Genomic DNA, 57549 nt, shown 5'->3' with positions numbered 1-57549 from the left:
GGGCTACAGATATGGTTCTGATGGCTGATATAGATTTTTGATTGATATTTTCAGTCATTATTAACCTCTCTTTACAAATGCGTCCCAATCTTTTTTGAAACTTACTATACCAGCGTCTGTTAGTGGGTGGCTCCATAGTTTAGGGAAGATTGAGCCTGGGATTGTTGCTATGTGGGCTCCTGCTATGGCTGATCCTTCTAGGTGTTTGTTGGTTCTGATTGATGCTGCTATTATTTCGCTTTCTAGTCCGTAGATGTCTAGGACTTCTCTTAGGTCACTTATTAATCTTATTCCATCTTCGCCCATGTCGTCAATTCTTCCTACAAATGGTGAGATGTAGGTGGCTCCGGCTTTGGCTGCCATTAATCCTTGGCTTACTGAGAAGATTAGGGTGCAGTTGGTTTTGATGCCTTCTTTTGATAGGGTGTTAATCGCTTTTAGACCGTCTTCTGTCATAGGTATTTTTACTACTATGTTTTTTGCCCAAGTTGCGATGTCTCTTGCTTCTTTTACCATGTTTTCATAGTCGTAGCTTGTTACTTCTGCTGAGATTGGACCTTTTACGAAGGAGGCTATTTCTGTTACTACTTCTTTGAAGTCCCTGCCTTCTTTGTTGATTAGGGATGGGTTTGTTGTTACTCCGTCACAAAGTCCTAGGTCGTTTATTCTTTTTATTTCATCTACGTTTGCTGTGTCTAAGAAAAATTTCATTTATAACTCCTTATTCTCTTCCTTTTTGTTTTTTAAAAAACAGTGAATTTTAACCAGCAAATTATTCTTTGCTTTAAAAACTCACTGTTAAAAATTAAAATATCTCGTTTATTTTTTCTTTAAAATCAATAGCTGCTTGTTTTGGGTTTTCTGCCTTAGCTATTCCCCTGCCTGCTATGAAGGCATAGACATTTATTCCCTTGAATAGTTCTAGGGTATTTACGTCAAGTCCACCTGTAGCATATACTTTAAAGCCCATATCTATTAATTTTTGGATTTTCTTTAAATCTTTTTCTCCCCATGTTTCACCACTTAAGAGGGCATCTCTTGATTGGTGGTAGACTACTTCATCTATTCCTATATCCATCCATTGTTGAGCTTGGTCAAATGTCCAGTCTCCATATAGTTCTACTTGGAGTTTGTCTATTTCTTTTTTTGCGGATTGCATGGTTGGGATTGTCGCACAGCATATTACTGTCATTATGTTTGCACCTGCATTTTTGCAATTTTTTGCTACTGTTCCACCTGCATCTGCACATTTTGTATCTGCTAGGATGTCTTTTTCAGGATATAGGGCTCTGATTGCTCTTACTGGTTCCATTCCGTCTTGGAGGCATAGAACTGTTCCTACTTCGAGTATATCTACTACATCCCCTACTTCCCTAACTGTTTCTAAGGCTTCTGCTAGGTTTTGGCTATCTAAAGCTATTTGTAATTTTGGTTTTGTCATTATTCTCTCCATTTATTTTAGTTTTCCGGTCAAAAATTCATAGGCATCGGTAATTATTTCTTTATAATTTTCCTCACCGTGGTTCCAGAATTCACCTGTATATATGTTCACGCCTTGGTCTTTAAGTTCAGCTATACATCTTTCATATTCTGTATGGCCACCAGATCCAAATGTCATATCCCTATAGATTCCTGGATTGGTTTCTTTAAGGTGGGCTGCAAATATATGGCCCTTACCAAGTTTCAAATCTTCGACTACATCTGTTCCGTATTTAACAGCAGCATTTTTCAAGTTTCCTATATCTGGATAAATGCCTAGGTATGGGCTATCAATTAGGTTTACATATTTCATTGCCTTTTCAACTGTATCCATAAATTCAGTTTCCATAGTTTCAAAGGCTAGGATTACCCCATACTTGCTAGCCATCTCTACAGCCTTACCTAGATTTTCAACAAAATATTTTTCAGTTTCTGCTGTTGATTTTTCGTAATAAACGTCATAGCCTGCCAGCTGAATAATTTTTATTCCATTAATGTCTGCAAATTCGATTGCCTTTTCCATTATAGCTAGACTTTTATTTCTTTTGAAAGTATCTAGTGACCCAAAAGGATATTTTCTATGGCCTGATAGGCACATAGTTCTCACCCTTAGGCCCTCATCTCTTTGGGCCTTGGCTAGGTTATAGGCAAAGCCTGAAAAAATCCTATTTAGCTTTGCATCACTTTCATCAATACTTATCTCAACTTGATCAAAGCCAACTTCCTTGGCTAGTTGCAATTTTTGATGGATATTCAGTTTATCTGGCATGGCCTTTTCGTAAATGCCTAAACTAGTTTTGTCCATAATAAGAATTTGCTCCGTGTTTTCTTAAGTAGTGCTTGTCAAGAAGTTCTTGGCTCATTGCGTCGTGTTTGCCTAGGGCTTCTAAATGCCAATCCATAAAGGCTACTTCTTCTAATACTACTGAGTGGAATACTGAATCCCCAGCGTCCTTGCCAAAGGTAAATGGTCCATGGTTGGCTACTAGAACTGCAGGTACTTCATCAGCTTTTAGATTTCTTTCTTTGAATGTTTCTATGATTACAAGACCTGTATTCTTTTCGTATTCGCCTTGTATTTCTTCCTTGGTCATATCCCTTGTTACTGGAATTGGTCCATAAAAGTAATCAGCATGGGTTGTACCTGTTGCTTTTACATCCAATTTTGCCTGAGCCATTATTGTTGCCCATCTTGAGTGGGTGTGGGTGATTCCAGATATTTCTGGGAAAGACTTGTAGAGCTCAATATGGGTTGGAGTGTCGCTAGATGGCTTTAAATGACCATCTACGACGTTTCCATCCATATCTACGACAACCATATCTGAAGGCTTCATTGTTTCATAATCAACACCTGATGGCTTGATTACAATATATTTCCTATCTTCACTTATTTCTGATACGTTTCCCCAGGTGAATTTTACCAAACCATATTTTGGTAAAAGTAAATTTGCCTGGCAGACTTTTTCTTTTAATTCTTCTAACATAATCCCTACTTACTTTTCTTTTCTATTTAAAATTTCTACTTTTCTAAAAGTTTATGTTCTAAGATTCTCTCTTTAGCTTCATCCTTAGAAAGGATATTCTTCATGCCTATAATTTCAACGCCTTTAGCCTTAAGTTGGTCAAAGTCTTTCATAAAATTGACAGCGCAGAATATAACATCTGCAGTCCTACCTGTTGACTTACCTTCAGATAGGGAGCAGTGAGAAATATCTAATTTTCCTTGATAATCAAGCTCATTGAAAGCTTGTTTAATCTTGTTCATCATCATTAAAGATGTTCCAGCTCCGTTTGCACATGCAACAATAATTTTCATCTTATCCTCCTAATCATTTATTACTAGTTTCTTTGTATGCTTCGTAATCTTCTGTAATTAAGAAATAACCTTCCTTGTTTTTTCTGTATTGGATTTGTAGAATAGCTATAAATACTATCGCAACTATAGCAACACCTATATAACCAATATTGTTCATTAATACTGTAGCTAATGGCCATACTGTAGCCCAGTCTACCATTCCTAGGTAACCACCATATTGGGCAAGTCCTGTGTATGATGCTATGAAAGCTGATCCAAATACTTGAACTAGACCTGATATAAATGGAATTAGGAATGCTGCCTTATAACCTCCTCTATTATTAGAGTACACTCCTAGGACAGCGTTATCAAAGAATAATGGAACGAATCCTGCAATTATAAGTGTAGGTGATTTCATTAAGAATAAGATAGCTATAGCTAAAAATTGGCCAATGGCACCAAACATGAATCCTATGGTAACTGCATTTGCTGATCCGAAACCAAAGATTGCTGCACAATCGATTCCTGGAAGAGCACCTGGTAATAATTTATTTTGGATACCATCAAATGATGCTGTTAATTCACCAACGAATGTTCTTACACCTAGTTGAAGGATAGCAAGGTTTACTGCGAAAGAGAATGAAGATTCTAGGATATAGAAGAAGAAGTTATCATCCACCTTCAAAGCTTCTTGAGCGATTAGGTATTCCTTGCCAAGGATTAATTGGATTACACCAAAGAAAGCTGTCATCAATATAGCAGTTGCTACCATGTTTTCATTAAAGATTGATAAAAATCCTGGTAATTCAATATCGTCTAAGTTTTTGCTGTTTTCTTTGTGGTTTTTAAATAATTTATCTGATAACCAACAAGCAAATCTGATACCAAACATTTGTTGGTGGGCTATACAGAATCCTGCTCCATCGGTAAGTTTTTGTGTATCTTCAACTGTTAAGTTTGAACCTACTGCCCAATAAAGTCCTAGTAAAACTGCCATTATAATTAGGATTGGGGTTTGACCTAGAGTAGGGAAACAAAATACAATTAGCCAGAAGGCTGTGGCAGCTTGTTGCATCTGAACGTGGCCTGTTGTAAATACCGCCCTCATTTTTGTAATGTTTTTAAGTCTTACAAGAACAATATTTACTATGAAAGCTATAAGAAGTAAAAGCATAACTTGAGAGAAAGACCTACCCAAATGCTCCATTCCTTCTGTAACAGCATTTTGTCCAAAATATGGATCTATAACTGTAGCTGATATTTCAAACCTGTCTTTAAGACCTGTTAAGATTGGTCTAAATGTCTTTACAAGCCCACCAGAACCAACACTTAAAATCATATATCCAACTGTAGCTTTGATAAAGCCTGCCAAAGCTTCGTACCATTTTCTACCATCTAGTAGATAACCTATAAGTACTAAAAAACCTATAAAAAATGCTGGTTTTGTCAGTATGTTTTTTACAAAACCGTTAAGTATTGCGTATAAAAAGTCCATAACTACTCCTAAATATTATATTTTTCTTTTACCTTAATAAGGTCATCGAGGTTACCAACCTTATTTAAATCTTCTATAACCTCTTCATTGCAAAGGATTTCAGATAGTTCGCAAATATTTTCCATATGTTTTTCTGGATTGGTACTTGCTACAGTAAAAAATAATCTCGCATCCTTTTCTCTATCATCTTCGTCAAATACTACCGGCTTATTAACCTTCATAAAAGATATAGCGGTATCTTTTACACCTTGGGCACACTCCTGACAATGCGGCATAGCTACACCAGGAACAAGCACTATGTATGGGCCATATTTATTAACAGTCTCTATAATTTGTTTTGGATAATTCTCATCCACTATGTCTTTTTCAATCAATTTTTCGCATGATTTTTCTATAGCTTCCTGCCAACTACCAACTTCCTCACAAAAGTCATATAAACCTTTTTCAATTATTTCATTAATCATTTTCTCTCCATATATTTTTTGTGGCAAAGGATAATCCCTTTGCCACATGGGTTAAACCCTATTATAAGATTGATTTGAATGGTACGTTTCTTGGATTTTCAAAAGCGTCTTCAAAACCAGGCCTGTACCTATACTCTAGCTCGTCTTTCATTGTTGGCCATACATATTTACCTCCAACTTCCCAAATATATGGTTTAAAAGTATATTTTGACCTATCTTTTCTGTAGTTCCATAGATATTTAATCTCTTTTGGATCTGCTTTGAAGTTTGTCCAAACATCGTGATGGATTGGAATTACTACCTTACATCCAACAGATTCTGCCATTCTTAGGATGTCTATAGAAGTCATCTTATCTTGGTTTCCAACTGGGTTATCACCATAAGAACCAAAGGCTATATCTATGTCGTATTTCTTACCAACTTCAGCATAACCTATTGAGAAGTGAGAATCTCCTGTGTGGTAAACTGTACCAGCTGGCATTTGGATTAGGTAGTTTACTGCCTTTTCATCCATATTTGTTGGGCAAACACCTTCTATATCCTCGCCAACTTCTGTTGTTACAAGACATGTTCTATCGAAAGAATCAAGAGCTATGATTGTTGTATCCTTAATCTTGATTTCATCTCCTGGTTTTACAACTATGCACCTATCTTCAGGAACACCATAAGAAAGCCATTTTTTAACTGATTCTTTTGGTCCTATGAAAGGAACATCATCTGCACAATTTCTAAGAACTGCTGCTGCAAAGAATGGGTCGATATGATCGTTGTGATAATGTGTAGATAAAACTGCGTCTACTTTAGTAACTGCAAATGGATCATAAACGATTGGGTTAGCTCTTAAGTTTGGTTGTAGAGCTTTACCACCAGTCATGTTTCTCATTTGATGGTAAGGAGCCATTTCCTTAACTTTCTTTGTTCTCTTACCATTTCCAAACCAGAGGTCTATAGCGATGTTAGTATTGTTTTCAGTTTTAAACCAAATACCTGTACATCCTATCCACCACATTGCAAATGTGCCTTTTTCTACAACTTCTTCATCGATTTCTTCGTTTAACCAGGTTCCCCACTCAGGGAAGGCGCCTAGTATCCATTTTTCTCTTGTAATTTCATCTATTTGACTCATCGTATCCCTCCATAAAATTACTGTAATATCTTCTATCTGTTAATATGATATAATGTTTTTTTTGATTGGTCAAGCAAAAAACTTCATTATCGACCTATATTTTACGATTTATTTGATTGTTTTATATTTATTATTGAAAATACCTAGGACAAACCAAATATTTATAAAAATAATTAATCAAACAATCTGTTATTTTTTGATTATTTGATTGTTTTGAAAAGTAATATCATTTTCATTTAAGTTTTATATGATTTTTTTGATTTTTTTACCAAATAGTATTATCATATATATGAGAGTATATATACGAGGTAAGTATGAAAATAAAAAAATCAATCGTTGATAACAGAAGAGAGAGTATTCTCAAATATATAGACGACAAAGAAGAAACCAGCACCCAGGAACTTGTCGATACTTTCAAGGTTTCAGAAATTACAATAAGACGTGACCTAAGTTTCCTTGAGTCCATAGGCAAAATAGTTAGGTTTTATGGTGGCGCTAAAATCAACAAGAATAATGACACTAAAAATTTTGTTTTAGAAAACAAGAAGGATAGGATTGCCCAAAAGTGTGCAGAATTTATCAATGAATACGATGATATCTTTATAAATTCATCATCTACAGCCCTCCTAGTCCTAAAATATTTAAAAAACAAGAGGATTAATGTAATTACAAATAATGCTAGGGCCCTATTTTTGGATATAGATCCTCATGTGAATGTCACTCTTACAGGCGGTAAAATTTCCTATCCAAAAAACGCCCTTACAGGTATTTTTGCCATAAACAACCTAAAAATCCTAGCTTCTGATATCACAATCATTGGTATTTCAGGCATTAGTAAGGAAGGAGAGTTGACAACCTCCCTAATGGATGAAGTTGAGATTAACCAGTATATGATCAATGAATCAACAAGCAAAAATATCCTAGTCTGCGATTCGTCCAAATTTTCTAAAACAGCAAATTTTAGAACAGGCACCCTCAGCAGCATCGACATAGTAATAACCGACGATGACCTAGATAGGGAAAGCATCGAGATGCTCGAGAAAAATAAGGTCCAATTAATTTTGGTTTAATGAAATATCCTAAGAAAAAAACCTAAACACCAGTAAATACTGGCAGTTTAGGTTTTTTATCGTTTCAAATTCATATACCAAAGCAAAATCCACCTCAAGGGATTTTTTATTTAGGCTTGGGTTTCTGGTTTCTTTTTGATTATTCCTAGGATTAATCCTCCAATTATTGCTCCTATTAGTACTGCTACTACAAATAGAAGGGCTTGGTTTAAGCTTACCATGGCTGGAAGGATGAAGATTCCGCCGTGTGGAGCTGGAGCGCTTACTCCAAAGTAGCCGACGATAGCGCCTGCTAAACTAGAGCCTATTACACATGATGGGAGAACTGTTTGTGGCTCTGCTGCCGCAAATGGGATGGCTCCCTCTGTGATGAAAGATGCACCTAGGATATAGTTGGTGATGGTAGTTTTCTTTTGTTCTTCATTGAATTTGCTCTTGAAGAAGGTTGTTGCAATAGCAATTGCAATTGGTGGCACCATACCGCCTACCATAACAGCTGCCATGAAAGTTCCAATGCCTGTATCAGTGAAAGCACCAATTGCAAAGGCATAAGCAGCCTTGTTGATTGGGCCACCCATGTCGATTGCCATCATTCCTGCAAGAAGGGCTCCAAGAAGAACCATATTTGTGCCAGAAAGACTCATTAGCCAATTGTTGATAAAGTTATTAACACCTGTAAATACTGGATCAACTGCAAAGAACATGATTGCTCCTACAATTAAAAGTCCAAGTACAGGGTAAATTAACATTGGTTTTAAGCCTTCAACTGATTTTGGAAGATTTCTTGTAGCTTTTTTAAGTAAGTTTACAACGAAACCCGCTATAAAACCACCAATCAAACCACCGATAAATCCTGCACCACGACTTGCCATTAAACCTGCAACCATACCTGGCATGAGGCCTGGCCTATCAGCTATTGAGTAGGAAATATAACCTGCAAGGATTGGTATCAAGAAGGAAAAGGCATCCCCTCCAAGACCATTGAGGAAGGTGAATACTGTTGATTCATCGCCAGCAAATCTCTCAAATAGGAAGGAAATAGCAAGTAGGATACCACCGCCAATTACAAATGGCAACATGTGGCTAATACCATTCATCAAATCGCCGTAAATTTTTTGGCCGATTGATTGTTTTTCTTCGCTATAAGACTCTTTTGAGCCGCCCTCTTCGCGGTAGATATTGGCTTCACCTTTTATAGCCATATCCACAAGTTCATCAGCCTTTCTGATTCCATCAGAAACTGGTCTTTGGATTACTTTTTTGCCGTTAAATCTAGCAGTTTCAACTTTTTTATCAGCTGCAATTATGATTGCGTCTGCTTTTTCAATTTCAGATGCTGTTAGTCTATTTTTGATTCCGTCAGAACCATTAGTTTCAACCTTAATATTAACTCCCCTGGCCTTTGCTGCCTTTTCTAGGGCTTCTTGAGCCATGTAGGTGTGGGCAATGCCATTTGGACAAGCAGTTACAGCTAATAGGTTGATTTCTAATTTTACTTCTTGATTTTCAGCTTCTTCTTGGACTGGTTTTTCTTTTTCAGTATATTTTTCAATTACTGCGTAAACTTGGTCTTCATTTTCTACTTTTTTAAGGTCGTCTATAAAGCCGTCTTTCATAATCATCTTTGAAAGCTCTGCAAGGGTTGCAACATGGAGGTTATTTTCCCCATCAGGAGCTCCTATGGCAAAGAAAATCTCTGTTGGCTCTCCATCTAGGGCATCGTAGTCGAGTCCTCCGATTTTTCTTGCAAATAGGACTGCAGGTTCAATTACAGTTTTATTTTTGCTGTGAGGGATAGCTACTGATTCGCCGAGTGCTGTTGATCCTTGGGCTTCTCTTTCCCTTAGGCCCTCTGCAAATTCTTCTGCACTTTTTACATAGCCTTTTTCAAAAAATTTGTCAGCAATTTCTTTGATAGCTATTTCTTTAGTCTCTGCCTTAAGGTCTAGGACCATCAGGTCTTTTTTTAATAAATCTCTAATTTCCAATTTCTTCTACCTCTACTTTGCTTAATATTTGGTTAATCATATCCCTATCTGCTATATCTGGGCTAAAGGCTGTCGCTGTTCCACAAGCAACTGCCAATTTGTAGGCATCAATTTTTTCAAGTTTATTAACCATTCCATAAACAAAACCGCCCACCATAGAGTCACCTGCACCTACTGAATTTACTAGCTTGCCTTCAATTGGCTTTGCCCTGTAAGCGTGATTTTCATCCACAAAAATCGAACCCTTTGCTCCAAGAGAAACAATTACATTTTTAGCTCCGAGTTCATTTAACTTCCTAGCATATTCGACTAGGTTTTCATCATTTATTTCAGTTTGGAAAATTTTTCCCAATTCCTCTTCGTTTGGCTTAACCAAAAGTGGTTTAAAGGCCAAATAATCCAAAAGTTTTTTATCAGCAATATCAATAGTGAAGTCTGCCTCGGTTTTTTCTATGACTTTCTTATAAAAATCAGAATCCAGCGAATATGGCAAAGACCCTGAAATAACAATGACATCTCCCTTTTCGATTTCTTTTAGGCTGTCAAAAAACTTCTCGACTTCTTCCTTTGAAATCTTTGGCCCCTTGGCATTAATTTCTGTTTCCTTGTCGTATTTTAGTTTGACGTTTATTCTTGAATTTTCCTTAATTCTTACGAATTTTTCATCAAGACCCAAGTCCCTTATGGAATTTGCTATATATTCTCCAATAAATCCTCCGACAAAGCCCAAATTTACTGGCTTTTCTCCGAGGTTGTGGAGGATTTTGCTAGCCATAATCCCCTTACCACCTGGGTATTTTTCGTCTTCACTCGCCCTGATTGTCGCCCCATCTTCGAATTTATCAAACCTTAAGATGTAGTCAATGGCAGGGTTGGTTGTAATTGTATAAATCATTCTTCCTCCGTAATTAACTTGATTTCATCCCTTGTCGCTATTGTCGCAAAATACCTGATATTCTCCTTTGATCTATCAGCTAAAACGTAGGCCCTAGTTGAATTTTCAATAGCCTTTGCCTTAACCATGGCTTCGTTGATGTCGGCTGTGTAAAAGCCCTTGTCATCAAAACCATTGGCCCCTATAAAGGCTAGGTCAAAATTGTACTTTCCTATTGATGCAAGAGTCTTTGGGCCAGTTGTAACTTTGGTTTCTGATTTTATCTGACCTTCTAAAAGTATGGTTGAGATATTTTTGCCGATTAATTTCTCAACATGCATAAGACCATTTGTCACAATTGTTATATCCTGGCCATTTTCAAGATAATCAATAACTTCATTGCAGGTTGATCCAGCGTCTAGGTAGATATACTTAGCATCTCCAATTAGGCTTTTAGCCTTCCTGCCGATTTTGGATTTTTCACTTAGCCTAATTTTTTGATTGTCAGTGAAATTTATCTCTCTTGGGACGATAGAATTTAAAACCGCACCTCCATGGACCCTTGTAATCTTGCCCATATCTTGCAAATAAGACAAGTCTCGCCTCAAAGTAGATTCACTAACACCTAGCTTTTCTGTTAGGATTTTATTCGAAACCGCCTCTTCTTTTTTGAGGATGTCTAGAATAATATCCAATCTTTTTTCTAATATCATATTAATATTATAGCACCGTTTCATTCAAAGTCAATCAAAAACAATCATATTCTTTCATAAGATGAAAAAATTGACTATTTTGAATGGAAAGATTATAATTATCTAAAGTACATAGGAAGATTTTAGAATATTTATAAGGAGATATGATGAAAGAACTAGAAGAAAGAATTCTTAAAGATGGGATTGTTATTGGGCCTGATATATTAAAGGTTGACTCTTTCTTAAACCAGCAAATCGACTCTAAATTAATCCATAAGATGGGCATTGAATTTGCAAACTACTTTAGAGACAAAAAAATCGATAAGGTCCTAACTGTAGAATCATCTGGTATAGCACCAGCTCTTGCTACAGCCCTTGAGCTTGAAGTTAACTGCGTTTTTGCCAGAAAAAAACAATCACTTACTACAGGTGATAACTTCTATCATTCAAGCGTATATTCATTTACCAAGCAAGTTACAAACGAGCTTATTGTATCAAAAGACTTCATAAAAGAAGGCGAAAATGTCCTAATGATCGATGACTTTTTGGCAAACGGTCAAGCAGCTAAAGGCATGATTGCAATAGTTAGACAAGCAGGAGCAAATCCAGCAGGTCTTGGAATCGTAATAGAAAAATCCTTCAGCGAAGGAAGAGAACTCATAGAAGATATGGACATAGACATCTATTCCCTAGCAAGGATTGCCAAACTAGAAGACGGAAAGATTACATTTGTAGAAGAATAAAAAATAACTGTCAGGAAAAAATCCTGGCAGTTTTTGATTGGAAATTTTTATAAATTTTTTTAATCCCTACTAGACTGATTTATATGATATAATATTAGTGCCTAACGCTTATTTTATTAGGTGGAGGGAGGTGAGAACGTTTTGTCTCGAATCATATGGGAAAATTTCTATTTCCCCTTGTTTGTAGGGTTGATTTTGCTTTTTGTAAAAAAGTATCTAGACCTTTACGACAAGTAAATAATAAAAAGACGCCAGTTGCCGCTGGCGTCTTTTTGGTGAGTTCATTTTGTCTCAAATACTCAGCTTTGTAAGAGGTGGCTTCTCTTGCTATTATTATATGAGTTTTCCTATATTTTTCAATATCAATCTTTTATCTGATTTTCTCTATTATTCTTGACCTTGTTTCAATATCATCAGTTGAGCCTGATATTGAATTATTTTTCTTGGCAAGATTTGACATTTGATCTAGAATTTCTCCTATTTCTTTGATATCTCCAGTTTTGCCAGATAATTTATCAATGCCTTCTACCTTGTACCTTCTAAGTCCCGAGTCAAATTCTTCATATTTTTCATTATAAGTATCTGACCCTTCTTTTAGCTTAAGTGCACCTGCCCTTAGGTCAAGAATTCCCTTATTTAAGTCAGAAAGACCCTTGGCCATTGGGTTTAAGGCTTTATCATTAATTGATCCAAGCTCACTTAGGGCCTTAGACCTTTCCTTAAATTCGCTAAGGCCGCCGGATAATTTTTCTGAACCTTCCCTTAAGTCGGCTGATTTTGAATCTAATAAATTTAGGCCATTAGCGAGTTTTTCGACGCCTTCTTTATTGGCTTCTGTACCCAAAAGAAGTTTATCAGAACCTTCTTTAACTTTAGCTAAGCCCTCATCAAGTTGCTTTAGGGCTTCCCCTAATTTCATCAAGTCGGAATCAGATAAGCCATTTTCAATTTTTTCTATGCCTGCTCCTAGTTTGTTTGATGCCTTTTCCAGGTCAGATTTGGATTCATTTAGCTTTTTGCTCATCTCTCCAAGACCCATGCTTAATTTGTTAAGACCTGCGGTAAGCTCATTTGATGCTCCGCTTAAGTTTTTTAAACCATCGTAAATTTCTGCATTTACCTTTGCACTGACACCGAGTTTTTGACTTTGACCATAAAGACCATTTTTGATTGCCCTTAAGTTTTCAATCTCACTTGTCAAAGAACCGTCAGTATTTTTGGCTTCTAGACTTGCGATTTGATTTTCAAGATTAGCCGCATTTTGATTAATATTTGAAATTATCTCATCAGTATTTGGCGCATTTTCTCCTGCAGCACTTAGATCAGCTATGGATTTGGATATTTTTTCTGAAGAGCCACTAGCTGATTTTAGGCCTTGGTTTAATTTTTCTACGGATTCAGCCATAGGATTTATATTTTCGCTAAAGTCATCAATACCAGCTTTGAGAGCCTTTAATGAAGTGACAAATTCTGTTAAATCATCTCCCTCAGACCCTTGGGATAATTTTTCGCTTAAGGCCTTACTCCCCTCACTTAAACTTGCAATTCCTGCATTAAGGTCAGTAGCACCTTGATTAAGACGATCTGCACCATCCATCAAATCACCCACTTTTGAATTAATCTCAGAAAGACCACCTGTATATTGGTTAAGGCCAGCATTTAAATTTGCCCCTCCCTCATCAAGGGCAGAGATGGCATTTTCCATTGGTCCTATTTTTTCTGGTAGGCTTGCAAAAGCTCCGCTCATTTGGTCAAAACCTGCAATTAACTTCTCAGATCCTGCGGATAGTTTTTCAGATCCATCAGCCAAGTCAGAAATTCCTTTATTAAGACTTTTACTTCCTTCTTTGAGTTTGCCTGAACCATCAACAAGCTTTCCTGCATTTGCTTCTAATTCATCAAGTCCAGCTTCCAAATCATCAAAAGATCCTAAGGTTTTGCCGTCTTGGAAGATTTCATTTGTGATTACAACATAGGCCTCGCCAGGTTTAAAATTTTCAACATCCATTTCAATTTCAATCTGATCTTTAAATTTATCAAGCTTTTCATCATCCAAAAGACCAGCAAAATTTTCTTTTAGACCTGGGGCAAGGACTCCTCCTACTATTTGGTTTTTGCCATCTTTTATAATTTTTGCGGAGTCAGCCTCGATATTTTTTACTTCATCATCTGCAAAGGTCATCTCGGTCAATACAAGGTAGGGAGCGTAAATTGCTTTACCTGATTTTAGATTTTCCTTAACCTTATTGTGAGCTGTAATTGTGATTTTAAGCTTGCCAGATTTTCCTTCAAGGTCTTTAAAATCTATAGCCTTGCCATCCAGTTCGTATTTTATTTCTACATCCACAGGCAAGTCCTTGTCAGTCTTACCCTGGTAATAAAAGTCTTTATCTTTAGAATTTATATCAATAAAACCGTCCTTGGGCTCAATTTTTTCGTCAGTTTCAAGGTTTTTAATGTCTCTAAGGTCTGACTTGTCCTTAATACCTGCCTTTCCGTCCTTATTTATCCAAACTGAGACAGTCTGATCTGTGACCTTGCCCGCTTCTTTTGTAACATAAACTGTTTCGTTTTTATAGGTTTTAGACTCACTAGCAAAAGCGATATTTCCTCCAAGTATAGAACTTACACTTAAAACCGCGAGTGCTTTTACAAATTTTTTATTCATTTTCTTTTCCTTCCTTAAATCCTTTTGTAGTTTTTTCAATAAATGGGATTGAGACTCCTATTATGGCTGGTAAGAAGATGATAATTACAAGCATTGAAATTATCGCACCCCTAGCCAAGAAAATACAAATAGTAGATACAATTTCCATCTTTGAGTAAATACCTACACCAATAGTTGCTGCGAAAAATGAAAGGGCAGATGTAACTATTGATTTTGATGTTTCTCTAACCGATAGGTCAAGCGCCTTATCAAGGTCTTTGTGCTTTTTATATTCAAAGATAAACCTATCCATCATCAGTATTGAATAATCAATTGTTGAACCTAATTGGACTACACCTATAATTATCGAAGTGATAAAAGGAATTGTGTGTCCAAAATAGAATGGGATTCCCATATTTATGAAAATCGCAAGTTCGATGGCTGCTATTAGAACAATCGGAATTGCAAATGACTTGAAAACTAAAGCGATGATTAAAAATACCACTATAATTGAAGCGATATTTACCATCTTGAAATCCCTGTCAGATAGGATTGTCAAATCTTTTGTCAAAACTGCCTCACCTGTAAGTTTGCCATCAGGATCGTGGGCTTTTACTATCTTATCAATTTCAGAAACTTGCCTGTTAACCTCACTTGAAGCTGTTTGGTATTCTGAATTAACCATAATCATCTGATAGCCATTTTGAACGAAGTTTTGCTTTAATTTTTCAGGTAGAACTTCGCTTGGGATGGTTAAACCTGTCATAGAATTCACACTTAAGACGTTATTTACCCCGTCCACATCTTCAATTTCTTCTATCATTGAATTTACACTTGTCTTTGATAGGTCATCCTTGACTACTATAAAATGGCTTGAAGCCATATTGTAATCTTTTTTCATCTTGTTTAAGGCAACAATTGAGTCTAGATCTTGTGGGAGTGACCTGTCCAAGTTGTAATAAAGATTAGTATTTCTTGCCCCGTAGACGGCTGGTATAAACAAAAGTAAAAATACTATAAAAAGTTTTTTCCTATGTTTGATTGTAAAACTTGCTGTCCTTGAAAAATCTGGGAGTAAAACTTTGTGGTTAAACCTATTTACAAGTTTTTCTGCCAATAAAATCATTGGTGGCAAGACTACAACTGTTGAAATAAGACCTAAAAGCACTCCCTTGCTCATCACAAGCCCTATATCCTTACCTAAACCTAACTGCATCAATAAAAGTACTAAAAATCCTGCGAAAGTTGTAAGAGATGAGGCAAAGATTGATGCTAAAGTCGAATCAATTGCCTTAGCCATGGCCTCATTATTACTTTCATTTTTCTTTTTCTTTTCTACATACCTATGGTAGAGGAAAATCGAATAGTCTGTTGTAACAGCTAACTGCAAAACAGCTGCAATTGCCTTAGTTATATAAGAAATTTCTCCCAAAAATATATTTGTCCCAAAGTTATACAAAATAGCGTAGCCAATATTTAGCATAAAGAGAAATGGGATAATAGTTGATTCATTGGCCAAAGATAGAACTACAAGGGCCAAAGCAACTGCAAGAGCCACATAAATTGGAGTTTCCCTATCGATTAAATCCTTAGTATCCTTAACCAAGGAAGAGATTCCACTTAGGTATTTTTCCTTGGACTCAAGATCTCTTATCTGATCAATTGCCTCCATTGTCCTAAAAGACGAAGATGACTCAGAAAATTTAACCATCAAAAGAGTTGAATCTTCAGCATAAAAAGCATCCCTAATCTCGTCGGGCAAAAATTCACTAGGAACTGTATCGCCTACGATTGAAGACTTTGAAATTACATCTTCAACCCCATCTATTTCTAATATTTCTTTTTTTAACTTGTCTGCATCGTGATCAGTGCCCTTTAAGATAAGCATGCCCGTAGCAGCATTCTTAAAGTCCTTATCAAGGATCTCCTGGCCTTGAGTAGACTCAAGATTTTCTGGCAAATATGATAGGATATCATAGTTTACCCCTGTGGACTTATAGCCAATCCATGATGGTATTAGTAAAATAGTCATCACCAAAAGTACCAACCTAGGATGGTATGAAATAAATTTTGATATTTTTTTCATCACTAACTTCCTTTCTAAATAGGACCAAAAAAGATAAGCTAAGACTAATAATAATTTCAAAAAAATAGGATTTTAATTATGCTAAAATCTTTTTTAACTTAAATTTATAATAATCAATTCGCAAGCAAAACAAAGTATAATTCATATTATATTATTTTTACTTTATTATAAAATTAATAATCTAAATATTTATTTTAACTATTTTTGATTATCCAAGTCTTAACTTTATGATTGTCAATCTTCGTTTTTTTCTGTCCTCAGTTTATAATACACCCTTATAAAAAGAATTCAAATTTAGAAATAATATAATTAATATATATTTTTTTATTAAGGTTTCATATTTTGCCAAAATTTAGTATTCTTATCTTTTCCCCTAGAATTTTTTCTCCTAAAATTTACGTAAATTATAAGATAAATATTGAAATTAAGGCCTTTAATATTTTTTAATAAATTTTCAAAAAAAATGCTTGACAATTATCAAGCAATAGTTTATTATTAGGATAGACGTTGATAAGGATTATCAATCTCATAGAAATTGATAAGGATTATTAATATCATAAATTACGAAATCAAATTAAGGAGATATTATGAAAAAAGTAGCAGTAGTTTATTGGTCAGGAACTGGTAACACCCTAGCTATGGCAAATGAAATAGCAGATGAACTTAAAAATTCTGAATTAGAAGTAAACGTATTAAATTGTTCAGACTTTAGCGAAAGCGATGTAGCAAACTATGACGGTTTTGCTTTTGGTTGCCCAGCTATGGGATCAGAAGAACTAGAAGATAGCGAATTCGAACCTATGTTTGAAAGCGTAGAAAAATCTCTTTCTGATAAGCCAGTTCTTATTTTCGGTTCTTATGAATGGGCTGAAGGCGAATGGATGCAAACTTGGCAAGAAAGATGCGTAGCAGATGGAATTAATCTTGCTTGTGATGGTCTAATTGCCTATGATTACCCAGATGATGCAGCTTTAGAAGAATGCAGAAGAGCAGCAAAGGATTTAGCTAACGCTCTAAAATAAAATGAACGAATTCTTGCTCGTTAATTACGCATCACAAACTTTAGCAAACAGAAAACTCGCAAATCTATTTACCTTTAAAAATACCCAAAATATCGACATTGAAAAAATGGTCGATGAGTGGAATGACGTACTTAACAAGAAAAATATGTATGTAGAAATACTTAGAAATAACGAAACTTCCGCTCAAATTTATGCCTACAGGCCTGATAAATTAACCTATGTGTTAAATCAAACCAAGGTCAAAACCCTCTTAACAGGACTAGGCTACAAAACAAATGACCTTGACCAATGCATCAGGCATTTGAAATATAGGTTCAAAAAAGAATCTTTCCCTCATGAAATCGGAATTTTTCTTGGCTACCCCTATGAGGACGTAGTTGGTTTTATCGAAAACAAAGGGGATAAATTTCTCGCCAATGGCTACTGGAAAGTCTATGCCAAAAAGGAAGAGAAAATCAAATTATTTGAAACCTACAATAAGATTAGAAAATCTTACAAACGTATTTTTAAAAGCCACGGGGACCTATCTAGGCTTTGCCTCGGCTAATTTTAGCCAGAGGTTCTTTATCCCCATTAAGGAAAATGTCTATTCCTTACCTAATATAATTTACTATGCAAAAAAAGACCTAGCCTTGTGTGAATAATTTTTCACCACTTGCTAGGTCTTTTTTTAATTTTTTATTTATCGTATAGGCCAGCTTTTTCCATTACATTTCTAAGGGTGTCAGCTGATTCTTTCATTCTTTCTTTTTCTGTATCTGTAAGTGGCACATCTATAACCCACTTAACTCCGGCCTTGCCAATTACTGATGGAACTCCGATGAAGATGTCTTTTTGTCCATATTCCCCATCAAGGTAGGATGAGGTTGAATATACTGAGTTTTCATCGTTAATTATAGCTTCCACAAGCCTTGCAAGGGCCATACCTATGCCGTAAAAGGTTGCGCCTTTTTTGTTTATAATCTCATAGGCAGCATTTTTTACCTTCTCAAAAGTGTTTAAAAGGGCCATTTCATCCACATCTGAGTGGTTGGCAACCCATTCATAGATTGGAAGGCCACCCACATTTGTGTGTGACCAAACAGGGAATTCTGTATCTCCGTGTTCACCTAGGATATAAGCGTCTACACTCCTTGGGTCAATGCCAATTAGAGAAGCTATTTCTTTTTTAAACCTTGAGGTATCAAGGCTTGTGCCAGATCCAATTACCTTTTCTGCTGGTGCACCTGAATATTTCCATGTAGCGTAAGTTAGAATATCTACTGGGTTTGAAGCGACTACATATATTCCCTCAAAGCCAGAATCCTTGATTTTGCCAATCATATCCTTAAAAATCTTTAGGTTTTTGTCAACCAAATCAAGCCTTGTTTCACCTGGTTTTTGTGGGGCACCTGCTGTAATTACAACAACTTCTGCATCCTTGCAGTCAGAATAATCTGCCTTAAAAATCTCCTTTGGTTTGGTAAAAGAAAGGGCATCTGAGAGGTCCATAGCGTCGCCCTCTGCCTTATCTTCGTTCAAATCTATAATGCCAAGCTGTCTACCAATTCCTAAAATTGTTGAAGCATAGGCAAAAGATGATCCTACTGCCCCATCGCCAACTAAAATAATTTTGCTATCTTTAATCATAATATCTCCTTTTTATTAAAATTCTAAACTATTTTTCTATTCTTATGTCTATTTTAACAAAAATTGGATATATTTCTATGACTCAAATCACACTTTTTTATTTTTTAAATCATCAATTGCATGTCTAGCAGCTTCTACAAGGCCAGAACTAGTCCACCTATAATCATCAAAAGCCTTTCCAAAATTATCGTAGTCGATTTCAGTTTGACCTGTATAGGATGCTGACAAGTGGAAATTTTCTATATGAGTTTTCTCGTAAATCTCTTTTATATTTTCAAAATTTACCCCAGAACCTGCCATGATTTCGATTTTATCCCCGTATTTGGCTTGTAAATCTCTAATCAAATCCAAACCCTCAACAGCTTTTGGTTTTTTGCCAGAAGTAAGAATCCTATCTACTCCCATCTTGATTAGTTCTTCGATTTTTTCTTCACCATCATTAGAATAATCAAAGGCCCTATGAAGGACAACCTTCTTTGGAAAGGCCAGATATACAAGTTCCTTCATAGTTTCTATATCAAGATTTCCATAAGAATCAAGAACTCCAAGAACAAAACCATCAATAGGTTTATCCTTTAAGGCAATTATTGTCGCCTTCATTTGTCCAATTTCAAAATCATCATAGGTAAAATGGCCAGGTCTTGGTCTTACCATGACAAATTTTTCTATATTATCATACTCACAACAAATATCTACAAGTCCAGGATCTGGAGTTAGACCGTCAAGAGTTAAAGCCGAGCAAATTTCAACCCTATCAGCCCCACCAAAATAGGCTCCAATCATTCCGTCAAAAGAATCGATACAAATTTCTAATTTCATAAATCCTCCTTTAGTTTTTCTATCTTAATTATAACAAAATATAATATTTTAGGAAAAAATCCCAAATAAAAAAGCCAGGAGTTACAAACCCATAGCTTTTAAATCTTATTCCTGGTTAAAATCAGCAAATTTTATGATATTTACCTGGCAAGAAGCCATAGCTACTAGGCTTGCTTGGTGGGCTGTCTCACTTGTGGCCCTGCACAAGTCTTCAATTACAGTCACTTCTGTATCAAGTAGGGCGTTTTTGATCATTATGGCATTAGAAAGCACACATATGTCTGTGCAAATTCCTACCATGTAAATATTTTTAATTTTTTCTTTTTTATCTAAGTCTTTAAGGTAATCAACAAGTTCATAAGAGCCGAAAGATGGCTTGTCTATTATCTTTTTGCCCTTAGTATCAATCCTAACTTCCCAACCCTTAGTTCCTTTAACACAATGGGTCACAGGAAGGTGCTTGCCTTCAAGACTTTCCAAATAAGATTCCTCGTGGGTATCCCTAGTAAAAACCACCTCGCCCTTAAAATCTTCAATTAATTTTTCTATAGGCTTTACAATCTTGTCATTACCTTCATTACCGAGAGCACCGTCTACAAAGTCATTTTGCAAGTCAACTACTAATAATACATCCATGATTTATCCTTTCTATCTCTTAACAAATTATATATAATCTTTACTAAGCTTCTAATTCTCGTATTTGCCTATCAACCTTATCCCTAATTTCGACAACAGCATGCCTTAATTCTTTTAGCGCTATGAGGTTTTCTTTTATTTCGCCTTGGACCCTAATATCGGTGAATATATTGTCAAAAACTATGTCGAATAGCTCATCTGAGAGCATATCTGGTATGGCATCTGGCAAACTTATATCAACATCACTGAGTTCTTTATTGAGAGATTTTAAACTTAGTGATAATTCTTCTAGGCTGCGGTTTGCCTCGCCTATCTTATTTCTTTTAACAAGGCTTGGAATTAATCCCCCACCAAAAATATCTAAAATCCCCCAAGATGAGGCAGATTTTAGTTGGTTAAGACCCGCATCAATCCTAATTATAACCTGATCTGCGGCTTCTTTTGCTTCTTTTAATTCCTTTAGTCTATCCATAGAGCCTCCTTTTTTACATTATATTTTATAAAGACTTATTTGCAATAAAGTAATTTATTAAAGTGACTTTGTTAACAAATAATTGTTTATAAATCATTAGCTAGGGTATATTAACTAATGTAGACTATTAATATAAATGGAGGATTAATATGAAATTAACAGAAACAGTTCAAACAGCTGATTGGAAAGCTGAAAAACACGTTCCAGTTATCCACGTTACAAAAGAAGACGGTCTTTTACACATCAAGGCTAATGTTGGTGAAGAAGTAGAACATCCAAATACATTCGAACACCACATCGCATGGATTAAAGTTTTCTTTAAACCAGAAGGAGCAAAATTCCCAATCGAAGTTGGTTCTTATGAATTCAAGGCACACGGCGAAGATGAAATCTTCACACAACCATGTGTAGAAGCTAGAGTTAAAACTGACAAGGGTGGCGAAGTTTACGCACTTGCATACTGCAACATCCACGGTCTTTGGGAAAACTCAGCAGAAATCTAAGACAAATAAAAAAGCAAGGTTTTAGCCTTGCTTTTTTCTTGCCTATTTTTCGGTAAAATCATTATATTTTTAATTTCCAAATTAATTTTATCGAAATTTTCCTCTTCATAATCCAAAATCTAATCGCTTTATAAAAGACTTTCTGGCCTTTACAAAATTATAATTCTTTTATTATATCATCAATTATCCCAACTGCGACTTTGGATGCACGTTCGAAATTTTCGTAAAACTCTGCTCCACCTTCGGTAAGGGCATCCGAAACTGCCTTAATCATTAGAAAATCTGCTCCGTATAAGTGGCAAGAAAGGGCAATTGCAGCTCCTTCCATATCGACAATATCACAATCCCAGTCATTTGCTAGCTTAGTTTTTGCCTCAAGACCTGCTATGAATTTATCACCTGAAGCAAGCCTTACTTTTTCCAAATGTGGATCGATTTTCATTGCCAAATCAACCAAGCTTTCAGTGGTCTTCATGGCCACATCGTCAAAAATCTCGTATTGGCCTTTTGCAACATTATCTACATCAGATGTGTCCCATTCGTAATGGCAGACACTTTCTACAACAGTGAGCTCTTCTACCTTTCGATCATTTAAAGCACCCACAACCCCATAATTTATAATGGTTTCGCATTTATAAAAATCAAGCAGAAGGGTCATGGCAATGGCAGCGCGAATTTGCCCTGCACTTGAAGGGCAAACATAAACATCCTTGCCATGGATATGGTATTTTAAAACTTCAAAACTACCGTGCTTGTATCTTTCTATTGGTTCTTTATAAATATTATAAAAAGCATCAAATTCAACTGCTACTAATATTCCTATATTCATCTTATCACCTCAAAACTATTATATAATTTATTGGCTAAATTTCCATTAGCTTAACTAGGTCCTGTGGGTCCAAAAATAAGCTAGCTATCTCTATTAAATTTATGGCTTTAATTTTAAATCCTTATTTTCAAAGTAGGATTTCTCTCCTATTTGATTCCTAAAAGCCTGTCAACATCTTCCTGATCCACATCTTCAAGACTTTTTGTTGGCCAATTTGGATTTTTGTCCTTGTCTATCAAAACTGACCTAATGCCTTCTTCAAGGGCACCGGTTTTTCGACCGTATTTAATAATATCTAGGTCTAAGTCAATGGTTTCTTGCTTTGTCAGCTTTTTACCTAGGAAATATTTTTTGAATTGGACTTCTAGCATAAAAGGATCCCTATTATTTAATACTCCTAGACTTTCTTTTGCAAAATCAGAATCACTTGCTTCTAGGCTCTTTTTGATCTCTACTACCTCATCTTTTGAGAAATGCTTTTCTATTTCTTCTAAATTTTTGGTATTTTCTGTTTCTTTTGCAAACTGGCTTAAATCTAGGATTTTTTCCTTAAAATCCTCTATCAAATTATCTGAATTTGTATCCATGTTCATAAGCCTTTTAATAAGCTCGTCATAATCTTTTGAATCAATCACCATATGGCAAAATCCATATCTTAGAAGGTCATCAGGATATAGCCTTGCCCCAAGTAAGCCCACATATTGGCCCATAGCTTGTGGTAATTTTGATATGAAATATCCTAGGCCCACGTCTGGCACAAAGCCTAGGCTTGTTTCAGGCATGGCCCAGTTTACAGTTTGGTCTGCTATTATGAGGTCAGAATGGATTGTTAGGCCAATTCCTCCGCCCATGGTTACGCCAAACCAATGGCTTATGATTGGTTTTGGATAGGTCATTAAATATTTATCAAGGGCAAACTCCTCTTTGAAAAATACTTCCTTTTCCTTAGCCTCATCATTTTTAAGATAATCTACATATATTTCCTTAAGGTCGCCCCCTGCACAGAATCCTCGTTCATTTTTTGAGTCAAATAAAACAGCCTTGATTGCCGGGTCCTTTTCCCAAGATTTCAAAGTTTCTTCGATTTTTCCTATCATGTAACGATTTAGGGCGTTTAGGGCCTCTGGTCTATCAAGATATATTATTCCAATTTTATTTTTTATTTCAGTTTTTATCATAAATCCTCCTGGATTTTTTTTATTAAAATCAATCTACCTTATATATACCAATATGGACCTATGGTTAAACAAAAATTGTCAATCTTTGCTGGATTTTCAAAAAATGGTTAAATTTTCGCAAAATAAAATAGCCCACAAGAGCTATTTTATAATTTTATATATTATTTTTTAGCGTTTGCAGCTGCGTTTTCACCAGCGATTCTTCCGAATACTGTGATGTCAGCCATTGCAACTGATCCAAGTCTGTTTGAACCGTGGATACCACCTGTAACTTCGCCTGCTGCATAAAGTCCGTCAATCCATTCGCCGTCTTTGTTTAGAACTTGTGCGTCTGTATTGATTTTTAGACCGCCCATTGTGTGGTGAACAGCTGGTGCTGCCTTCATCATGTAGAATGGTGCGTCTTTTACTTGCCAGCCTAGCATTCTTAGGTTGAATTCTGGGTCTTCTTTCTTTGCAGAGTTTTCATTGAAAGTCTTAACTGTTTCAAGAAGTGCATCCTTGTCGATTCCAAAGTGGTCAGCTAATTCTTCAAGTGTGTCAGCTTTTACCATTAGGCCCCTGTCAAATAGTGATTTTGCTTCTTCTGGGTTTGATTTCATGGTGCCTGTTTTTTCGTTTGATGTTTCATCCCAAAGTACATAGCCAACATAGTCTGTTTGAGCCTTGATTGCCATTGAGATTTCTCTTCTTGTGCCTAGTTCTTCAACAAATCTCTTACCTTCTTTGTTTACAAGTAGGGCACCACCAACAAGTCTGGTGTCTCCACAGTAAAGAAGTTTACCAGTTTCAACGTCACATACTGGGTAAAGTTGGATTTTATCCATGTCAACTGTGTCTGCACCAAGTTTTTCTGCCATTAGGATACCATCACCTGTAGCTCCTGGTGAGTTTGTTGATAGGACGTGTTCGTCAATTTCCTTATCATTTTCATAGCACATATCAGCATTGGCACCAAATCCACCTGATGCAACTACAACTGATTTAGCGTTTACAACTAATTCGCCATCTTTGGTTTCTGCCTTGATTCCACAAACTTTTCCGTCTTTTGATAAGATTTCCTTAACATCTGTTTCTGTTAGGACTTCGATTCCTAATTCTTCAGCCTTCTTTAGGTAGTTTTTGATTAATTCATTACCTGTGTGAGCTGCTGGAATTAGAGATCTTTTTACAGAGTGGCCACCGAAGAACATTAGAGAATCTAACCACTCAACGCCAATGTCATCTCTTAACCAGTAAGCATCTTCTGTAGCCTTGTCTGCTAGAACCTTGATAAGCTCTGGATTTCCGCCTGCTTCTTCAACGTCTTTTGCAAATAATTCTTTAGAATCTTCGATACCTTCTTCTTTTTGGATGTCGTTTGCTGGTGCTGCATATTCTCCACCAGAAATTAGGGTATTACCACCAACTGATGCTAGTTTTTCAACTAGGATTACATTTGCTCCTGCTTCCTTAGCAGAAACTGCAGCAGCAAAACCTGCACCACCACCGCCTATAACAACAACGTCAGTATCTTTTTCAACTGTTTCGCCTTTTTTCTCTTCGCCTTCAGTTTCAAAATTCTTTACATCCCTACCACTTGCTTCGATAGCAGCCTTAACTGCTTCTATTACTGCAGTAGATGTAACTGTAGCACCTGAAACTGTGTCAACATTAATAGAATTGTTTGCAACAATCTCTTCTACAAGCTTATCAGCTGCCTTATCACCAAGACCTTCTGTTTCTTCGTGTTCTAGGTCGATTTTTGTGATCTTATCCCCATCGAAAGTTACTACAGCCTTAAGGTCTCCATTATGACCTGCTGCTGTACCTTCGCCAGTTGGCTCGCCTGTAGCTTCTTCTACCTTTGTTTCCTTAGCGTCCTCTGCCTTATTATCAGTCTTAGCGCCTCCGCAAGCTGAAAAAAGCATAGTCATTGAAAGCAATAATGCTAACGTTTTACTTTTGTTCATATACTCTCCTTTTATGTATTCTGTTCCTACAGTATGATATCAAATATATAAAACCTTTGCAAGCACTTAGGATAGCCAATTAAAGCGATTTTTATAAATTCTTATAGATTTAGGAATTTATGCAAAAATATTAGGCTTTTACCTAAATTTAGCGAATAATTATTATTAAGAATTTTAAATATTTTTTGATAAAAAAGAAACTTCTCTTACGAATATATAGGTGAAGGAGAGAATATGAATGAAAAAAAGATTATAAGAGGGATAAAAAATAGGGATGAAAAGACCTTGAGGGCCTTTATCGACTCCTACGGACCAGCCATGAAGGCATCAATCTACAAGGTCCTTACCTTCAACGAAGAAGTCAGGATGGAGGTCCTAAACGACAGCGTCCTTGCAGTTTGGGACAATATAGACTCCTTTGATCCTGCTAGGTCTTCTTTTAAAAACTGGTGTGCAGGAATCGCTAGATACAAGGCCATAGATGCCCTAAGAAAGGAAATCAGACACAAAAGCGTGGATTTCGATGAAGTTTCACCTTTTCTAGAAAGTGATGAAGAGATTAATATCGACGAATCAGAACAAATCCTCAAGGTCCTAGACGAAAAAGACCGAGAAATTTTTAGGAAATTATTTATAGAAGGCTATTCTTACGATGATTTGGCCAAGGTCTATGACATATCAAAAGCCGGACTTTACAACAGGGTGGCCAGGGGTAAGAAAAAAATCAAGGAGGAAATACAAAATGAAAAATGTTTATGATAAGATAAATGACCTAGACTTTGAAACTGACGAATTTGAATTAAATGATATAGAAAAGGAGAGATTATATATGACAGCAAAAACTTATAAGAAAAAATCAAATAAAAAATATATGGCAGTTGCAGCAGCCCTCTTGCTTGCACTAGGGCTTAACGTCTCACCTGTAAAGGCTGAGGTTTCAAAGGCCTTCACAGATATAAAGGTATCAATGATGGAAACCTTCGGAGCAAGCCCTGAATCATACAAATATGTGACAGAACTTCACAAACCAATACAAATTGGCGATGACTCTTTCATCCTAGAGAATCTCGCCATTGAAGATAATAAAATGTTTTTAAATATAATTAGACAAGCAGAAGCTTTTGAAAATGTTTCGCCAGAATCCATGCCAGACTCATCAATTTATAAGGTTGTGATAAATGGGGAAACTTACAGGGCCCTTGGAGAATCTGGCTCTTCAGGTCTAAATGAAGATAAAAAAACTTTCACCAAATCAACCATGCTAAGCTTTGACAAGGACTTTCCAAGACTGGAAAATGCAGTCGTAGACCTCTACTTCCTAAATGATTCAAAAAGTGATATTGTATCTATCAAGGCTTCTACAAATCTTGTGAATGGAGAAAATAAAGTCTTAGCTCAAAACTACGACCTTGAAAATGGGGCAAACATAAAACTAATGAAAATAAACCCAATCACAATGACAGCTGTAATTGAAGGTCTTGATATAGATTATGACTACCAACTTGAAGGACTTGACAAGGATGGCAAAAAAGTCCAACTTGACCTAAGAACAGTTGATGATGGCGTATTTACCTTCATCTATAATTCAGGATTCTCAGATTTAAGCCTAGACCAAATAAAAGACGGCAGAGAAATCACCTTCACCCTATCAGGATCAAAAATAAATGAAACTTCAGGCAAATTAACAGACGGAAACTACGAAAAAGTCGCAGAATTTACTCTTTCAGCAAAATAAGTAATTTAAAAGTAGGTGAGAAAATCACCTACTTTTTTAATAAGCATTTTCTATCATCTTGTATGATTCGTAAAACATAAAGGCTGATGCTAGGCCTACTAAGACTATGAATTTTATATCAAGGCTTATGGCGAAATTTATGGCTAAGATATTTAAGAATCCCGCAATATAATACCTATAAATATCCTTTTTGGGGAGGTCTCCCAAATATGTTCCTATTTTTTTATCAACTCTGATTCCAAGATATCTTTGGTAAAGTACAAAAATTAAGGACCAGATTAGGAAAATTACGAAAAAATGCCAGATTTTATAGACTTTCATGGTATAAACCGACAACATAATCAAAATCCACATTCCTATTAAAAATCCTAAATAAATTCGCTTTTCTTTGTTAGAAAGATTTCTGGCCATGGTTTTTCCTTTCTTCTTCCTTTTTATATTTATACCCAGTCTCCCCCCCTCAAACAAAAAAGAAGGCCTGAGCCTTCTCATTGTAAATATTCTGTTAAAATGATTCCCTTGTTTATGGGATTCCTCCTCGCTATGCTCGTCGGAATGACGGGTTGGAGGATTTTCTTATTTATATTTTCCTTTAATCCTCGCCCTATCCAAGCATAGGCTTACTAGGACCATAAGGGCAAATTCTTTTAAGTTTGGTAGCCTTCTATTTGTAAACCCAGCTATTAAAAGACTATAGGTAACAAATATAAAAAGACATTCAAGAATTTCATAAATTATTATCTTATTTCTAAAAGATTCACCGCTTCTAATTTTAACCAAGGCCTTGTCATAGGTCTTGGAAATTAAAAAGGAAATTATAATAACTGCCAAGAGGTTAAAAACGAGTATATGATTATCAAAAAAATCTCTAATTTGATTTAAAAATCCCATATATTCCCCTTAAGCATTTATTATAACTTCAACCTGCTCTTCAAGGACGTCCTTGTTGTGTTTGGTCTCTGAAGAATAGGCGAAGATTAGGCCTTCGTCTTCGATTTCTAGCTTCTTTTTTATTTGCTTTATGTGTTTTTGGATTTGGCCCTTGGAAATTTTGTCAAATTTTGTCGCTATTACAAAACCCATGTAGCCTGAATCAATAATCCACTCATACATCTGCTTGTCTAAGGCTGTCGGCTCGTGGCGGATGTCTACAATCAAAAACACTTCCTTGAGATTTTCCCTGTCGTGGAGGTATTCGTTGATTAGCTTATCCCACTTGGCCTTTTCTGCCTTGGATACTTTGGCAAAGCCATAGCCAGGAAGGTCAACTAACCTAAAGTTGTCATTGACCCTATAAAAATTTATGGTCCTGGTCTTACCTGGTTTAGAAGATGTCCTTGCGATTGCCTTCCTATTTGAAAAAGAATTTATAAAGGAAGACTTGCCGACGTTTGACCTACCAACAAAGGCGATTTCAGGCAAGGAATCTTTTGGCCATTGGGCCTTAAAACCTGCCACTTGTTCAAGTTCTATATTTTTGATTTTCATATAAGGGCCCTTTCGATAACTTCAGACACGTTAGTAACAGGGATAAAGTTGATTTTGTCCCTAATTTCCTTGTCGATGTCTTCTGTATCTCTCTCGTTATCCTTTGGAATAATCACATTTTTGATCCCGTAGGCATAGGCTGCAAGGGCCTTTTCCTTAAGGCCACCTATGGCAAGGACGTCCCCTGTGATGGTGACTTCACCAGTCATAGCGAGATTATTTTTAACCTTCCTGCCTGTAAGGGCTGAGGCAATGGCTGTTGTCATGGTAATACCTGCAGAAGGGCCGTCTTTTGGAGTTGCCCCTTCTGGAACGTGGACGTGGATGTCCTTATCTTCGTAAAACTTGCCCTTAATCCCAAGTTTATCTGCATTTGACCTAATATATACAAGGGCTGCCTGGCCAGATTCCTTCATGACGTCGCCAAGAGAACCAGTAAATTCTACATTACCCTTACCTTCCATGACGTTAGCTTCTACTGTGAGCATGGTTCCACCAACAGATGTCCAAGCCAAGCCATTTACAACACCAATTTTTTCTTCTTTTAAGATGTGATCGTCGATAAATTTCTCACGGCCTAAAAACCTTGTGTAGTTTTGCATGGTGACTCTGACGGTCTTTTTGCCTTCAAGGATTTCCTTGACAGAACGCCTGCAAATCTTGCCAATTAGCCTTTCAAGCTCCCTCACACCTGCTTCCCTGGTGTAGGATTTTATAATTTTTTCTATAACCTTATCCGAAATAGAAAATTCTTCTTCTTTTAAGCCGGTATTTTCCATTTGTTTTTTGACCAAATATTGCTTGGCAATATTCAATTTCTCACTTGGGGTATATCCAGATAATTCAATAACTTCTAGCCTATCAAAAAGGGCGTCCGGAATTTGATTGATGTCGTTTGCTGTGGTTAGGAAAAATACATCTGAAAGGTCAAATGGTATATCCAAGTAACGATCGATAAATTTATCATTTTGCTCAGGATCTAGGACTTCAAGCAAAGCGCTTGATGGGTCTCCCCTAAAATCTGAACCTAATTTATCAATCTCATCTAAAAGGAAAACTGGATTTTTAACGCCAATTCTGTTTATATTTGCAATGACACGACCTGCCATGGCGCCAACATAGGTTCTTCTGTGGCCTCTGATTTCTGATTCATCAGTCACCCCGCCAAGTCTCATTGAAACAAATTCACGGTTTAGGGCACGGGCTACAGACTTAGCAATAGAGGTCTTTCCCACTCCTGGAGGGCCAACCAAACAAATTATAGATCCCTTTACAGATTTATTTTTAATCTTAACTGCAATTGACTCTAGAATTCTTTCCTTGACGTCTTTTAGGCCGTAGTGGTCTTGGTCTAAGATTTCTGTAGCCCTTTTTATATCAAGGCTTTCTTTGGATTTCTTATTCCAAGGAAGGCCAACTACAAAATCAAGGTAGGATGAAATGACTCCGTAGTCTGGGCTCATTTCTGGAATTAATTCTAGTCTATCAAGGTCTTTTTCAAGGGACTTTCTAGCCTGTTTATCAAACTTAATCTTTTTTATCTTGGACCTTAATTCGTCAACTTCGTTATCAGCCTGACCTGTAGTTGAAGCTAGTTCCTTCTTTAGGACATCCATTTTTTCCCTAAGATAGTATTCTTTTTGAGATTGGTTGATATTCTCAGAAACAGTCCTCTCGATTTCTTCACCCAGGTTTTTAAGCTCGATTTCCTTATTAATTATCCTATGAACAAGCTCCATCCTCTCTTTTGCATCAAAAGTAGAAAGGATTTCGTAATATTCCTTTGGAGCAAGGTCAAGATGGTAGGTAATTAAATCTACCAACCTGTGGTAGTTTTCAAGCTCAGTCATTCCGTAGGCTATTTCATCTGGAATGTCATCGTTGATCATGGCATAGTCCCTAAAATCGCTCACCAAAAGTTTACGAAGGGCTTCTAGGACATCTGTTTTTTCTTGATTTTCTTCTATATATTCATATTTTTCAATCTCACATCTGAGGAAACCTTCAGCTACATGGAGTTTTTTGAGCTTGCCAAGACCAGTTGCCTGGACAAAAACTCTGATATCTCCATTTGGTAGGGGAAAAGTTTCCTTGATTTCAGCTACTATACCGACCTCTTCTAGGCCGTCTGCCTTTGGATTGTCATCAAAAATATCAAGTTGGTTTACTAAAAACAACTCTTCGTTGTTCAGTTTTGCATTTTCTACAGCATTTTTTGATATAGATCTTGATGAGTCAAAGTTGAGCATAGTAGTAGGCATGACCCAATATCCTCTAAGGGGAATTAGGGGGAGATTTACCTCACTTATTTTATAAACTTCATTCATATTTGCCTCACTTAGTTAAAAAGGGAAATGACTAGCATTCCCCTTTAATTTTTATTTCTTTTTGTATTCTAGTTTACTATGGTCATCGATAGATTCTTTAGTTACAATTACTTCTTTGATTTCTTCCCTGGATGGAATTTCATACATCACATCCAAAAGGAGATTTTCAATAATTGTCCTAAGGCCCCTGGCACCTGTCTTTTGGTCATAAGCTTTTTTGGCAATCTCTGCTATAGCATCGTCATTGAAACTTAGCTTTACATCATCAAGGTCAAAAAGCTTTTGATATTGCTTGATTAGGGAGTTTTTTGGCTCCTTTAAAATCCTTACAAGGGCTTCTTCGTCAAGGGCATCAAGGCTAACTATAATTGGAACCCTGCCTATAAACTCTGGTATAAGGCCGAATTTCAACAAGTCTTCGGTATTTACCAAGGATAGGTCGGTTTTTTCTCTCTTTGTAATATCAGCCCCAAAACCAATGGTCTTATCCATTTGTCTTTGGTTTATGATATCGCCTATTCCCTCAAAGGCACCACCTAGGATAAATAAAATATTTGTGGTATCTACCCTGATATATTCTTGGGATGGGTGCTTTCTGCCACCTTGAGGTGGAACGTTGGCCTCAGTTCCCTCTATTAATTTAAGAAGGGCTTGTTGGACACCTTCCCCGCTAACATCACGGGTTATAGATGGATTTTCACTCTTTCTTGTAATCTTATCTATCTCGTCAACATAGATTATACCAAGTTCTGCTGCTTCTATATCATAGTCAGCTGCTTGGACTAATTTCAAAATAATATTTTCTACATCCTCACCAACATAACCTGCTTCGGTAAGGCTTGTAGCATCTGCAATGGCAAATGGAACATTAAGCTTTCTGGCAAGAGTTTGAGCAAGGAGAGTCTTGCCTGATCCTGTTGGTCCAAGCATTAAAATATTTGATTTTTGTAATTCAACTTCTGAATCTTCTTCATTGCTGGTAATTCTTTTGTAGTGGTTATAAACTGCCACAGATAGGGTTTTTTTGGCATCTTCCTGGCCAATGACATAAGAATCAAGGTAGGCCTTTATATCCTTTGGTTTTGAAAGTTCAAAATCAAAGTCAAAACCGTCCTCGACCTTATTGTCTTCTTTGATAATCTCAGAGCAAAGCTCAACGCATTCGTTACAAATATAGCCATCTGCCCCTGCTATTATCCTCTTGACCTGGCTGGCGTCTTTACCACAAAAAGAACATCTTACCGTACTTTTTTCCTTATCAGCCATTTTACTTATTACTTTCTATAACTTTATCAATTAGGCCGTATTTTAGGGCCTCTTCTGCTGTCATCGCAAAGTCTCTGTCTGTATCTCTTTCTATAGTTTTTAAATCCTTGCCAGTATTTTCAGCTAGGATCCTGTTGAGGTTACCCTTAATTTTAAGGATTTGCTCAGCTTGAATAACTATGTCTGATGCTTGACCTTGGGCACCGCCAGATGGTTGGTGGATCATTATATTGGAGTTTGGAAGAGAAAATCTCTTGCCCTTGGCTCCTGATGATAATAAAACCGCTCCCATTGAGGCTGCCTGGCCAATACAAATTGTAGATACGTCTGGTTTTATATAGTTCATTGTGTCATAGATTGCAAGACCACTTGTGACAACTCCACCTGGGGAATTGATATAAAAATGTATATCCTTATTTGGGTCTTCGCTTTCTAGGAAAAGAAGTTGGGCAATTATTATATCGCTCACTTCATCACGGACCTCTCCAGATAGGAAGATTATCCTATCCTTTAGAAGTCTTGAATATATATCATAGGCTCTTTCGCCCCTATTTGTTTGTTCGATAACAGTTGGTACTAAATAATTTTTAGCTAACACTGTGTCTCCTTTCTGGGAAAATCCCCTTGGAAACTGCTAGAAATTGCTATTAGTCTTCCTTTTTAGAATTTTCTTCTACAAATTTGTGGTATTCTTCGTGAGGAAGAGCTTTTGCCTTTGAAGCAAGGAATTCTACAGCTTTTCTTCTCTTAATATTTTCTATTAGAGTATCGTCTGATACGTTTTTAGCGAAGATTTCTTTGAATTTTTCAAGGTCTTCTACGCCGTAGTTTTTAGCAGTTTCTTGTAGTTCTTTTTCTTTTTCTTCGTCAGATACTTCGATATTTTCTTTTAGAGCTACTTCGTCAATTACAAGATTTGCCTTTACTCTAGCTTCTGCTTGAGCTCTGTATTGGTCACGGATTTGGTTGATATCCATCTTTGTAAGCTCAATATATTGGCTAAGTGTTAATCCCATGCCTTGAAGTCTTTGATCAAGGTTTTGTAGTTCGTAGTCTATTTCTCTATTAACCATGCTAGCTGGAGCTGTAACTTCAGATTTTTCTACTAAAGCTTCTACAGCTTGGTTTTCTCTCATATTTTGAGCGTATTCTTTTTTGTCATCAGCTAGTTTTTCTCTTAAATTGTTTTTAAGTTCTTCTAGGCTGTCATATTCTGAAATATCTTTTGCGAATTCATCGTCAAGTTCTGGAAGTTGTTTTTCTGTGATAGAATTAATTTCAACAACAAATTTAGCGTCCTTGCCTTGGAATTCTTTTGCTTGATAATCTTCTGGGAAAGTTACATTTACATCAAACTTATCACCTACATTGTGACCGATAATTTGATCTTCAAAGCCTTGGATAAAGGTATTTGATCCGATTACAAGGTCATAGTCTTCTGCCTTGCCGCCTTCAAATCTTTCTCCGTCAAGATAGCCATCAAAATCGATATTTACCTTATCATTTTCCTTTACAGGCCTATCTGTAACTTCAATTAGTCTAGCATTTTCTTCAAGTTGGTGATTTAGTTCAACTTCTATATCTTCATCAGTAACTTCTTCAGAAACTTCTTCGATTACAAGGTCATTGTAGTCGCCAAGAACTGGATGTGGTTTTGTTTCTACTTCTACCTTGAAAGTAATGTCCTTACCTTCTTCGATGTCATCAAGGTCAACAGATGGTTGGTCGATTACTTCAAGACCTAGTTCCTCTACTGCCTTTTCGTATGGCTCTGGGAATACTATTTGAATAGCATCATCGTAGAAGATTTCTGGACCGTACATTTTTTCAAGAACTCTTCTTGGAACGTGTCCTGGTCTGAAACCATCGATTCTATATCTCTTTTTATTTCTCTTGTAAACTGCGTCTGTTGCTTTCTTAAATTCATCATAGCTTACATTAAATTCAAACTTTGCTATGTTGTTTTCGTGTGATTTTAATTCTGTCATTTCATCCTCCGTGTACTTTTCTACTCATTGTAATAATATACTACTCATAAGTCTAGCTATCAAGCTTTTGCCCTATATTCCTGGCTATTGCTAATAAAGTTTCTCTATCATTTTTTAAATTTTCTTCAAAGACTCTTCTTTCGATTTCTTTTAAAATCTCGCCAAGAAGTGGCCCTTGTTCAAAGCCAAGCCCTATCAAATCTTTGCCATTTATGGCAAGGTCTTTTCTTGATAAAACTGGTTTTCTTTCTAGGATTTCCTTTAATAAGATTCTACCCTTTTCTATATTTGAAATATCATCGTGGACTGTGGCTAAAATATCCGCTTCTTGAAGGTCAAAGAGTCTTCTTAAATTATCTTCCCCAATCCTTCTTAAAAGCCTTGCCACAGATTTTTCTGTATATGGGTTAGACGAGTCCATATGGCGACCAATTAAGATACCTACATCTTCTATTGTCTTTTTCGGATATTTTAAATACTTCAATCTCTTTTCAGCGATTTCTTGCGAAATTTTTTGGTGGCCAAAAAACCTCCCATTACCTTCCTCATCTAAGAAAAATGTGGCAGGCTTTCCTGTATCATGAAAAAGTGCTGCCAGCCTTGTTACTAGATCTGGAGGAGTCCCCTTCAAAACCTTTAGGCTATGGTCGAAACAATCAAGATAATGATGGGGCGAATGTTGGTTGAAACCAACCATTTCCTTCACTTCTGGAAGAATTTCTTCTAGAAGACCAAGCTTATCCAATAGCATAATCCCTCTAGCAGGATCCGGGCCTATTAGGATTTTATCAAGCTCTGCCGCCTGCCTTTCAACAGAAATGTAAGCTAGGTTTTTATAATTTTTCCTAATTGCCTCTTCTAAATTTCTTTCAATATCAAAACCTAAATTTGCGGCAAATCTCACAGCCCTTAGGGCCCTTAGATAATCTTCACTTATCCTCTCATGAGGATTGCCAACCGCCCTTATAATTTTCTCTTTAATGTCATTTTGACCTCCAAAGGGGTCAATTAATTCATTATTTCTAAGGGCCATGGCATTTATTGTGAAATCTCGCCTTTGTAAGTCGCTTTCGATATTATTAGCAAAAACCACCTGACCAGGCCTTCTCTTATCCTTGTAGGAAAAATCCTTCCTAAAGGTGGTTATTTCATATTCTTGACCATGACCAATGACCCTTATTGTTCCAAATTTTTTGCCAACATCAATTATCTTTAAGTCCCTAAAAACTTCTTCTATTTTCTCTGGCCTAGCTTTTGTACTTATATCAACATCAGAAGAGGCCCTGCCCATGATTTTATCACGGACAAAGCCTCCCACTAGGTAGGACTCGTATCCCGCCTTTTCAAGCCTTCCTAGGACTTCTTCCTTATTCAGTGCCATTTCTATCCTTTGTGGATGTTGGGACTCTCTGAACTTCGATTTTATAGGATACAGTGTCGTCCCCATCATAAACCTCAACACCTTCTGGCAAATCAAGTTTAATCTCACCAGACTTTGAAGATCTGATATAGCCTGCAATCAAAGTTTGAGTCGGAATCTCATCTATATTCCTAATTACTTGGCCAGGTCCCTTGATAACGATTGTATCAGGAGAAACTGCCCTCAATGTTTCAACATAGCCATTTGCTATATCTCCCCTCACAAGGAAATTAACCTTAACTTTCTTAGTTTCATAGACATAGAAAGAAAGATTCACGTCCTTACTATCAAGATCAGCTCCTTCCACAATCTTACCCTCCTTATCTAGGACCTTAATAGGTACATTGTGGATTTTGCCGTCAAGGTATTCTGGATCGTCAATATGGGCCTCTATCCTATCAACCTGGTTGATTACTGACTCTGGCCCCTTGATTTTAATTACTTGAGGGTTTTGCTCGTTGACTTCAACAATCTTGCCATCCTTTAGTTTATCGGCGATAACAACATTTACCGGCATTTTTTTCTCTATTATCCTTTGGATATTAAGGTTAATCTTGGCTGGATCAACCGAATCAAGATAGATACCTGTTGGAGTGTCAACCTTCACATCAACTGACTTTATCCCCTCACTTGCGTCCATAACATTTATAGATGCTTGGATGTCATCAGCTTTAAGACTTACAATATTATCCCTAGATCCAGTTAGTTTTACATTTACAGAAGAAATATCGTCCTTACTTACGATTGTATAGCCCTTTTCCTCAAGCTTATCCTGGTTTTGAATAATAATTGGGACATTCCTAAATGTCCTGTTGGTTGAAGGATTGGTCGAAGTTGTAACATAGGCCCACATGAATATGGCCACAATTATAGAAAGGATTAAAAGTTGTTTATCGCTATTTGCATTGACCTTCTTAAATTTTTCAAAAAATTTATTCATCTTCTTCCCTCCTTTCAGCAAGTTCCTTCTTTAGACGAATTCTTAAGGAATCTTCATCAAAATATCTGTTTATAACTCCATTTTCTGCGATAGAAATATTACCAGTTTCCTCAGAAACAATGATAACAACCGCATCAGATTTTTCAGAAATACCAATAGCAGCCCTATGTCTAGTGCCTAGTTCCTTGGCAATGGTATTAGATGTTGAAAGTGGCAAATAACAAGCAGCCGCAGTAATGGTATTTTCCCTAATAATTACCGCCCCGTCGTGGAGAGGAGTATTTGGGATAAAAATATTGATCAAAAGTTCGCTTGAAATATCAGCATTAAGCATAGTTCCAGACTCGATAATATCAGAAAGACCAACCTGTCTTTCAAGAACAACAAGGGCCCCGATTTTTTGTCTAGAAAGAGAAGACATGGCTGAAACTAGCTCATTTATAGAATCCTCATCCTTTTTATTCTTATCACCAGAAAAAATTGACCTGCCCCTACCAAGCCTCTCAAGCCCTGTCCTAAGCTCTGGCTGAAAGACAACGATAATAAAAACAAGGGAAACAGTCAAAAACTGGTTCATAACCCAAGAAACAGTATTCAAATTCATAATATCTGCAATGGAAGCAAAGATAAGGACAGAAATAAGCCCCTTCAAAACCTGCTCCGCCCTAGTGTTTTTAAGAATAGAAAAAAGCTTATAAACAACATAGGCAATCATAGCAATATCAACAATATCCGTAACCCTAATAAGCATAAGGCTAGTAATAAAATTATCCAAAAAATTCATGATAAGTCCCTTCAATAGATTTATTTCTATATAATATAATACTGTTTTCAAAAGAGTTTTACAGGTTGAATGAACTTTAATCTAAACAAAAAGAGTCTATGAAAAACATAAACTCTAAATAAAATTTATTTTCTATTTCTTTTATAAAACCAATTTATATTTTCTGATATTTTACTAGTCGCCCAAATATTTAATATAAATCTGGCAAGGGTTCCATTCGTCCCATAATTCTGGGAAGACTTCTAGTTTTTTGTAGCCCATGGCTTGGTAGAAGTTATTTGTCGCATCGTACTCATCGTAGTGGCCTGTTTCTACTGTTTTTACTTGGGAATAGGTGTAGCCTTGTTTTTTGGCCAAGTTTTCATAGGCCTCATTTAATTTTTTGCCTATCCCTTGGCGGTGGTAGATTTTTTTGATTCCCATTACAAATATTTCTGCACAATCTGGGCTAGTTTCGTTTAAAACTACAAAGCCGATTGGATTTTCTCCCAAAAAACAAGCTAGAAATGACTTATTTTGAGATTCTATGATATATTCTTCAGTGCTTTCTGGCAGACCAAACCATTCTGGCAAGTCTTCTAGGATATGTCTTGAGATTTTTTCTTTTTCTTTTTTATCTTCTATTTCTTTTATGATAAATTCCATATTTTTCATTTCCCTATATCTCATCTTGTGTAATTTTTAAATATTTTTTGATGATGTTTTAATATTTTTATTATACCATTTTCGATCAAAAATATAGACAAAAAAAGAACCCCAAAAGGAATTCTCTTATGATTTTTATCCTAACATCACGTCTAATACCATCATTACCACAAATCCTACAGAAAACCCTATGGTTCCTATATTTGTGTGGCTTTCGCCTTCTCCTGTGGCTTCTGGGACTAATTCCTCTACTACAACATACATCATAGCTCCTGCCGCAAAAGCTAGGAGGTATGGGAGGATTGGGACCATTATTGATGATAATAAGATTGTAATTATGGCTGCTATTGGCTCTACTATGCCTGAGAATACTCCCATGCCAAAGGCCTTGTGCTTGCTAACTCCGACTGCTTTTAGTGGCATGGAGATTATTGCGCCTTCTGGGAAGTTTTGGATTGCAATTCCGATTGATAAGACCATGGCTGCTGCCATTGTAAGATCGCCCTTGCCGTAGATGACTCCTGCGAAGGACACGCCTACGGCCATGCCTTCTGGGATGTTATGTATAATTACTGCAAGGACCATCATGGTTGTTTTTCTGAGGCTTTCTGCCTTTATTCCTTCTGGATGGTCAGAATCAATATGCTGGTGGGGTATAACTGAGTCTAGGAAGAGCAAAAAGGCAATTCCTACTAGAAATCCCACTGCTGCAGGCATCCAGGCCATGCGACCTAATTTGTCTTCGACCATGTCCATGGCTGGCATGAGGAGGGACCAGATGGATGCCGCCACCATGACCCCTGCTGCAAAGCCAGACAGGCCCTTTTGGACCCTGTCTTTTAGTTCATTTCTCATTATATAGACGCAGGCTGCGCCGAGTGTTGTTCCTATAAAGGGAATCATCACCCCGAATAATATTTCTGAGTTCATTTTTCTTCCTAGTCTATTTTCCAGATGTCATCAGCGTAGTTTACAATTGTTCTGTCTGATGAGAAGAATCCTGCATTTGCGATATTCTTTAGACATTTTCTAGACCATTCTAGTTTGTTTCTATATTCCTTGTTTAGTTTAGCATGGGTTTGTCTATAAGATTCAAAATCTTTTAGGAGGTAGTATTGGTCTCCTCTTTCGCCGTTTTGTGGCTTGATTAGTTCGTTATAGATGTCTAGGAAGTAGTAGGTGTCGTTGTCTTTGAATTCTCCGCTTACTAGGGAATCTACTACGTCTTTGATATTTTCATCCTTACTATAATATTCGAATGGGTTGTATGAATCAGCGATTTCTGCTAGCTCTTCAACTGTAGCTCCAAATCGGTAGTTGTTTTCTTCTCCTGCTTCTGCAAAGATTTCTACGTTGGCTCCATCAAGGGTACCAAGTGTTAGAGCACCGTTTAACATGAATTTCATGTTTCCTGTACCGCTTGCTTCCTTACCTGCTGTTGAGATTTGTTCTGAAACATCAGCTGCTGGGAAGAGTTTTTCTGCGTAGGTTACTCTGTAGTTTTCTACGAAGATAACTTTCATCTTTTTGTTTACATCAGGATCGTTATTTACTACTCTTGCTACTTCGTTGGCAAGTTTAATCATACCCTTTGCTCTGAAGTATCCTGGTGCTGCCTTACCACCAAAGATAAAGGTTGTTGGTGTGAAGTCCATATCTGGATTTTTCTTTAATTGATGATATAGGTAGATGATGTGAAGGATGTTTAAGTGTTGTCTCTTGTATTCGTGAATCCTCTTGATTTGAATATCGAAGATTGATGTTGGATCTACCTTAATTCCTTCGTTTTCTAGGATATATTTTGCAAGTTGTTTTTTCTTTGTTTGTTTGATATCCCATAGTTCTTCTAGGACTTTTTCGTCATCTAGGTATTTTTCAAGTCCCTTTAATTGATCTAGATTATTTTTCCATGTATCTGTTCCAAGTTTTTCTGTGATGAAGTCTGTTAATTCTCTATTTGAGTAAACAAGCCATCTTCTTGGGGTAATACCATTTGTTTTGTTATTGAATTTCTCTGGGCTAATCCTGTACCATTCTTTGAAGGTATCGTCTTTTAGGATTTGTGAGTGGATTTCAGCTACACCGTTTACTGAGAAACCTATATAGATAGCGAGGTTTGCCATGTGAACAGTGTTATTTGCCATGATTCTGTATGGTGCTATTTGAGCTTCGCTAAAGCCTCTTTCTTTTAGTTCTTCAACTAGTTTTTTATCTATTTGTTCAATGATTTCTAGACATCTTGGGCTTACTTCTTGCATGAGGTCTTCTGACCATCTTTCAAGAGCTTCTTGTAAAACTGTGTGGTTTGTGAAAGCAAATACCTTTGATGCAATCTTGAAGGCGTCTTCAAAGAAGATTCCATTTTCATCTACTAGTACTCTGATTAGCTCAGGAATAGCTATGATTGGGTGGGTATCGTTAAGTTGGATAACGTGGTATCTTGCAAATTCTTCAAACTTAAGATCTGTTGGGAAGTCTCTCTTATATGTTTCTACCATATCTTGGATTGAAGCTGAACAGAAGAAGTATTGTTGTTTAAGTCTTAATAGTTTACCAGCCTTTTGCATATCATTTGGATATAAAACTCTGGTTATATCTTCTGCCCTATTTTTCTCAGCAACAGCATCGTCGTATTCGAAGTTGTTGAATTTTGCAAAGTCGAATTCTTCGAATGGTTCTGATTGCCATAGTCTAAGAGTGTTTACAACTCCATTTTCAAAGCCAACTACTGGCATATCATATGGAACAGCCTTTACTTGTTGGTCTCTAAACTTAACGATTTTAGCGTCAGAATCAACTCTAATTGACCATCCGTCACCGTCTTTAATCCAGCTATCGCCGTGTTCAACTTGGAAGCCTTTTTCAATTTCTTGCTTGAAGATTCCTTCACGGTATCTTACACCATAGCCTACTAAGCTTAGATTTTGGCTGGCAGCTGAGTCCATAAAACAAGCGGCAAGTCTGCCTAGACCACCATTACCAAGTGCAGCGTCGTCTTCGTAGTCTTCGATAGATTCGAAATCGATTCCGATTTCAGATAATAAGTCTTTCACCTCTTCATAAATACCTAGATTGATTAGGTTGTTTCCAAGTGATCTTCCGATTAAGAATTCTGCTGAAAGATAATAGGCCTTTCTTTCTTTTCTTGCCTTAGCCTTTGTCTCTCTCCAGTCTTTGTTGATAAGACCCATGATTGTAGCACAAAGTGCATCATATCTGTCCTTGTTTGAAGTATCTTCAAATCTCTTTAGGGTAATCCTTTGCAAGTTCTCCATATACTGCTCGGCAAACTTGTCTTTTGCTAACTTATCCATCTTTCCTCCTATAAATATATATTTTTTATTTTTATATTTCTGTACTAGGTTTTTCTTTCCTAAGAGCTTGGCAAGTTTTACAGTGGCTAAATATTGCTAATAAATAAAATAAATTTTTGTGACCACACTAAATTAGTAAAAATCTTTGCCAGACCTTGTTTTATCAAGAATCTTGCTCTATACCTACTATAGTTTGTTTGTTAATTTTATCAAGTTTGATTACTTTGTTCTCTTTTTATCAAGTTCAAAGCTCTTGTAATTTCAATCATAAGGGCCAATAAAAAATTAAGTAAAAAAGAGCGAGATTTCTCTCGCCCTTAGATTATTTTGTAAAATAAATTAAGCCTGTATAGGTCCTAGCCTGTTTGTAAAAATCTTCTAGGTAAAAAGTGTGACGTCTGCCCCAAGAAGAAACCACGACTTCATGCCTGCCGTCTTTTTCATTCATCTCTGTGATGCAAAGTCCGTGGTGGCTCATGATGTCAACGTCCCTTGATAGCCAATTTATGAGGATGACTGGCGTATCCTTAGCAAGGCCCTCCTTTATAAAAGAAATCATCTGACCAAGACTTAGTCTTTTTATGAGATTTCCCTCAAGGATTCTGTAGGATAAATTGAGTCCCAAGGCGTGATTTATGATGTCAATCCTTCTTAGGAGGGATTTTGCTGTTGGCACACCGTTGGCTTTTGGCCTTATCCTTTTGTAAAATTCGTACTGGGTTTTGTTGTATGTTTCAAAATCAACCGGCCCATTTTTATACAAATAGAAAAAGCAGTTGGTGAAGGCTGTCACAACGCAAGACCTATCCCTAAAAAATTTGGAAAGGCCAAGATATTTTAGCCATTCTTGGTGGCCGCCGTAAAATTTTTCATTATCCCTTATAACTGGGACAAAGTCCCTACTCTTCGTAAGCTTCATCGTTAGTCTCTATGTCCTCTATCTTGTAAATCTTATCGCCCTTGGCAAGGAGTTTTTCTTCGTCAAAGCCCTTTTCTTCAAGCATGTGGTGGATTTTTTCGTGGCTTAGGCTGTAGATTACAGACACAACTGGAATAGAAACCAGCATGCCCCAAACACCGAAGAGTGACCCACCGATTGTAACTGATGCCATAACCCAAACTGCAGGAAGACCAATCTTGTTACCGGCTATGGCTGGATAGATGGCGTTTTCTTGGATTTGTTGGATGACCAAATTGTAAATCAAAAATACAAGGGCCTTAAATGGCGATTCTATAAAGATTAGAATCATAGAAAATGCTGTTCCCACAATTGGACCGAAGATTGGGATTAGGTCAGAAAATCCTACTATTAGAGAAATCATAACCGCATTTGGTATTCTCATTACAAACATACCTATAAAGGTTAAAACGGATAGGCAAATTACAGAAATTAGCCTAGAGAAGATGTAATCCTTGAATGTGTTGTAAGATAGAGAAAAGACCTTATTGATATAATCTGCCCTTTCTTCGCTCATTACTGCATATAAAATCCTTGTGGAATTGATCTTTAGCATCCTTTTTGAAAGGAGAATAAAGATTGAAAATACAAACATGGTAAAGACGCCGATTACTCCGCTTGATACAGAGCTTACCAGGCTTGTAGCCTTGGATAAGACATCTCCTTCATTGCCCTTAAGGAAATCTAGGCTAGCATCCTTGATATTATCCCAGCTTATACCTGATAAAGTATCCATAAATTTATCTGCATAAGGTTCTGTAATTGGGTATTTTTGAAGCATCTTATAAATATCGTCCACAAATTCCGGCCATTTATTGATAAAGGTATTTACAACCTTGGCAATGGATGGAACTAGGATTGTAATTAGGATGGTAAATGCCAAAAACACTATAATCCAAGATATCAAGAGGGCTAACACTGTTATTAGCTTTTTGTGTTTGTCATTTTTATCTAATTTTGAAAATTGTCTTTCAAAAAAGTTCATCGGAATACTTATTATAAAGGCAAGGGCTCCACCCAATATAAAGGGTTGGAGTACTAAATATAACTTAGAAAATGCTTTTGAAACACTTTCTATATAGTAAAATCCAAAATATAATAAAATACCGAGAACTACTACTTTGAGTAGGTTTTGTGATTTTTCATCGAGTTTTCTCATATTATTCCTTCTTATTTTTTATTTAATTGTATTTTACCTTTTTTTCAAAAAATAGTTAGGATGGGTTTTCTGTGTTATAATATAAAAAAGGAGAATTTATGAAAAGATGTTTTATAATTGGCGGCGGAAGCTTTGATGGATTTTTTGACCAAGTAACCGATGCCGATCTAGTTATTGCAGCCGATAAGGGCTATAAATACGCCAAGGAAGCTGGCATTTTGCCAGACTATATAATTGGCGATTTTGACTCAGCAAGTAAACCAGATTTTAAAAATCTAATCGCCCTAAACCCTATCAAGGACTTTACGGATACAGTCGCAGCCATTGATTTTGCTATAGAAAAAGACTATAAGGAAATAATAATCTACGCAGGCCTTGGTGGCAGGGAAAGCCACACCATTTCAAATATCAAGTCTATGTTTTTTTACAAAAAGAAAGGCATAGATATTAGGCTTAAGGCAGACGGCAAGGAAATATTTATTATCGACGAAGATTTTTCCTATAAGTATGATGGCAAAGATTTTTATGTGTCAATTTTTTCCCTAAGAGAAAAATCAGTTCTCGATATAAAAGGACTATTTTATGAACTAGAAAATTACGAGATGGCAAACGACGATGCCCTCGGTGTTTCCAATGAAACTAAGGGCTGTGATTTCAAGATAAATGTCAAAGAAGGAAGTCTCCTTGTAATTTTTGAAGATTTTGATAATTAATAAAACTCTTTTCCAGATATTTCCAAATTAAAAAGCCTTCTTATTTCCATAATCAAATGAAAGTAAGAAGGTTATTTTTTATTTATAAGATTCTTCTCTTTCTTCCCTTAATTCAAGGAAGGTTTTGTTTGTTAATTTTTCTATTTCCCCATCAGTGATTTCCCTGTTTCTAAGTTTCCTCTTTGTGTTATCTTCAATTAAGGTGTAAAGGACTGTTGCAAGTGGGATGAAGGCAATCATACCAAATATTCCAAATAATCCACCACCGATTATTACTGAAACAAATATCCATATTGGTGGAAGTCCTTGGTGTTTTCCGATAACAAGGGGATAAAATACCTGTTGTTGGACATTTTGCAAAATAAGGACAAAGATTAGGAAAACTAGGGCCTTACCTGGTGAAAAGGTAAAGATCAAGATTATTCCAATCGATGTTGCAAGGAAGGCACCTATATAAGGAATCATATCAAAGGCTCCCATCAGGATTGAAATCATGCCAGCTGATGGCATCCTTAAAATAGTCATTCCTATAAAACATCCAATACCAAGAGCTATGCAGGATAGAATCCTTGTTTCAAGAAATCTCGCAAAGGAATCGTAGGAAAGTTTTGATACATAAACCAATTGCTTGGCTGTTTTCTCACTTAGGTTGGCAAAGACAAGTCTTGCCGCTCCATTTTTAAGTTTTGTCTTATTCATTGAGACATAAAGTGAGAAGACAAAGCCAATTGATAAGGACAAAATTCCCTGAGATACAGAATTGATTATAGATCCTGTTTTGTTTAAAAATCCTGAATCAGACCTAAAAAAGTCCTGGAGAATTTTTGTTAAACTTTGGGTCATCCTTTCAATATTGATTGTTTCAAGCCTTGTGGCAATTAAATCTGCAACCTTAGTAAAAATCTTTGATCCATTTAAAAAATCTATCAAGGAATCCATAAATACTGGAATATTTGCTGAAATAACTCCTACAGCCCTTGTTAATTCTGGGATTAGAACTGTAAGGACTAAAGTTACCGTAGCAAAAAATATGATCCAGGATAGGATTAGGGATAAAGATCTTCTTAATCTTTCGTGCTTGTCGTCTTTTATAAATTTTGTAAAAATTTCATCATAAAAAAAGTTCATCGGAAGGTTGATGATAAAGGCAATTACAAGGCCGTATACAATTGGTCTAAATACCTTGTAGGCTGTGCCAAGGATTTCTCCTATCTTATCTAGGTAAAAAAATCCAAAAAAGATCCCTATCAATAAGATTCCGATGATGAAATATTGTTTGGTTTTTTCTTCAAATATTTCTCTCATACCTACCTCAAAAAAGGGCCTCGCGGCCCTAAAACTTAATAATTATTTGTGGTTTTGTCGCTTTCTTTGGCTGATTGTTGTTTTTCTTGGTATTCTTTCTTAGTTAGGACATCAACCACATCAACATTTACTGTCACAACATCTAGGCCAGTCATTTCCTTAACATTTTGGCCAACTGTTCTTTGGATGTCATTGAAGATTTGACGAGCGTTTTTGCCGTATTCGATTATTACATCTAGGTTGATTTTTGCTTCTTTTTCGCCAACTTCTACATTAACACCAGCTGTTGACCTGTCATTTGAACCAAAGAATGATCCAATAGAATCAGCGATATTGCCCTTCATATCAAGGATACCGTCTACATTGTTGATGGCAATTCTTGCGATTTTTGCAACTACCTTATCTTCTATGATTAATTTTGATTCTTCGTATTCTAATTCCCTACCGTCGTTAAGGTCTTTTTTAACTTCTTCTTTGTTTAAATTTTCTGTCATGATTCTCTCCTTAATTTAAAATCTTCCTTATAATTTGAAGCACTCTAACATCTCTATCAAAATAAGCTCCTATAAAATAGCCAATTAACATCACTACCCAAATACCCAAGGTTTTGAAAAAACCAAAGTTAAATAGGCAAATGAGGGTCAAAAAGCTAAGTACAAGAGAATTTACCTTGCCCTTATTAATTCGATAGAAGGCGAGAAATGATGCCCTGGATTTTTCTTTCATATCAAGTTTTCTCATCTCAACATCTACCATACTAGGATCTTTGTTTTTCTTAATGTCTTCCATCTCTTCTCTCTTCTATTTCTTTCTTATCAAGCTTTAAATCTAATCTTATGTCAGTAATTTCTGTAAAATCCGTTAAATTTTTTATTATTTCCGCCCTTATTCTTTCCGAAAGAGCCTTTATATCTTCATTGCCAAAATAATCTACCAGGCATTTTGCATCTATTCTTTGATTTTCAACAATTACTGCCTTAGCGGATACGCATTTGGCTTCAAAAAATTTGTTGACCGATTTTTCCATCACAGCCTCTAGAGATTTTCTAGTTAAAAGTACGCTTCCCTTCTCATCTTCCAAGAGAACATCATAGCCCCTGTTAGAATTTTTCTTAAGAACCATAAGGATTATGATTGAAAATACAATCAAAATGACGCCAATGCTAATAAAAAATCCCTTTATAAAGACCTCATTGGATATTAAAATATTTAGGAATTCAGCATCAATAAAAAAATTACCAACGCTATTTATGTCTATTCCCAAAGCCAAAAACAAGGATCCCAAGAGGACTAAGACTATTAACATAAAAGAATATAGAAATTTCATAAATTTTCCCATACAAGTCTCCTTAGCTAATTAATACCCTTATTCGAGCTCTTCAATCATTCTTCAAGTTCCAAATTAAGGGCAAGCCAATTTTCGTCAAGGTCATCTCTCATGTCTTCGAGATCTTTCATTTCCCTAAAAAGCTCAGCCACCCTAGCCTGGTCGTCATAAAAGCCTTCCGCCAGACTTTCTTTGGTCAAATCTTTAAGCTTTTTATCGATATCTTCCATATCTTTTTCTATGTCCCTGATTTTTTTCCTAACGGCCTTAACTTCATCTCTTTTGAGTTTTTCTTTTTTTCTTTCCTTTTTGACTTGGGTCTTGGTTACAGTCGATTTTTCTTCCTCAGTCAGACTCATTTCCCTGAGTTTTTCCTGATAATAATCGTAATTGCCAAGATAAAGGTCCATCCTATCGGATTTCATATCTAAGATTTTTGAGGCAATTTTATTTAAGAAATACCTGTCGTGGGAAATTATCAAAAGGGTCCCCTCAAAGTCAAGGATGGCATCTTCTAGGATTTCCTTGCTGTCGATGTCCAAATGGTTGGTCGGCTCATCCATCAAGATAAAGTTACAATCCGAAATCATAAGCTTAAGAAGGGATATTCTCGCCCTTTCCCCACCAGATAATTCAGAAATTTCCCTAAAGACGTCTGTGTCATAGAACATAAACTTGGCTAGATAGGACCTAATCTCAAAGTTTGTAAGCATTGGAAAGGTCTCTCTTATTTCATCAAAGATTGTATTTTCTATATTTAATGACTTTTGTTCCTGGTCAAAATATCCTACATTTACAGATTCGCCCATCTTGGCTTTTCCGCCGTCTTGGAAGAGTTCTCCTAAGACTATTTTAAAAAGCGTGGTCTTTCCAACTCCGTTGTCGCCGATGATGGCTGCTCTTTCGTTTCTATAAATATCAAAAGATATATTTTTGAAAATCTCTTCTCCATCAAAGGACATCCTTAAATCTTCTACCTTTAGGACATCCATTCCCGATTGGATCCTAGGTGTAAATTTAAGGTTCATTGTGTCGGCTAGTTCTATTGGTTTATCAATTCTTTCCATCTTGTCAAGGAGTTTTTGCCTTGACCTTGATTGGGAAATACCTCTTTTTCTTTTGGAACCGCCTAGGTTTTTGAGCCTGTCGATGATTTCTTCTTGTCTTTCAATTTCCTTTTGCTGGCTCTTGTATTGGTGGATTCTAACTTCCATATCCTTTTTTCTCTGGGCCATAAAAGTCGTATAGTTGCCAGCATATGATGAAAGCCTGCCATTTTCTAGGACCATCATCCTATTTACAGTTGCATCCAAAAAATACCTGTCGTGGGAGATGATAATTGCTGTTCCCTTGTAATTTTTTATAAAGGTTTCTAGGAAATTTATAGCCTTGATGTCAAGGTGGTTGGTTGGTTCGTCTAATAAGAGCAGGTCTGGTTTTTCAAGTAAAAGACCTGCGAGTTCCACCCTTGCCTTTTGGCCACCGGATAAGTCTGATATTTTCTTCTTAAAATCAGCCTTGGCAAAACCCATGGCGGATAGGGTGCCTTCTAGTTCACTTTCTATGGCATAGCCATTCTCCTTGTGATAGGTGTCAGATTTTCTTGTGTATTCATCCATGATTGCGGCAAGCTTGTCAGGATCTGTTTCTGTACTCATCTTTTTTTCAAGGTCTCTAATCTCAGATTCAAGCTTAATTAAACCTTCAAAAACCGACAGGCAATAATCATAGATGGTCATATCAGAATCAAGGCTTAGGATTTGTTCCAAATACCCAACTTTAACGTCTTGGGGAATGAAAATCTTCCCATCGTCTGGCCTTAGCCTTCCTGTTAAAATATTAAAAAGGGTAGACTTGCCAGCACCGTTTAGTCCAACCAGTCCTGCCTTATCTCCCTTTTCTAAATTGAAACTTAGGCCAGAAAATATCTCTTTATTGGGATATGATTTGGCCAAGTTCGATACATTAAGTACATTCATCTAAAATATAAAATCCTCTGGGGAATTCATAAAGTATGTCAAGGTGAATAGCGATTCATCAAGGTGAACAGATTCGATAACCGCACCATTTGATACCTTCAAATCAACTGGTGAGAAGTTCCAAATACCTCTGACTCCGCCCTTGCATAAAACATCTGCCACATCTTGTGCCGCTTCTTTTGGTGTGGCAATAATTCCAATATCTATGGTGTTTTTCTCTAAGAAATCAGCCAATTCATTGACATCTCTTACCTTAAGATTAGAATCTGAAAGGGCCTTGGCTTCCTTATCAAAAACTGCCTCAAACTCATAACCAAGTTCCCTAAAAGACTGGTATTGGTAAAGGGCGTGGCCTATGTTACCATAGCCTATAAGAATCAGTTTATAATCCTTATCCACTCCGATAATCTTTGACAATTCATCAATAAGCTCTTTTACATTATAGCCATAGCCTTGTTGGCCAAAGCAACCAAAGTGGTTCAAATCTTGCCTAATTTGGCTGGCTGTAAGGCCTGTTATATCTGATAGCTCTTTTGATGATACCCTAATTATTCCCTTTTCATTAATGCTTTCAAGGTACCTATAGTACTTAGGAAGTCTCTTGATTACAGACAAAGAAATATTTTGTTTAGCCATATTAAATCTCCGATCCTTGTTCATCTCCATCATCTAAGATGTGAGAATTTAGTATCTGCCTATCCTCATCGCTTAGACCGTCAGCTTGACTATCCTCATCGCTTAAACTATCAGCTTGACTATCAATCTCAGCAATTATACTGTCTAACTTTTCATCCCTAATTCTTCTTAACTCTTCTTCACTAAGATCTTTATCCTCTACTATTTGTTCCTTATCCCTAAGAGAGATTGCGTTTACAAGGTGGAGAAAATACACAATAACCAAGCTTGAATAAAAAATCAGCTGGTTATTAGCCAGGAAGAAATCGTTATTAATAACGATCTTTCGAGGCAAAGCCCTTACAAAAATCGCCAAGGCTGAAAGGCCGTGGATTGATAAAAATGCAAAGGCAATGCTTGTCATTATGGCAAGGAAGATGGAAAAGCCTCTGGCATTTTTATTTAAAAGTACATCAAAGCTAAAAGCCAACATGCCTAGCCAGGAAATTATAAATAAAACATACCAGGCTAGACTTAAGACCCATCCACTCGCAAATCTTTGTGAAATAGTTAAGAGAAATAAGACCATGATAAGAAAAACCAGTGTTTTACTCATTCTTCTTTCAAACTTATTTTCCATAACAACTCCTATTTTTTGGACTTATATCTCTTTTGGGCATCAAGGATTTTTTTCCTAATCCTTAGATAGTGAGGAGTAATCTCGATTAATTCGTCCTCTTCAACAAATTCCATCATTTCTTCAACACTCATCTTCTTGGCAGGTGTGAGGATGATTGCGTCATCGCTACCACTTGCTCTAGTGTTGGTCATCTTTTTCTTTTTGCAAATATTTACGTCAATATCAAGTCCCTTGGCATTTGATCCTACGATTAAGCCTTCGTAGATTTCCTCGCCTGGCTCGATAAATAGTTGGCCCCTAGATTGGGCTGCATTTAGGCCGTAGGCTGTTGCAAGGCCTTTTTCTGTGGCAATAAGGCTTCCTAAAGGTCTTCTTTCAAGATCACCCTTATATCTGTCATAACCTTCAAATTCTGTGTTTAAAATTCCTGTTCCTTTGGTATCGGTCATAAATTCTGTTCTGTAACCAATAAGGCCTCTTGCTGGTATCCTAAAGATTAATCTGGTGTAACCTGATGCTGATGGGTGCATATCAATCATTTCACCCTTTCTGCGTCCAAGTTTTTCTATGATTGATCCAGTATATTCTTGGTCGACGTCAATAGTTGCAATTTCGATTGGTTCGAGTTTTTTACCATTTTCGTCAGTCTTAAACATTACTTCTGGTTTGGAAACTTGAAATTCATAACCTTCTCTTCTAAGGTTTTCTATTAAAACTGATAAGTGGAGTTCGCCCCTACCTGAAACCTTGAAGGCCTCGGTTGTATCAGTTGGTTCAACTCTAAGGGAAACGTCTGTTTCTGCCTCTTTATAGAGCCTATCTCTTATATGCCTACTTGTTACATACTTACCATCACGGCCTGCAAAAGGTGAATCATTTACAGAAAAAGTCATGGAAAGTGTCGGCTCAGAAATCTTTGTAAATTCGATTGGTTCGTGATCACTTTCTGTACCAATGGTATCGCCAATTCCAATATCTTCCATACCTGAAATAGCTACAATTGAACCGAACTTAGATTCTTCAACCTCAACTCTGTTTAGGCCGTCAAATTCATAAATTGTTACGATTTTTGACTTAACTAATCTATCTTTTTCGTTGTAATTGGTGATAATAGCTGGGGCGTTTTTCCTAATTATGCCAGACTCAACCTTACCAATAGCAATTGTGCCTAGGTAGTCATTGTAGTCTGTAGTTGAAACTAAAACCTTGAAGTTATCTGTATCTGGCGCCTCAAAGGCTGGTGTATATTCGATTATAGTATCAAGGAGGTCTGTCATATCTTCCTTAACTACGTCTTTTTCAAGACTTGCCCAACCTTGTTTGGCTGATGCAAATACGAATGGACTTTCAAGATAAGACTCATCTGCATTTAAGGAAATAAATAAGTCTAAGATTTCATCCTCAACCTCATCTATCCTTTGATCTGGTCTATCGACCTTGTTGATACAAATTATGGCAGGAAGTCCCATTTCTATCGCCTTTTTAAGAACAAACTTAGTTTGTGGCATTGGTCCTTCGTGGCTGTCTACAACAAGTACAACTGATTCCGCCATATTGAGCACCCTTTCAACTTCCCCACCGAAATCGGCGTGGCCTGGGGTGTCTATAATATTAATTTTCATGCCTTTATAAGATACAGCAGTATTTTTGGCAAGGATAGTGATACCTCTTTCTTTTTCAATAGTATCAGAATCCATAACCCTTTCTTTTACTGCTTCATTTTCTCTAAATAAACCTGATGTTTTAAGTAGGCCGTCTACAAGTGTTGTTTTTCCGTGGTCTACGTGGGCAATTATTGCTACATTTCTAACATCTTCTCTAATCATTAAATCCTTCTTTCATGCTAACAAATTCTATCAATATATTATACCTAATGTGAATTAATTATCAATTATTGGCAAATAAAAACATCCCCTAAAGGATGTTGTTAAGAATTTCGTATTAGACAGGCAATGGTAGTTTTATTTATAATAACCTCATCAGATAACTTCTTTACAAGGTCAATTCCCCTGCCAGATTCAGAAAATTTTTGGCTTTTATTTACAAATTTAATCCCCGAACCTTCGTCGCTGACCTTGATTAAAAGATAGGCTTCATCAAAAACTATGGAAATGTCTATAAGCCTTGTCTTGTCTTTTTTGTTGCCGTGCTTATAAGAATTTGCCACAAGTTCGTCTAAAATCAATCTAAGCTTATATATTTGACTTTCTTCATAATTCTTTGCATGAAGGACATCAATAAACTTATCCCTAAATTTTTTTATATCTTTCAGGTCAGAATTTATGACCTCTCTAATTATATCCATTCCTATCTCCTAAAATATTCTTACCCCTTTTTTAATTTTCCTATCATTTTAATAATTTAAGGCTTCTTTAGACTTGTTCTAAAAGTTTTCTGTTTAAAATTTTAAATCTGTGGTATAATAAGAACATAGTAGATTATGAAAGGAGACATTTTATGAAATACGTATGTACAGCATGTGGATACATTTACGATCCAGCTGAAGGTGATGTTGATAACGGTATAGAAGCCGGTACAGAATTTGCTGATCTTCCAGAAGATTGGGTATGCCCAGTTTGTGGTGTTGGCAAAGATATGTTCGAAGCTGAATAATAAAAAATTTAGAGGCCCTTGGGCCTCTTTTGTTTTGCAAAACTTTATTTATTTGATTTACGTTTTTCTTTTTTCTCGTTATTTCTAATCACGATTCCAATTGCCACTACTAGGGCAATTATAAAAATTGAAGTAATAATAACAATTGGATTTTCTAGGAAAAATATCTCTTCTTCTTCGACTTCACTTGTAGGGTTTAAGGCTAGAATTTGATTTCTATCTTCTTCATCCTCAACCTTATCTGGTTTAACTTCAAGAAGGATTTTTTTCTTTTTTTCAGGAATATTTTCAGAAGAGTTTAATTCTTTAGAATCAATTCCATTACCAGTCAGTTTGCTTTCACTTATTGACTGGATTTTTTTTGCCGCCTCATTTTCCAATTCTTTTCTCTCCTTAGCGGAGCTTGCAGTTTGAATCTTTTTGTTGTAATCCTTAAGAACTTCCTCTGTTTTCTGGCTAAGATTCTTGCTAGTGGTGTTAGCTTTTTGCGCTTGCATCTCAGCTAGGGCCTTAGAAAGATTCGAATTTTTATCTAGTTTAGTAACCAAGTCATCGACAACTTTTTCAAGCCTCTCCATATCTGGATTTGAATCTTTTTCAGCTTGTCCATCTTTTACTTCAGCTGGATTTTCTTTATTATCTCTCTTTTCCTTATAAACAGAATCCTCGTTTTTAGGCTCATTTCCATTTATTTCTTCTTTTTTTCCTGGTTCTACTTGAGGGTCTGCCGCTCTATTTTCCCCTTTTTTATCAGAATCTTTTTGCGAATCTTCAGGGTTATTAACAGGTACACTCTCAGCTGGGATTATTTTCTTGCCAGGTTTCTGGGGAACAACTTGTTGGGCATCTGATGCAAAACTAGTAAAGCTTAGGTTTAAAGTTAGTACACTTATTAATATAATTTTTATAATTTTTCGCATCTTCAATCACCTTCCTACTAGTATTTTACCCGCATCAGCCCCTTTAAACAATCAGTCGTTATTATCAAGGTCAGTGTCTGACGAATACCAACCCTTACCTATAATTGACGAGGTATTTAAGATGGTAATAAATGAATATGGGTCAATTTTTTTGATAAAAGACCTAAATTTAGCAGACTCGAAATTACTTGTCACACATAGAAAGACCGAAATATTTGTACCCTTGTAAAGGCCCCTGGCATCTACAATTGTAGCTGACCTATTTAGGTCTTTTTTGATAAAGTTTCCTATTTCTTCAGTCTTTGATGTTATAATTATAAAGAGTTTGGCTGTGTTCATTGAACCAATTATGGCATCCACAAAAATACCTTTCATCATAAGACCCAAGATAGAAAATAAGCCTATTTCTATACCAAATATCTTAATAGAAGCTATTGTAAAAATCGAATCTACAACAAGAAGGGACTTACCAACCTCAAGTGAGGAGTATTTTTTCATAATCATAGCGATAATATCTGTACCACCTGATGAAGCAGCTAAGTTAAATAAAATCGCAGAACCCACTGAGCTCATCAAGAGAGTGAAAACAAGTTCAAGCATCTTATTGCCTGTAAGAGAGCCATTAATCGGGAAAAATCTCTCGAGGGCAAGAGCTGTTAGCGAGTTAAGGATAGCAACATAGCCGGTCCTTATTGTAAATTTCTTGCCAAAAATAAAAAATCCTATAACTAATAAAACCACGTTGTAAAAAAGTGTTAGTTGGGGACGGTTAAAGGGCACAAACATTGAAGTGATAATACTCATACCCTCTACACCACCTATTACAAAAGAATTGGGATATTTAAAAAAGTGGGTTCCACACGCCATGAGAATGGCAGCAAAACTCATCCAAAATAGTTTGTATTCCTTAGTTTTAACATTACGTTCGTCGATATTTCTAATCAGTTGCTTGTCTTTTTGGCCTAAATCAATAGATTCATCGGTTTTCAATTCTACTCTCCATCTTAATAAAATTTACATTTTTCTGTATGTATCAATTATACAATGAACCAACTTTTATGCTAGTTCATTAGCCAAAGTTGGTTCATTTACTCATTATTTATTTTTACCTAATCGTTTGAATAATTATCAAAATATCCTTGGATTAAAACAACAGGTGTACCCTTATCTCCAGAACCTGAAATTAGGTCTGATAGAGAACCTAAGAGGTCTGTAATTTGTCTAGGTGTAGTACCTAGTCTCTTATTTTCATCTGTATTTTTATCCTTATTTCTAACTAGTTTCTTAAATTCTTCAGCAGCCTCTTCGCCGGAAAGTTCTGCCAAATCATTATCAGCAACGTATTTTAGTTTTAATTCATATGGTGTACCTACAAGTCCATCTGTGAAACCTGGTGATACAACTGGGTCTGCAAGCTCCCAAATGTGTCCAACAGGATCTTTGAAGGCTCCGTCACCATAAACCATAACTTCAATATGTTTACCAGTTTCATTTATAAGTCTTTTTTGAAGCTTATCAACAAAATCTTGGGCATCTCTTGGAAATAGTTTTACTTTATTACCTGTAGAAAGGTTTGAACCTAGAAGACCGTAGTCTGGGTTAAATCCTGAACCATCTACAGATTCTGTAAGAATTTCATCAAGTTTTAAAACTTTCTTTGCTCCTGCTTCCACAAGTTGTCTTTTAACAAGGTTTCTTGTGTGGATTGACGCAACTAAGACATTATCTGTAAATCTTAAGGCATCCACAGGATTATTTAAGAAATGAATTTCAGAATTTGGTGCGAGTTCTTTATAAAATTCTGGATAAGCCATATCTGTGAAAAGATGCTTATAATCACCTGCAACCTTTCTAAATTCTTCAAGGCTTAAAACATCTGTATAAGCATTAACATCAGAATTGAAAAGATCCATCTCGTCCATAACAAAGTTTCCAACCTCATCAGATGGGTAAGATAGGCAAATGTGTAGCTTTTTGCCTGATAGGGCAAAAGCCTTTAACATTATTGAAAATCTATTCCTTGAAAGAATTGGAAATAGTATAGCAACCTCATCACCATCAAACTTATTTGCAAAATCCTTAGCAATTTGCTCAATTGTAGCATAATTACCTTGGCTTCTAGCAAGAAGTGACTCAGTTACAGCAACTACATCCTTATCGCGAAGTTTAACTTCATTTCTAGCTACTTCCTCAACAATATCACCGACAATATCAACTAGATTGTCACCTTTTTTAACAATTGGTGCCCTAAGGCCCATTGCAACTGTTCCTATTAATCTTGGCATTTATTACTCCCCTTTCAACCAAATTATACAACCTTATTTAAAAAAATAAATACTAAAGTAAAAAAAATTTTAAATTAATTTATATTTCTAAAAAACATAAAAAATGCTAAAAGCTTAGCTTTTAGCATCGAATTTCTCCTTGCATTTTGGGCATCTTACCTTGATTTTGCCCTTATTTTTAGGAATTCTTAACTTTTGTCCACAAGAAGGACAAGAAATATACTTAAAGCCAGCTTCCTTAGACCCAGTCTTATTAGCCTTATCTTTGCCAAAAATACCCTTGATTGGATTAATAACATTTTCAACAAAAACCTGGTTTTCCTGACTCCTCTTTGCAACATTTGTAGACATGGTCCTAAAAATGGCATAAATTACAATAAAAGAAGATATGCCATTCAATACTGTAGACTTAATAAAATAAGCCACAAGAACTGCTACAATCGCAATCCAAACTAAAAATATCCCGTACTCATCAATACCGTATTTTTTCTGCACCTAATCACCTACCAAACTATCCATAACTTCAGCAATATCGCCATTTATAATGTAATCTGCAATACTATCTCTAGGAGTAGTATCCTTATTGATCAAAACTAATTTATTGCCCCTATAAAAATCAATCAGGCCAGCTGCGGGATAAACCACAAGGCTAGTCCCACCAACAATCAAAACATCAGCCTGGGCAATTAAATTAACTGCATAGGAAATATTATTTTGATCAAGACCCTCACCATAAAGAACAATATCAGGTCTAACAATCCCACCGCACTCATCACAATGAGCCTCAGCAGGAAATTTCTTCACATAGGCAAGGTCAAAATTCTTATGGCACTTTGTGCAATAATAATCCCTCAAATTGCCATGAAGCTCTATTACATTCTTGCTTCCCGCCTCTTGATGGAGACTGTCGACATTTTGGGTAATAACAGCCTTAAGCTTGCCCATCTTCTCAAGCTTGGCCAAGGCATAGTGGGCCTTGTTAGGCTTAATACCGTCAAGCATAAGATTTTCCTTGCAATAAGTCATAAACTCATCAGGATGGTTTACAAAAAACTCATGGCTAAGCATATATTCTGGAGAATATTTAGAGTCGTTCTTCCTATTATAAAGCCCGGTAGCTGACCTGAAATCAGGCACACCAGAAGCAGTAGAAACTCCCGCTCCCCCAAAAAATACTATATTATTAGAATCGTTAATAATTTTTTTAACTTCATTAAGAGTATCCATAAAACTCCCTTCCTATCTACTATTATTATAGTCTTTGTGGGCTGACTTACAAGGAAACTTCAAATGTATTTTACAAAAGAAAAGAATTGTGGTATCATAACAATAGACTTTTTTGAAAATAAAAGCTAAATCAAAAAGAAATCCAAATAAAATTACTAATAAATTTGACAAAGGATTTTTTATATAGTATATTATAATAGTCAGTGGCGACGGGGTGTGGCGCAGCTTGGTAGCGCGCGTGTTTTGGGAACATGAGGTCGAAGGTTCGAATCCTTTCACCCCGACCATAGATAAACAACCATTAGGTTGTTTTTTTATTGTCCTAAAAAATTAAGAAACTTTTTATACAGAACAAGCGACCTTAAGATGGTTGCTTTTTTTGTTGGTCTCACTTCGGCTTTG

The 57549-nt window shown here is 36.3% G+C and carries 59 protein-coding genes and 1 tRNA gene (1 of these 60 only partly in view); 10 read left to right on the top strand and 50 right to left on the bottom strand.

Annotated elements, in window-relative coordinates; genetic code table 11:
* From tkt to ulaG, 9 genes are all read right to left on the bottom strand, one after another.
* On the bottom strand, positions 1-58 hold the beginning of the coding sequence (gene tkt / locus AC1EJ5_RS06490) for a transketolase (protein WP_479815252.1). It extends 1934 nt beyond the left edge of the window; 58 of the gene's 1992 nt are visible here — the first part of the coding sequence; its start codon is at positions 56-58; the stop codon falls past the left edge of the window.
* Positions 59-60: 2 nt separating this feature from the next.
* Positions 61-711: a fructose-6-phosphate aldolase gene (fsa, locus tag AC1EJ5_RS06485; protein ID WP_479815250.1), complete on the bottom strand. Its 651-nt coding sequence runs from the start codon at positions 709-711 to the stop codon at positions 61-63.
* Between the two features lie 94 nt (positions 712-805).
* Positions 806-1441 carry a 3-keto-L-gulonate-6-phosphate decarboxylase UlaD gene (locus tag AC1EJ5_RS06480; protein ID WP_348938784.1) on the bottom strand — a complete coding sequence of 212 codons (636 nt, stop codon included), beginning with the start codon at positions 1439-1441 and terminating at the stop codon, positions 806-808.
* A 12-nt stretch (positions 1442-1453) separates the two neighbouring features.
* Complete coding sequence (locus tag AC1EJ5_RS06475) at positions 1454-2284, bottom strand: L-ribulose-5-phosphate 3-epimerase (RefSeq protein ID WP_348938783.1); 831 nt, start codon at positions 2282-2284, stop codon at positions 1454-1456.
* Complete coding sequence (locus AC1EJ5_RS06470) at positions 2271-2963, bottom strand: L-ribulose-5-phosphate 4-epimerase (protein WP_348938782.1); 693 nt, start codon at positions 2961-2963, stop codon at positions 2271-2273. Before AC1EJ5_RS06470 ends, AC1EJ5_RS06475 begins: the two co-directional genes overlap by 14 nt.
* 35 nt (positions 2964-2998) lie before the next feature.
* A complete protein-coding gene (locus AC1EJ5_RS06465; RefSeq protein WP_479815247.1) occupies positions 2999-3295 on the bottom strand; it encodes a PTS sugar transporter subunit IIB in 297 nt (98 codons plus the stop codon).
* A gap of 13 nt (positions 3296-3308) precedes the next feature.
* Positions 3309-4769 (bottom strand): PTS ascorbate transporter subunit IIC, encoded by a 1461-nt coding sequence (locus AC1EJ5_RS06460; protein ID WP_479815245.1) that lies wholly within the window; start codon positions 4767-4769, stop codon positions 3309-3311.
* Positions 4770-4777: 8 nt separating this feature from the next.
* A complete protein-coding gene (locus AC1EJ5_RS06455; protein ID WP_348938780.1) occupies positions 4778-5233 on the bottom strand; it encodes a PTS sugar transporter subunit IIA in 456 nt (151 codons plus the stop codon).
* Between the two features lie 61 nt (positions 5234-5294).
* Positions 5295-6359, bottom strand: coding sequence for an L-ascorbate 6-phosphate lactonase (gene ulaG, locus AC1EJ5_RS06450; RefSeq protein ID WP_348938779.1), 1065 nt, complete (start codon positions 6357-6359; stop codon positions 5295-5297).
* Between the two features lie 314 nt (positions 6360-6673).
* On the opposite strand from ulaG, the gene AC1EJ5_RS06445 reads away from it, so the two are divergent.
* Complete coding sequence (locus AC1EJ5_RS06445) at positions 6674-7429, top strand: DeoR/GlpR family DNA-binding transcription regulator (RefSeq protein WP_479815243.1); 756 nt, start codon at positions 6674-6676, stop codon at positions 7427-7429.
* Positions 7430-7539: 110 nt separating this feature from the next.
* Here the strand turns inward: AC1EJ5_RS06445 and AC1EJ5_RS06440 are convergent, their stop codons facing one another.
* Genes AC1EJ5_RS06440 through AC1EJ5_RS06430 form a run of 3 tightly spaced genes read right to left on the bottom strand, consistent with a single transcriptional unit; the run spans position 7540 to position 10986 of the window.
* The gene (locus AC1EJ5_RS06440; RefSeq protein ID WP_479815241.1) at positions 7540-9417 is read right to left on the bottom strand and encodes a PTS fructose transporter subunit IIABC; all 1878 of its coding nucleotides are present in this window, start codon (positions 9415-9417) and stop codon (positions 7540-7542) included.
* Complete coding sequence (pfkB, locus tag AC1EJ5_RS06435) at positions 9407-10312, bottom strand: 1-phosphofructokinase (RefSeq protein ID WP_479815239.1); 906 nt, start codon at positions 10310-10312, stop codon at positions 9407-9409. Before pfkB ends, AC1EJ5_RS06440 begins: the two co-directional genes overlap by 11 nt.
* Positions 10309-10986, bottom strand: coding sequence for a DeoR/GlpR family DNA-binding transcription regulator (locus AC1EJ5_RS06430; RefSeq protein WP_479815237.1), 678 nt, complete (start codon positions 10984-10986; stop codon positions 10309-10311). Before AC1EJ5_RS06430 ends, pfkB begins: the two co-directional genes overlap by 4 nt.
* 164 nt (positions 10987-11150) lie before the next feature.
* Between AC1EJ5_RS06430 and AC1EJ5_RS06425 the strand changes: the two genes are divergently transcribed.
* Positions 11151-11726, top strand: a complete 576-nt coding sequence (locus AC1EJ5_RS06425; protein WP_308749097.1) for a xanthine phosphoribosyltransferase — start codon at positions 11151-11153, stop codon at positions 11724-11726.
* A 370-nt stretch (positions 11727-12096) separates the two neighbouring features.
* On the opposite strand, the gene AC1EJ5_RS06420 is transcribed toward AC1EJ5_RS06425, so the two are convergent.
* Complete coding sequence (locus tag AC1EJ5_RS06420) at positions 12097-14394, bottom strand: hypothetical protein (protein ID WP_479815235.1); 2298 nt, start codon at positions 14392-14394, stop codon at positions 12097-12099.
* The gene (locus AC1EJ5_RS06415) at positions 14387-16459 is read right to left on the bottom strand and encodes an efflux RND transporter permease subunit (protein ID WP_223419431.1); all 2073 of its coding nucleotides are present in this window, start codon (positions 16457-16459) and stop codon (positions 14387-14389) included. Before AC1EJ5_RS06415 ends, AC1EJ5_RS06420 begins: the two co-directional genes overlap by 8 nt.
* A gap of 587 nt (positions 16460-17046) precedes the next feature.
* Here AC1EJ5_RS06415 and AC1EJ5_RS06410 point away from each other — a divergent pair.
* On the top strand, positions 17047-17481 hold the full coding sequence (locus AC1EJ5_RS06410; RefSeq protein WP_223419429.1) for a flavodoxin: 435 nt from the start codon (positions 17047-17049) through the stop codon (positions 17479-17481).
* Between the two features lies 1 nt (position 17482).
* Entirely contained in the window at positions 17483-18028 is a 546-nt protein-coding gene (locus tag AC1EJ5_RS06405) for a DUF3793 family protein (RefSeq protein ID WP_308749094.1), read from the top strand.
* A 131-nt stretch (positions 18029-18159) separates the two neighbouring features.
* On the opposite strand, the gene AC1EJ5_RS06400 is transcribed toward AC1EJ5_RS06405, so the two are convergent.
* The 4 genes from AC1EJ5_RS06400 to AC1EJ5_RS06385 form a co-directional block, all read right to left on the bottom strand.
* The gene (locus AC1EJ5_RS06400) at positions 18160-19107 is read right to left on the bottom strand and encodes an L-lactate dehydrogenase (RefSeq protein WP_223420692.1); all 948 of its coding nucleotides are present in this window, start codon (positions 19105-19107) and stop codon (positions 18160-18162) included.
* Between the two features lie 90 nt (positions 19108-19197).
* On the bottom strand, positions 19198-19929 hold the full coding sequence (locus AC1EJ5_RS06395; protein WP_223419424.1) for a copper homeostasis protein CutC: 732 nt from the start codon (positions 19927-19929) through the stop codon (positions 19198-19200).
* 105 nt (positions 19930-20034) lie between these two features.
* Entirely contained in the window at positions 20035-20565 is a 531-nt protein-coding gene (locus AC1EJ5_RS06390) for a cysteine hydrolase family protein (protein WP_479815232.1), read from the bottom strand.
* A gap of 43 nt (positions 20566-20608) precedes the next feature.
* A complete protein-coding gene (locus AC1EJ5_RS06385) occupies positions 20609-21037 on the bottom strand; it encodes a hypothetical protein (protein WP_479815230.1) in 429 nt (142 codons plus the stop codon).
* A gap of 149 nt (positions 21038-21186) precedes the next feature.
* Between AC1EJ5_RS06385 and AC1EJ5_RS06380 the strand changes: the two genes are divergently transcribed.
* Complete coding sequence (locus AC1EJ5_RS06380) at positions 21187-21540, top strand: class II SORL domain-containing protein (protein ID WP_223419417.1); 354 nt, start codon at positions 21187-21189, stop codon at positions 21538-21540.
* Between the two features lie 157 nt (positions 21541-21697).
* On the opposite strand, the gene AC1EJ5_RS06375 is transcribed toward AC1EJ5_RS06380, so the two are convergent.
* The 3 genes from AC1EJ5_RS06375 to AC1EJ5_RS06365 form a co-directional block, all read right to left on the bottom strand.
* Positions 21698-22369, bottom strand: coding sequence for a 5'-methylthioadenosine/S-adenosylhomocysteine nucleosidase (locus AC1EJ5_RS06375; RefSeq protein ID WP_479815228.1), 672 nt, complete (start codon positions 22367-22369; stop codon positions 21698-21700).
* A gap of 146 nt (positions 22370-22515) precedes the next feature.
* Positions 22516-23547: an enoyl-CoA hydratase/isomerase family protein gene (locus tag AC1EJ5_RS06370; RefSeq protein WP_479815226.1), complete on the bottom strand. Its 1032-nt coding sequence runs from the start codon at positions 23545-23547 to the stop codon at positions 22516-22518.
* Positions 23548-23708: 161 nt separating this feature from the next.
* Positions 23709-25499, bottom strand: a complete 1791-nt coding sequence (locus AC1EJ5_RS06365) for a flavocytochrome c (protein WP_479815224.1) — start codon at positions 25497-25499, stop codon at positions 23709-23711.
* A gap of 234 nt (positions 25500-25733) precedes the next feature.
* Between AC1EJ5_RS06365 and AC1EJ5_RS06360 the strand changes: the two genes are divergently transcribed.
* Together AC1EJ5_RS06360 and AC1EJ5_RS06355 are read left to right on the top strand one after the other, a co-directional pair.
* Positions 25734-26258: a sigma-70 family RNA polymerase sigma factor gene (locus tag AC1EJ5_RS06360; RefSeq protein WP_479815222.1), complete on the top strand. Its 525-nt coding sequence runs from the start codon at positions 25734-25736 to the stop codon at positions 26256-26258.
* The gene (locus AC1EJ5_RS06355; RefSeq protein ID WP_479815220.1) at positions 26242-27234 is read left to right on the top strand and encodes a hypothetical protein; all 993 of its coding nucleotides are present in this window, start codon (positions 26242-26244) and stop codon (positions 27232-27234) included. Before AC1EJ5_RS06360 ends, AC1EJ5_RS06355 begins: the two co-directional genes overlap by 17 nt.
* 36 nt (positions 27235-27270) lie before the next feature.
* Here AC1EJ5_RS06355 and AC1EJ5_RS06350 read toward each other — a convergent pair whose 3' ends face one another.
* The 15 genes from AC1EJ5_RS06350 to AC1EJ5_RS06280 form a co-directional block, all read right to left on the bottom strand.
* Entirely contained in the window at positions 27271-27645 is a 375-nt protein-coding gene (locus AC1EJ5_RS06350; protein ID WP_479815218.1) for a hypothetical protein, read from the bottom strand.
* Between the two features lie 165 nt (positions 27646-27810).
* A complete protein-coding gene (locus tag AC1EJ5_RS06345) occupies positions 27811-28125 on the bottom strand; it encodes a hypothetical protein (RefSeq protein ID WP_308653015.1) in 315 nt (104 codons plus the stop codon).
* 9 nt (positions 28126-28134) lie between these two features.
* Positions 28135-28722, bottom strand: a complete 588-nt coding sequence (yihA, locus tag AC1EJ5_RS06340; RefSeq protein WP_223419395.1) for a ribosome biogenesis GTP-binding protein YihA/YsxC — start codon at positions 28720-28722, stop codon at positions 28135-28137.
* Positions 28719-31049 carry an endopeptidase La gene (gene lon, locus AC1EJ5_RS06335; protein WP_479815216.1) on the bottom strand — a complete coding sequence of 777 codons (2331 nt, stop codon included), beginning with the start codon at positions 31047-31049 and terminating at the stop codon, positions 28719-28721. The genes yihA and lon overlap by 4 nt, the downstream gene beginning before the upstream one ends.
* A gap of 51 nt (positions 31050-31100) precedes the next feature.
* The gene (gene clpX / locus AC1EJ5_RS06330) at positions 31101-32315 is read right to left on the bottom strand and encodes an ATP-dependent Clp protease ATP-binding subunit ClpX (RefSeq protein WP_308749467.1); all 1215 of its coding nucleotides are present in this window, start codon (positions 32313-32315) and stop codon (positions 31101-31103) included.
* A gap of 1 nt (position 32316) precedes the next feature.
* The gene (clpP, locus tag AC1EJ5_RS06325; protein ID WP_311487176.1) at positions 32317-32913 is read right to left on the bottom strand and encodes an ATP-dependent Clp endopeptidase proteolytic subunit ClpP; all 597 of its coding nucleotides are present in this window, start codon (positions 32911-32913) and stop codon (positions 32317-32319) included.
* Positions 32914-32962: 49 nt separating this feature from the next.
* Positions 32963-34303, bottom strand: a complete 1341-nt coding sequence (tig, locus tag AC1EJ5_RS06320; protein ID WP_223419388.1) for a trigger factor — start codon at positions 34301-34303, stop codon at positions 32963-32965.
* Between the two features lie 52 nt (positions 34304-34355).
* Entirely contained in the window at positions 34356-35684 is a 1329-nt protein-coding gene (locus tag AC1EJ5_RS06315; protein ID WP_479815213.1) for a CCA tRNA nucleotidyltransferase, read from the bottom strand.
* The gene (locus tag AC1EJ5_RS06310) at positions 35671-36663 is read right to left on the bottom strand and encodes a CdaR family protein (protein ID WP_479815211.1); all 993 of its coding nucleotides are present in this window, start codon (positions 36661-36663) and stop codon (positions 35671-35673) included. The genes AC1EJ5_RS06315 and AC1EJ5_RS06310 overlap by 14 nt, the downstream gene beginning before the upstream one ends.
* Positions 36656-37447 (bottom strand): diadenylate cyclase CdaA, encoded by a 792-nt coding sequence (gene cdaA, locus AC1EJ5_RS06305; RefSeq protein ID WP_223419382.1) that lies wholly within the window; start codon positions 37445-37447, stop codon positions 36656-36658. Before cdaA ends, AC1EJ5_RS06310 begins: the two co-directional genes overlap by 8 nt.
* Before the next feature lie 174 nt (positions 37448-37621).
* Positions 37622-38092, bottom strand: coding sequence for a GNAT family N-acetyltransferase (locus tag AC1EJ5_RS06300; protein ID WP_479815209.1), 471 nt, complete (start codon positions 38090-38092; stop codon positions 37622-37624).
* A 135-nt stretch (positions 38093-38227) separates the two neighbouring features.
* A complete protein-coding gene (locus AC1EJ5_RS06295) occupies positions 38228-39022 on the bottom strand; it encodes a ZIP family metal transporter (protein ID WP_479815207.1) in 795 nt (264 codons plus the stop codon).
* 8 nt (positions 39023-39030) lie between these two features.
* Entirely contained in the window at positions 39031-41406 is a 2376-nt protein-coding gene (locus AC1EJ5_RS06290) for a glycogen/starch/alpha-glucan phosphorylase (protein WP_479815205.1), read from the bottom strand.
* A 322-nt stretch (positions 41407-41728) separates the two neighbouring features.
* On the bottom strand, positions 41729-42325 hold the full coding sequence (locus tag AC1EJ5_RS06285; RefSeq protein WP_479815203.1) for a hypothetical protein: 597 nt from the start codon (positions 42323-42325) through the stop codon (positions 41729-41731).
* Complete coding sequence (locus AC1EJ5_RS06280; RefSeq protein ID WP_223419371.1) at positions 42306-43523, bottom strand: AI-2E family transporter; 1218 nt, start codon at positions 43521-43523, stop codon at positions 42306-42308. Before AC1EJ5_RS06280 ends, AC1EJ5_RS06285 begins: the two co-directional genes overlap by 20 nt.
* 98 nt (positions 43524-43621) lie before the next feature.
* On the opposite strand from AC1EJ5_RS06280, the gene AC1EJ5_RS06275 reads away from it, so the two are divergent.
* The gene (locus AC1EJ5_RS06275) at positions 43622-44236 is read left to right on the top strand and encodes a thiamine diphosphokinase (RefSeq protein ID WP_308749189.1); all 615 of its coding nucleotides are present in this window, start codon (positions 43622-43624) and stop codon (positions 44234-44236) included.
* 78 nt (positions 44237-44314) lie between these two features.
* Here AC1EJ5_RS06275 and AC1EJ5_RS06270 read toward each other — a convergent pair whose 3' ends face one another.
* The 9 genes from AC1EJ5_RS06270 to AC1EJ5_RS06230 all read right to left on the bottom strand — a co-directional run bounded on the left by AC1EJ5_RS06270 (position 44315) and on the right by AC1EJ5_RS06230 (position 52407).
* Positions 44315-45541 carry an AI-2E family transporter gene (locus AC1EJ5_RS06270; protein ID WP_348938141.1) on the bottom strand — a complete coding sequence of 409 codons (1227 nt, stop codon included), beginning with the start codon at positions 45539-45541 and terminating at the stop codon, positions 44315-44317.
* A 35-nt stretch (positions 45542-45576) separates the two neighbouring features.
* Positions 45577-46035 carry an Asp23/Gls24 family envelope stress response protein gene (locus AC1EJ5_RS06265; RefSeq protein ID WP_308749191.1) on the bottom strand — a complete coding sequence of 153 codons (459 nt, stop codon included), beginning with the start codon at positions 46033-46035 and terminating at the stop codon, positions 45577-45579.
* A gap of 10 nt (positions 46036-46045) precedes the next feature.
* On the bottom strand, positions 46046-46330 hold the full coding sequence (locus tag AC1EJ5_RS06260; protein WP_308749192.1) for a DUF2273 domain-containing protein: 285 nt from the start codon (positions 46328-46330) through the stop codon (positions 46046-46048).
* Positions 46317-46880: an alkaline shock response membrane anchor protein AmaP gene (gene amaP, locus AC1EJ5_RS06255; protein WP_479815200.1), complete on the bottom strand. Its 564-nt coding sequence runs from the start codon at positions 46878-46880 to the stop codon at positions 46317-46319. Before amaP ends, AC1EJ5_RS06260 begins: the two co-directional genes overlap by 14 nt.
* Positions 46881-46924: 44 nt before the next feature.
* Positions 46925-48847 (bottom strand): ribosomal protection-like ABC-F family protein, encoded by a 1923-nt coding sequence (gene abc-f / locus AC1EJ5_RS06250; protein ID WP_479815198.1) that lies wholly within the window; start codon positions 48845-48847, stop codon positions 46925-46927.
* Entirely contained in the window at positions 48848-49483 is a 636-nt protein-coding gene (locus AC1EJ5_RS06245) for a redox-sensing transcriptional repressor Rex (RefSeq protein ID WP_223419353.1), read from the bottom strand. It abuts the gene before it with no gap.
* Between the two features lies 1 nt (position 49484).
* The gene (locus AC1EJ5_RS06240) at positions 49485-50102 is read right to left on the bottom strand and encodes a hypothetical protein (protein ID WP_479815196.1); all 618 of its coding nucleotides are present in this window, start codon (positions 50100-50102) and stop codon (positions 49485-49487) included.
* Between the two features lie 8 nt (positions 50103-50110).
* Entirely contained in the window at positions 50111-51928 is a 1818-nt protein-coding gene (gene typA, locus AC1EJ5_RS06235) for a translational GTPase TypA (protein ID WP_308749197.1), read from the bottom strand.
* Positions 51929-52029: 101 nt separating this feature from the next.
* Complete coding sequence (locus AC1EJ5_RS06230; RefSeq protein WP_308749198.1) at positions 52030-52407, bottom strand: ATP-binding protein; 378 nt, start codon at positions 52405-52407, stop codon at positions 52030-52032.
* Between the two features lie 152 nt (positions 52408-52559).
* On the opposite strand from AC1EJ5_RS06230, the gene rd reads away from it, so the two are divergent.
* Positions 52560-52715, top strand: coding sequence for a rubredoxin (gene rd / locus AC1EJ5_RS06225; protein ID WP_004828001.1), 156 nt, complete (start codon positions 52560-52562; stop codon positions 52713-52715).
* Between the two features lie 44 nt (positions 52716-52759).
* Here the strand turns inward: rd and AC1EJ5_RS06220 are convergent, their stop codons facing one another.
* The 5 genes from AC1EJ5_RS06220 to AC1EJ5_RS06200 all read right to left on the bottom strand — a co-directional run bounded on the left by AC1EJ5_RS06220 (position 52760) and on the right by AC1EJ5_RS06200 (position 57147).
* On the bottom strand, positions 52760-53635 hold the full coding sequence (locus tag AC1EJ5_RS06220) for a hypothetical protein (RefSeq protein WP_308749199.1): 876 nt from the start codon (positions 53633-53635) through the stop codon (positions 52760-52762).
* Between the two features lie 51 nt (positions 53636-53686).
* Positions 53687-54625: a YitT family protein gene (locus AC1EJ5_RS06215; protein ID WP_308749200.1), complete on the bottom strand. Its 939-nt coding sequence runs from the start codon at positions 54623-54625 to the stop codon at positions 53687-53689.
* A gap of 119 nt (positions 54626-54744) precedes the next feature.
* A complete protein-coding gene (locus tag AC1EJ5_RS06210; RefSeq protein WP_223419337.1) occupies positions 54745-55920 on the bottom strand; it encodes a coenzyme F420-0:L-glutamate ligase in 1176 nt (391 codons plus the stop codon).
* A 114-nt stretch (positions 55921-56034) separates the two neighbouring features.
* The gene (locus AC1EJ5_RS06205) at positions 56035-56415 is read right to left on the bottom strand and encodes a zinc ribbon domain-containing protein (RefSeq protein WP_223419334.1); all 381 of its coding nucleotides are present in this window, start codon (positions 56413-56415) and stop codon (positions 56035-56037) included.
* Positions 56416-57147, bottom strand: a complete 732-nt coding sequence (locus tag AC1EJ5_RS06200; RefSeq protein ID WP_479815193.1) for an NAD-dependent protein deacylase — start codon at positions 57145-57147, stop codon at positions 56416-56418. It lies immediately after the preceding gene.
* A gap of 210 nt (positions 57148-57357) precedes the next feature.
* On the opposite strand from AC1EJ5_RS06200, the gene AC1EJ5_RS06195 reads away from it, so the two are divergent.
* Positions 57358-57434, top strand: a tRNA-Pro gene (locus AC1EJ5_RS06195).
* Positions 57435-57549: the final 115 nt, after the last annotated feature.

The organism is Anaerococcus sp. C0059F3 (assembly GCF_056590475.1).
This window is presented reverse-complemented; position numbering and strand designations above follow the sequence as displayed.

Coding starts and splice junctions, on each gene's coding strand:
- fsa (WP_479815250.1), bottom strand. CDS start 711: ATGAAATTTTTCTTAGACACAGCAAACGTAGATGAAATAAAAAGAATA.
- AC1EJ5_RS06480 (WP_348938784.1), bottom strand. CDS start 1,441: ATGACAAAACCAAAATTACAAATAGCTTTAGATAGCCAAAACCTAGCA.
- AC1EJ5_RS06475 (WP_348938783.1), bottom strand. CDS start 2,284: ATGGACAAAACTAGTTTAGGCATTTACGAAAAGGCCATGCCAGATAAA.
- AC1EJ5_RS06470 (WP_348938782.1), bottom strand. CDS start 2,963: ATGTTAGAAGAATTAAAAGAAAAAGTCTGCCAGGCAAATTTACTTTTA.
- AC1EJ5_RS06465 (WP_479815247.1), bottom strand. CDS start 3,295: ATGAAAATTATTGTTGCATGTGCAAACGGAGCTGGAACATCTTTAATG.
- AC1EJ5_RS06460 (WP_479815245.1), bottom strand. CDS start 4,769: ATGGACTTTTTATACGCAATACTTAACGGTTTTGTAAAAAACATACTG.
- AC1EJ5_RS06455 (WP_348938780.1), bottom strand. CDS start 5,233: ATGATTAATGAAATAATTGAAAAAGGTTTATATGACTTTTGTGAGGAA.
- ulaG (WP_348938779.1), bottom strand. CDS start 6,359: ATGAGTCAAATAGATGAAATTACAAGAGAAAAATGGATACTAGGCGCC.
- AC1EJ5_RS06445 (WP_479815243.1), top strand. CDS start 6,674: ATGAAAATAAAAAAATCAATCGTTGATAACAGAAGAGAGAGTATTCTC.
- pfkB (WP_479815239.1), bottom strand. CDS start 10,312: ATGATTTATACAATTACAACCAACCCTGCCATTGACTACATCTTAAGG.
- AC1EJ5_RS06425 (WP_308749097.1), top strand. CDS start 11,151: ATGAAAGAACTAGAAGAAAGAATTCTTAAAGATGGGATTGTTATTGGG.
- AC1EJ5_RS06420 (WP_479815235.1), bottom strand. CDS start 14,394: ATGAATAAAAAATTTGTAAAAGCACTCGCGGTTTTAAGTGTAAGTTCT.
- AC1EJ5_RS06415 (WP_223419431.1), bottom strand. CDS start 16,459: ATGAAAAAAATATCAAAATTTATTTCATACCATCCTAGGTTGGTACTT.
- AC1EJ5_RS06410 (WP_223419429.1), top strand. CDS start 17,047: ATGAAAAAAGTAGCAGTAGTTTATTGGTCAGGAACTGGTAACACCCTA.
- AC1EJ5_RS06405 (WP_308749094.1), top strand. CDS start 17,483: ATGAACGAATTCTTGCTCGTTAATTACGCATCACAAACTTTAGCAAAC.
- AC1EJ5_RS06395 (WP_223419424.1), bottom strand. CDS start 19,929: ATGAAATTAGAAATTTGTATCGATTCTTTTGACGGAATGATTGGAGCC.
- AC1EJ5_RS06390 (WP_479815232.1), bottom strand. CDS start 20,565: ATGGATGTATTATTAGTAGTTGACTTGCAAAATGACTTTGTAGACGGT.
- AC1EJ5_RS06385 (WP_479815230.1), bottom strand. CDS start 21,037: ATGGATAGACTAAAGGAATTAAAAGAAGCAAAAGAAGCCGCAGATCAG.
- AC1EJ5_RS06380 (WP_223419417.1), top strand. CDS start 21,187: ATGAAATTAACAGAAACAGTTCAAACAGCTGATTGGAAAGCTGAAAAA.
- AC1EJ5_RS06375 (WP_479815228.1), bottom strand. CDS start 22,369: ATGAATATAGGAATATTAGTAGCAGTTGAATTTGATGCTTTTTATAAT.
- AC1EJ5_RS06370 (WP_479815226.1), bottom strand. CDS start 23,547: ATGATAAAAACTGAAATAAAAAATAAAATTGGAATAATATATCTTGAT.
- AC1EJ5_RS06365 (WP_479815224.1), bottom strand. CDS start 25,499: ATGAACAAAAGTAAAACGTTAGCATTATTGCTTTCAATGACTATGCTT.
- AC1EJ5_RS06360 (WP_479815222.1), top strand. CDS start 25,734: ATGAATGAAAAAAAGATTATAAGAGGGATAAAAAATAGGGATGAAAAG.
- AC1EJ5_RS06355 (WP_479815220.1), top strand. CDS start 26,242: ATGAAAAATGTTTATGATAAGATAAATGACCTAGACTTTGAAACTGAC.
- AC1EJ5_RS06350 (WP_479815218.1), bottom strand. CDS start 27,645: ATGGCCAGAAATCTTTCTAACAAAGAAAAGCGAATTTATTTAGGATTT.
- AC1EJ5_RS06345 (WP_308653015.1), bottom strand. CDS start 28,125: ATGGGATTTTTAAATCAAATTAGAGATTTTTTTGATAATCATATACTC.
- yihA (WP_223419395.1), bottom strand. CDS start 28,722: ATGAAAATCAAAAATATAGAACTTGAACAAGTGGCAGGTTTTAAGGCC.
- lon (WP_479815216.1), bottom strand. CDS start 31,049: ATGAATGAAGTTTATAAAATAAGTGAGGTAAATCTCCCCCTAATTCCC.
- clpX (WP_308749467.1), bottom strand. CDS start 32,315: ATGGCTGATAAGGAAAAAAGTACGGTAAGATGTTCTTTTTGTGGTAAA.
- tig (WP_223419388.1), bottom strand. CDS start 34,303: ATGACAGAATTAAAATCACACGAAAACAACATAGCAAAGTTTGAATTT.
- AC1EJ5_RS06315 (WP_479815213.1), bottom strand. CDS start 35,684: ATGGCACTGAATAAGGAAGAAGTCCTAGGAAGGCTTGAAAAGGCGGGA.
- AC1EJ5_RS06310 (WP_479815211.1), bottom strand. CDS start 36,663: ATGAATAAATTTTTTGAAAAATTTAAGAAGGTCAATGCAAATAGCGAT.
- cdaA (WP_223419382.1), bottom strand. CDS start 37,447: ATGAATTTTTTGGATAATTTTATTACTAGCCTTATGCTTATTAGGGTT.
- AC1EJ5_RS06300 (WP_479815209.1), bottom strand. CDS start 38,092: ATGGAATTTATCATAAAAGAAATAGAAGATAAAAAAGAAAAAGAAAAA.
- AC1EJ5_RS06295 (WP_479815207.1), bottom strand. CDS start 39,022: ATGAACTCAGAAATATTATTCGGGGTGATGATTCCCTTTATAGGAACA.
- AC1EJ5_RS06290 (WP_479815205.1), bottom strand. CDS start 41,406: ATGGATAAGTTAGCAAAAGACAAGTTTGCCGAGCAGTATATGGAGAAC.
- AC1EJ5_RS06285 (WP_479815203.1), bottom strand. CDS start 42,325: ATGAAGCTTACGAAGAGTAGGGACTTTGTCCCAGTTATAAGGGATAAT.
- AC1EJ5_RS06280 (WP_223419371.1), bottom strand. CDS start 43,523: ATGAGAAAACTCGATGAAAAATCACAAAACCTACTCAAAGTAGTAGTT.
- AC1EJ5_RS06275 (WP_308749189.1), top strand. CDS start 43,622: ATGAAAAGATGTTTTATAATTGGCGGCGGAAGCTTTGATGGATTTTTT.
- AC1EJ5_RS06270 (WP_348938141.1), bottom strand. CDS start 45,541: ATGAGAGAAATATTTGAAGAAAAAACCAAACAATATTTCATCATCGGA.
- AC1EJ5_RS06265 (WP_308749191.1), bottom strand. CDS start 46,035: ATGACAGAAAATTTAAACAAAGAAGAAGTTAAAAAAGACCTTAACGAC.
- AC1EJ5_RS06260 (WP_308749192.1), bottom strand. CDS start 46,330: ATGGAAGACATTAAGAAAAACAAAGATCCTAGTATGGTAGATGTTGAG.
- amaP (WP_479815200.1), bottom strand. CDS start 46,880: ATGGGAAAATTTATGAAATTTCTATATTCTTTTATGTTAATAGTCTTA.
- abc-f (WP_479815198.1), bottom strand. CDS start 48,847: ATGAATGTACTTAATGTATCGAACTTGGCCAAATCATATCCCAATAAA.
- AC1EJ5_RS06245 (WP_223419353.1), bottom strand. CDS start 49,483: ATGGCTAAACAAAATATTTCTTTGTCTGTAATCAAGAGACTTCCTAAG.
- AC1EJ5_RS06240 (WP_479815196.1), bottom strand. CDS start 50,102: ATGGAAAATAAGTTTGAAAGAAGAATGAGTAAAACACTGGTTTTTCTT.
- typA (WP_308749197.1), bottom strand. CDS start 51,928: ATGATTAGAGAAGATGTTAGAAATGTAGCAATAATTGCCCACGTAGAC.
- AC1EJ5_RS06230 (WP_308749198.1), bottom strand. CDS start 52,407: ATGGATATAATTAGAGAGGTCATAAATTCTGACCTGAAAGATATAAAA.
- rd (WP_004828001.1), top strand. CDS start 52,560: ATGAAATACGTATGTACAGCATGTGGATACATTTACGATCCAGCTGAA.
- AC1EJ5_RS06220 (WP_308749199.1), bottom strand. CDS start 53,635: ATGCGAAAAATTATAAAAATTATATTAATAAGTGTACTAACTTTAAAC.
- AC1EJ5_RS06210 (WP_223419337.1), bottom strand. CDS start 55,920: ATGCCAAGATTAATAGGAACAGTTGCAATGGGCCTTAGGGCACCAATT.
- AC1EJ5_RS06200 (WP_479815193.1), bottom strand. CDS start 57,147: ATGGATACTCTTAATGAAGTTAAAAAAATTATTAACGATTCTAATAAT.